General features: G+C 73.3%; 55 protein-coding genes, 2 pseudogenes and 1 riboswitch (2 of these 58 only partly in view). Of the genes and pseudogenes, 42 read left to right on the top strand and 15 right to left on the bottom strand.

The genetic code is table 11. The annotated features are described in order from the left end of the window. From R2740_RS16390 to R2740_RS16365, 6 genes are all read left to right on the top strand, one after another. On the top strand, positions 1-488 hold the 3' portion of the coding sequence (locus R2740_RS16390) for an NAD(P)/FAD-dependent oxidoreductase (RefSeq protein ID WP_371303764.1). 880 nt of this gene lie to the left of the window's left edge; the window shows 488 of its 1,368 coding nt (coding positions 881-1,368); the start codon falls outside the window, past its left edge; its stop codon occupies positions 486-488. A gap of 78 nt (positions 489-566) precedes the next feature. Then, positions 567-1,658: a MinD/ParA family protein gene (locus R2740_RS16385; RefSeq protein WP_371303763.1), complete on the top strand. Its 1,092-nt coding sequence runs from the start codon at positions 567-569 to the stop codon at positions 1,656-1,658. A 76-nt stretch (positions 1,659-1,734) separates the two neighbouring features. Continuing rightward, complete coding sequence (gene pyrR / locus R2740_RS16380; protein ID WP_371303762.1) at positions 1,735-2,334, top strand: bifunctional pyr operon transcriptional regulator/uracil phosphoribosyltransferase PyrR; 600 nt, start codon at positions 1,735-1,737, stop codon at positions 2,332-2,334. Next, positions 2,331-3,293 (top strand): aspartate carbamoyltransferase catalytic subunit, encoded by a 963-nt coding sequence (locus R2740_RS16375; RefSeq protein WP_371303761.1) that lies wholly within the window; start codon positions 2,331-2,333, stop codon positions 3,291-3,293. The genes pyrR and R2740_RS16375 overlap by 4 nt, the downstream gene beginning before the upstream one ends. Continuing rightward, on the top strand, positions 3,290-4,576 hold the full coding sequence (locus R2740_RS16370; RefSeq protein ID WP_371303760.1) for a dihydroorotase: 1,287 nt from the start codon (positions 3,290-3,292) through the stop codon (positions 4,574-4,576). Before R2740_RS16375 ends, R2740_RS16370 begins: the two co-directional genes overlap by 4 nt. A 46-nt stretch (positions 4,577-4,622) precedes the next feature. Continuing rightward, a complete protein-coding gene (locus R2740_RS16365; protein ID WP_371303759.1) occupies positions 4,623-5,417 on the top strand; it encodes a DinB family protein in 795 nt (264 codons plus the stop codon). Between the two features lie 3 nt (positions 5,418-5,420). Here the strand turns inward: R2740_RS16365 and R2740_RS16360 are convergent, their stop codons facing one another. Next, positions 5,421-5,576 carry a hypothetical protein gene (locus R2740_RS16360; RefSeq protein ID WP_371303758.1) on the bottom strand — a complete coding sequence of 52 codons (156 nt, stop codon included), beginning with the start codon at positions 5,574-5,576 and terminating at the stop codon, positions 5,421-5,423. On the opposite strand from R2740_RS16360, the pseudogene R2740_RS16355 reads away from it, so the two are divergent. The 14 genes and pseudogenes from R2740_RS16355 to fmt form a co-directional block, all read left to right on the top strand. Next, positions 5,527-6,108 (top strand): annotated as a pseudogene (locus tag R2740_RS16355) (ATP-binding cassette domain-containing protein); the annotation flags it as partial. The gene R2740_RS16360 and the pseudogene R2740_RS16355 overlap by 50 nt on opposite strands. A 206-nt stretch (positions 6,109-6,314) precedes the next feature. Then, positions 6,315-6,881 carry an ATP-binding cassette domain-containing protein gene (locus tag R2740_RS16350; RefSeq protein ID WP_371303757.1) on the top strand — a complete coding sequence of 189 codons (567 nt, stop codon included), beginning with the start codon at positions 6,315-6,317 and terminating at the stop codon, positions 6,879-6,881. A 743-nt stretch (positions 6,882-7,624) separates the two neighbouring features. Further along, positions 7,625-8,749 (top strand): glutamine-hydrolyzing carbamoyl-phosphate synthase small subunit, encoded by a 1,125-nt coding sequence (carA, locus tag R2740_RS16345; protein WP_371303773.1) that lies wholly within the window; start codon positions 7,625-7,627, stop codon positions 8,747-8,749. After that, positions 8,749-12,129 (top strand): carbamoyl-phosphate synthase large subunit, encoded by a 3,381-nt coding sequence (gene carB / locus R2740_RS16340; RefSeq protein WP_371303756.1) that lies wholly within the window; start codon positions 8,749-8,751, stop codon positions 12,127-12,129. The genes carA and carB overlap by 1 nt, the downstream gene beginning before the upstream one ends. Positions 12,130-12,133: 4 nt before the next feature. Then, a complete protein-coding gene (locus R2740_RS16335) occupies positions 12,134-13,156 on the top strand; it encodes a quinone-dependent dihydroorotate dehydrogenase (protein ID WP_371303755.1) in 1,023 nt (340 codons plus the stop codon). Continuing rightward, on the top strand, positions 13,156-13,977 hold the full coding sequence (gene pyrF, locus R2740_RS16330) for an orotidine-5'-phosphate decarboxylase (RefSeq protein WP_371303754.1): 822 nt from the start codon (positions 13,156-13,158) through the stop codon (positions 13,975-13,977). The genes R2740_RS16335 and pyrF overlap by 1 nt, the downstream gene beginning before the upstream one ends. 211 nt (positions 13,978-14,188) lie before the next feature. Next, positions 14,189-14,509, top strand: coding sequence for an integration host factor, actinobacterial type (gene mihF / locus R2740_RS16325; RefSeq protein ID WP_371303753.1), 321 nt, complete (start codon positions 14,189-14,191; stop codon positions 14,507-14,509). Next, on the top strand, positions 14,502-15,110 hold the full coding sequence (gene gmk, locus R2740_RS16320) for a guanylate kinase (RefSeq protein ID WP_371303752.1): 609 nt from the start codon (positions 14,502-14,504) through the stop codon (positions 15,108-15,110). Before mihF ends, gmk begins: the two co-directional genes overlap by 8 nt. Positions 15,111-15,119: 9 nt before the next feature. Further along, positions 15,120-15,473: a DNA-directed RNA polymerase subunit omega gene (rpoZ, locus tag R2740_RS16315; protein ID WP_371303751.1), complete on the top strand. Its 354-nt coding sequence runs from the start codon at positions 15,120-15,122 to the stop codon at positions 15,471-15,473. A gap of 13 nt (positions 15,474-15,486) precedes the next feature. Further along, positions 15,487-16,698 carry a bifunctional phosphopantothenoylcysteine decarboxylase/phosphopantothenate--cysteine ligase CoaBC gene (coaBC, locus tag R2740_RS16310; protein WP_371303750.1) on the top strand — a complete coding sequence of 404 codons (1,212 nt, stop codon included), beginning with the start codon at positions 15,487-15,489 and terminating at the stop codon, positions 16,696-16,698. A 60-nt stretch (positions 16,699-16,758) separates the two neighbouring features. Continuing rightward, the gene (gene metK, locus R2740_RS16305) at positions 16,759-17,955 is read left to right on the top strand and encodes a methionine adenosyltransferase (RefSeq protein ID WP_371303749.1); all 1,197 of its coding nucleotides are present in this window, start codon (positions 16,759-16,761) and stop codon (positions 17,953-17,955) included. Between the two features lie 67 nt (positions 17,956-18,022). Further along, positions 18,023-20,119: a primosomal protein N' gene (locus tag R2740_RS16300; protein ID WP_371303748.1), complete on the top strand. Its 2,097-nt coding sequence runs from the start codon at positions 18,023-18,025 to the stop codon at positions 20,117-20,119. Positions 20,120-20,169: 50 nt separating this feature from the next. Next, complete coding sequence (gene def / locus R2740_RS16295; RefSeq protein WP_371303747.1) at positions 20,170-20,715, top strand: peptide deformylase; 546 nt, start codon at positions 20,170-20,172, stop codon at positions 20,713-20,715. Positions 20,716-20,725: 10 nt separating this feature from the next. Next, positions 20,726-21,655 carry a methionyl-tRNA formyltransferase gene (gene fmt / locus R2740_RS16290; protein WP_371303746.1) on the top strand — a complete coding sequence of 310 codons (930 nt, stop codon included), beginning with the start codon at positions 20,726-20,728 and terminating at the stop codon, positions 21,653-21,655. A 16-nt stretch (positions 21,656-21,671) separates the two neighbouring features. Here the strand turns inward: fmt and R2740_RS16285 are convergent, their stop codons facing one another. Beyond that, entirely contained in the window at positions 21,672-22,097 is a 426-nt protein-coding gene (locus R2740_RS16285; protein ID WP_371303745.1) for a VOC family protein, read from the bottom strand. Between the two features lie 79 nt (positions 22,098-22,176). On the opposite strand from R2740_RS16285, the gene R2740_RS16280 reads away from it, so the two are divergent. Beyond that, a complete protein-coding gene (locus R2740_RS16280) occupies positions 22,177-22,605 on the top strand; it encodes an MmcQ/YjbR family DNA-binding protein (protein ID WP_371303744.1) in 429 nt (142 codons plus the stop codon). After that, positions 22,598-24,004, top strand: coding sequence for an RsmB/NOP family class I SAM-dependent RNA methyltransferase (locus R2740_RS16275; RefSeq protein WP_371303743.1), 1,407 nt, complete (start codon positions 22,598-22,600; stop codon positions 24,002-24,004). Before R2740_RS16280 ends, R2740_RS16275 begins: the two co-directional genes overlap by 8 nt. Positions 24,005-24,015: 11 nt before the next feature. On the opposite strand, the gene R2740_RS16270 is transcribed toward R2740_RS16275, so the two are convergent. Beyond that, complete coding sequence (locus R2740_RS16270; RefSeq protein ID WP_371303742.1) at positions 24,016-24,765, bottom strand: AAA family ATPase; 750 nt, start codon at positions 24,763-24,765, stop codon at positions 24,016-24,018. A 47-nt stretch (positions 24,766-24,812) separates the two neighbouring features. Between R2740_RS16270 and ligD the strand changes: the two genes are divergently transcribed. The 9 genes from ligD to R2740_RS16225 all read left to right on the top strand — a co-directional run bounded on the left by ligD (position 24,813) and on the right by R2740_RS16225 (position 32,153). Further along, entirely contained in the window at positions 24,813-25,838 is a 1,026-nt protein-coding gene (gene ligD / locus R2740_RS16265; protein ID WP_371303741.1) for a non-homologous end-joining DNA ligase, read from the top strand. Between the two features lie 10 nt (positions 25,839-25,848). Next, positions 25,849-26,514 carry a ribulose-phosphate 3-epimerase gene (gene rpe / locus R2740_RS16260; RefSeq protein WP_371303740.1) on the top strand — a complete coding sequence of 222 codons (666 nt, stop codon included), beginning with the start codon at positions 25,849-25,851 and terminating at the stop codon, positions 26,512-26,514. Positions 26,515-26,869: 355 nt separating this feature from the next. Further along, a riboswitch (FMN riboswitch) is annotated at positions 26,870-26,995 on the top strand. A 76-nt stretch (positions 26,996-27,071) separates the two neighbouring features. Further along, positions 27,072-28,145: a bifunctional diaminohydroxyphosphoribosylaminopyrimidine deaminase/5-amino-6-(5-phosphoribosylamino)uracil reductase RibD gene (gene ribD / locus R2740_RS16255; RefSeq protein WP_371303739.1), complete on the top strand. Its 1,074-nt coding sequence runs from the start codon at positions 27,072-27,074 to the stop codon at positions 28,143-28,145. Further along, positions 28,145-28,816, top strand: a complete 672-nt coding sequence (locus R2740_RS16250) for a riboflavin synthase (RefSeq protein WP_371303738.1) — start codon at positions 28,145-28,147, stop codon at positions 28,814-28,816. The genes ribD and R2740_RS16250 overlap by 1 nt, the downstream gene beginning before the upstream one ends. Next, positions 28,813-30,060, top strand: coding sequence for a bifunctional 3,4-dihydroxy-2-butanone-4-phosphate synthase/GTP cyclohydrolase II (locus R2740_RS16245; protein ID WP_371303737.1), 1,248 nt, complete (start codon positions 28,813-28,815; stop codon positions 30,058-30,060). Before R2740_RS16250 ends, R2740_RS16245 begins: the two co-directional genes overlap by 4 nt. Continuing rightward, on the top strand, positions 30,057-30,542 hold the full coding sequence (ribH, locus tag R2740_RS16240) for a 6,7-dimethyl-8-ribityllumazine synthase (protein WP_371303736.1): 486 nt from the start codon (positions 30,057-30,059) through the stop codon (positions 30,540-30,542). The genes R2740_RS16245 and ribH overlap by 4 nt, the downstream gene beginning before the upstream one ends. An 11-nt stretch (positions 30,543-30,553) precedes the next feature. After that, the gene (locus R2740_RS16235; RefSeq protein ID WP_371303735.1) at positions 30,554-30,817 is read left to right on the top strand and encodes a phosphoribosyl-ATP diphosphatase; all 264 of its coding nucleotides are present in this window, start codon (positions 30,554-30,556) and stop codon (positions 30,815-30,817) included. Between the two features lie 9 nt (positions 30,818-30,826). Further along, positions 30,827-31,696, top strand: a complete 870-nt coding sequence (gene hisG, locus R2740_RS16230; RefSeq protein ID WP_371303734.1) for an ATP phosphoribosyltransferase — start codon at positions 30,827-30,829, stop codon at positions 31,694-31,696. After that, the gene (locus R2740_RS16225) at positions 31,680-32,153 is read left to right on the top strand and encodes a PH domain-containing protein (protein ID WP_371303733.1); all 474 of its coding nucleotides are present in this window, start codon (positions 31,680-31,682) and stop codon (positions 32,151-32,153) included. Before hisG ends, R2740_RS16225 begins: the two co-directional genes overlap by 17 nt. 23 nt (positions 32,154-32,176) lie before the next feature. Here the strand turns inward: R2740_RS16225 and R2740_RS16220 are convergent, their stop codons facing one another. Next, positions 32,177-33,100: an aldose 1-epimerase family protein gene (locus R2740_RS16220; protein WP_371303732.1), complete on the bottom strand. Its 924-nt coding sequence runs from the start codon at positions 33,098-33,100 to the stop codon at positions 32,177-32,179. Between the two features lie 93 nt (positions 33,101-33,193). Here R2740_RS16220 and R2740_RS16215 point away from each other — a divergent pair, with 93 nt between their 5' ends. Continuing rightward, complete coding sequence (locus R2740_RS16215) at positions 33,194-34,456, top strand: glycosyltransferase (RefSeq protein ID WP_371303731.1); 1,263 nt, start codon at positions 33,194-33,196, stop codon at positions 34,454-34,456. A gap of 57 nt (positions 34,457-34,513) precedes the next feature. Here the strand turns inward: R2740_RS16215 and R2740_RS16210 are convergent, their stop codons facing one another. Genes R2740_RS16210 through R2740_RS16200 form a run of 3 tightly spaced genes read right to left on the bottom strand, consistent with a single transcriptional unit; the run spans position 34,514 to position 37,527 of the window. Next, positions 34,514-35,167 carry a CocE/NonD family hydrolase C-terminal non-catalytic domain-containing protein gene (locus tag R2740_RS16210; protein ID WP_371303730.1) on the bottom strand — a complete coding sequence of 218 codons (654 nt, stop codon included), beginning with the start codon at positions 35,165-35,167 and terminating at the stop codon, positions 34,514-34,516. A 9-nt stretch (positions 35,168-35,176) separates the two neighbouring features. After that, positions 35,177-36,454, bottom strand: a complete 1,278-nt coding sequence (locus tag R2740_RS16205) for a CocE/NonD family hydrolase (RefSeq protein ID WP_371303729.1) — start codon at positions 36,452-36,454, stop codon at positions 35,177-35,179. Continuing rightward, complete coding sequence (locus R2740_RS16200; RefSeq protein ID WP_371303728.1) at positions 36,451-37,527, bottom strand: P1 family peptidase; 1,077 nt, start codon at positions 37,525-37,527, stop codon at positions 36,451-36,453. The genes R2740_RS16205 and R2740_RS16200 overlap by 4 nt, the downstream gene beginning before the upstream one ends. An 82-nt stretch (positions 37,528-37,609) precedes the next feature. Here R2740_RS16200 and R2740_RS16195 point away from each other — a divergent pair, with 82 nt between their 5' ends. Genes R2740_RS16195 through dxs form a run of 4 tightly spaced genes read left to right on the top strand, consistent with a single transcriptional unit; the run spans position 37,610 to position 42,075 of the window. Then, positions 37,610-38,668 (top strand): histone deacetylase family protein, encoded by a 1,059-nt coding sequence (locus tag R2740_RS16195; RefSeq protein WP_371303727.1) that lies wholly within the window; start codon positions 37,610-37,612, stop codon positions 38,666-38,668. Between the two features lie 48 nt (positions 38,669-38,716). Continuing rightward, positions 38,717-39,148, top strand: coding sequence for a hypothetical protein (locus R2740_RS16190; protein WP_371303726.1), 432 nt, complete (start codon positions 38,717-38,719; stop codon positions 39,146-39,148). Positions 39,149-39,201: 53 nt separating this feature from the next. Further along, complete coding sequence (locus tag R2740_RS16185) at positions 39,202-40,131, top strand: SMP-30/gluconolactonase/LRE family protein (RefSeq protein ID WP_371303725.1); 930 nt, start codon at positions 39,202-39,204, stop codon at positions 40,129-40,131. 42 nt (positions 40,132-40,173) lie between these two features. Next, complete coding sequence (dxs, locus tag R2740_RS16180) at positions 40,174-42,075, top strand: 1-deoxy-D-xylulose-5-phosphate synthase (RefSeq protein WP_371303772.1); 1,902 nt, start codon at positions 40,174-40,176, stop codon at positions 42,073-42,075. A gap of 1 nt (position 42,076) precedes the next feature. On the opposite strand, the gene R2740_RS16175 is transcribed toward dxs, so the two are convergent. Beyond that, complete coding sequence (locus R2740_RS16175; RefSeq protein WP_371303724.1) at positions 42,077-42,979, bottom strand: LysR family transcriptional regulator; 903 nt, start codon at positions 42,977-42,979, stop codon at positions 42,077-42,079. 74 nt (positions 42,980-43,053) lie between these two features. On the opposite strand from R2740_RS16175, the gene R2740_RS16170 reads away from it, so the two are divergent. Continuing rightward, positions 43,054-43,326 carry a hypothetical protein gene (locus tag R2740_RS16170; RefSeq protein WP_371303723.1) on the top strand — a complete coding sequence of 91 codons (273 nt, stop codon included), beginning with the start codon at positions 43,054-43,056 and terminating at the stop codon, positions 43,324-43,326. An 88-nt stretch (positions 43,327-43,414) separates the two neighbouring features. Here the strand turns inward: R2740_RS16170 and R2740_RS16165 are convergent, their stop codons facing one another. Then, on the bottom strand, positions 43,415-45,505 hold the full coding sequence (locus R2740_RS16165; protein ID WP_371303722.1) for a 3-hydroxyacyl-CoA dehydrogenase NAD-binding domain-containing protein: 2,091 nt from the start codon (positions 45,503-45,505) through the stop codon (positions 43,415-43,417). Next, positions 45,505-46,716: an acetyl-CoA C-acyltransferase gene (locus tag R2740_RS16160; RefSeq protein WP_371303721.1), complete on the bottom strand. Its 1,212-nt coding sequence runs from the start codon at positions 46,714-46,716 to the stop codon at positions 45,505-45,507. Before R2740_RS16160 ends, R2740_RS16165 begins: the two co-directional genes overlap by 1 nt. A 258-nt stretch (positions 46,717-46,974) precedes the next feature. Between R2740_RS16160 and R2740_RS16155 the strand changes: the two genes are divergently transcribed. From R2740_RS16155 to R2740_RS16145, 3 genes are all read left to right on the top strand, one after another. After that, positions 46,975-48,831, top strand: coding sequence for a PAC2 family protein (locus tag R2740_RS16155; RefSeq protein ID WP_371303720.1), 1,857 nt, complete (start codon positions 46,975-46,977; stop codon positions 48,829-48,831). A 142-nt stretch (positions 48,832-48,973) separates the two neighbouring features. Continuing rightward, positions 48,974-50,323: a peptidoglycan DD-metalloendopeptidase family protein gene (locus R2740_RS16150; protein ID WP_371303719.1), complete on the top strand. Its 1,350-nt coding sequence runs from the start codon at positions 48,974-48,976 to the stop codon at positions 50,321-50,323. Next, a complete protein-coding gene (locus tag R2740_RS16145; protein WP_371303718.1) occupies positions 50,320-51,060 on the top strand; it encodes a DUF2510 domain-containing protein in 741 nt (246 codons plus the stop codon). Before R2740_RS16150 ends, R2740_RS16145 begins: the two co-directional genes overlap by 4 nt. Positions 51,061-51,093: 33 nt before the next feature. Here the strand turns inward: R2740_RS16145 and R2740_RS16140 are convergent, their stop codons facing one another. The 4 genes and pseudogenes from R2740_RS16140 to R2740_RS16125 all read right to left on the bottom strand — a co-directional run bounded on the left by R2740_RS16140 (position 51,094) and on the right by R2740_RS16125 (position 53,969). Continuing rightward, positions 51,094-52,035: a hypothetical protein gene (locus tag R2740_RS16140; protein WP_371303717.1), complete on the bottom strand. Its 942-nt coding sequence runs from the start codon at positions 52,033-52,035 to the stop codon at positions 51,094-51,096. A gap of 239 nt (positions 52,036-52,274) precedes the next feature. After that, positions 52,275-52,628: pseudogene (locus R2740_RS16135) on the bottom strand (ATP-dependent DNA ligase); the annotation flags it as partial. A gap of 44 nt (positions 52,629-52,672) precedes the next feature. After that, the gene (gene kynA / locus R2740_RS16130) at positions 52,673-53,569 is read right to left on the bottom strand and encodes a tryptophan 2,3-dioxygenase (protein WP_371303716.1); all 897 of its coding nucleotides are present in this window, start codon (positions 53,567-53,569) and stop codon (positions 52,673-52,675) included. Positions 53,570-53,630: 61 nt separating this feature from the next. After that, positions 53,631-53,969, bottom strand: a complete 339-nt coding sequence (locus R2740_RS16125; protein WP_371303715.1) for a cupin domain-containing protein — start codon at positions 53,967-53,969, stop codon at positions 53,631-53,633. A 149-nt stretch (positions 53,970-54,118) separates the two neighbouring features. Here R2740_RS16125 and R2740_RS16120 point away from each other — a divergent pair, with 149 nt between their 5' ends. Then, positions 54,119-55,030 (top strand): DNA-3-methyladenine glycosylase, encoded by a 912-nt coding sequence (locus R2740_RS16120; protein ID WP_371303714.1) that lies wholly within the window; start codon positions 54,119-54,121, stop codon positions 55,028-55,030. 12 nt (positions 55,031-55,042) lie between these two features. Here R2740_RS16120 and R2740_RS16115 read toward each other — a convergent pair whose 3' ends face one another. Then, positions 55,043-55,834 (bottom strand): META domain-containing protein, encoded by a 792-nt coding sequence (locus R2740_RS16115; protein ID WP_371303713.1) that lies wholly within the window; start codon positions 55,832-55,834, stop codon positions 55,043-55,045. A 105-nt stretch (positions 55,835-55,939) separates the two neighbouring features. Between R2740_RS16115 and uvrB the strand changes: the two genes are divergently transcribed. Next, on the top strand, positions 55,940-56,026 hold the 5' end (the start) of the coding sequence (gene uvrB / locus R2740_RS16110; RefSeq protein WP_371303712.1) for an excinuclease ABC subunit UvrB. Its footprint extends 2,028 nt past the window's final position; 87 of the gene's 2,115 nt are visible here — the first part of the coding sequence; it begins with the start codon at positions 55,940-55,942; the stop codon falls past the right edge of the window.

Raw genomic sequence — 56,026 nt, 5'->3', positions numbered from 1 at the left:
AGCGGATGCGCGCCGCGGAGCGGCTGTGGGCGGTGGGCGACATCACCGGGCACGGCGCCTTCACCCACGTCTCGATGTACCAGGCCGCCGTCGCCGTCCGCGACCTGCTCGGCGAGGACGGCCCGTGGGCCGACTACCGCGCCGTCAGCCGGGTCACGTTCACCGACCCGGAGGTGGGCTCGGTCGGGATGACCGAGCAGCAGGCCCGCGAGGCCGGGCTCTCGGTCCGCACCGCCACCAGCGACCTGCCGCGGTCGAGTCGAGGCTGGCTCCACGGGGCCGGCAACGACGGCCTGATCAAGCTGGTCGCCGACGCCGACCGCGGCATCCTCGTGGGTGCCACCTCGGCGGGGCCGAGCGGCGGCGAGGTGCTCTCGATGCTCGCCACGGCCGTCCACGCGGAGGTTCCCCTCGACACCCTGCGCACCATGCACTTCGCCTACCCGACCTTCCACCGGGCCGTCGAGGTGGCGCTCAAGGCGCTCTGACCGGCCGGGTGGCTACCCTGGTGGGACCTGCAGGTGGTCCTCGTCCGGGAGAGCCCACCGTCTCGGGAGGTGCTGGACATGACCCAGCGCGAGCAGTCCCTCGGCGAGGTCACCGCCGAGGAGGGCGCGACCGTCCCCCGTCAGCTCTACCCGGAGGCGCTGGCCCCCGAGCTCGACGGGACCCCGCCGGTCGTCGGGGAGGGCACGCCGCTCGGACACACCGGTGAGCACCGCGCGCCCTCCGCACAGGAGTTCCTGGAACGACGCGCGGCCCCTTCCGACGACGGGCCAGCGACCTGGGGCTGGCGCGGCCGGCTCCGGCGTTGGAGCGGCGGCGTGGTCACGCCCGCGGCGGGGCCTGCCGAGCGCGCCGACCGGCGAGCCCGGGCGGACATCCAGCGCGACTTCGCCGGGCCGCGCACGGTGGCGTTCGTGAACCCCAAGGGCGGCGCCGCCAAGACCACCGCCGTGCTGGCCGCCGGCTACACCTTCGGCACCATCCGGGGCGGCGGCGTGGTCGCCTGGGACAACAACGAGACCCGGGGGACCCTCGGCATCCGCGGGCAGCGCGCCCGCCATCGCAACACCACCCGCGAGCTGCTCGGTGACCTGGACCGCTTCAGCGACGTCGCCGGCTCCCGGATCGGCGACCTCGGTGCCTTCGTGCGCGCCCAGGGCGACGCGCACTTCGACGTGCTGGCCTCCGACGAACGGCCCGACGTGACGGGCACGATCCGGGCCGACGACTTCCTCGCCGTACACCGGCTGCTGCAGCGCTTCTATCGCGTCGTGCTGGTCGACACCGGCAACAACATGCGGGCCGAGAACTGGCTGGCCGCCGCCGAGACCGCCGACCTGCTCGTGGTGACCTCGACGGTGCGCGAGGACACCGGCTACAGCGGGCTGTGGATGCTCGATGCGCTGCAGGACGCGGGCTACGCCGACCTGGAGCGCAAGACCCTGACGGTGCTCGCCGACCCGGCCCCGTCGGTGGACCGGCACTTGCTCCACGACCTGACCGCGGTCTACGCCGAGCGCACCCGCAGCGTCCATCGGGTGCCGTTCGACCCTGCTCTCGCGACCGGCTCGGTGGTGCCGTACGCCGGCCTCTCGGCGGCCACCCGCGCCGCCTGGCTGACCGCCTGCGCGGCCATGGCCACCGCGCTCTGACCGGGTGCTAGGGTCGCCCTCGATCGACATCCTTTAACGAGCCGTCCCGTGAGGCGGAGAAGGAGGTCCGGCGCCCATGACCGCGCCCGAACCCACGGTTCCCGAGACCGGCCCCCACCTCGATGAGGGGCCCAGCGGCCGCGTCGTCCTCGACGCCCGCGACATCGCCCGGGCGCTGACCCGGATCGCCCACGAGATCCTCGAGCGCAACAAGGGCGCCGACGACGTGGTGCTGCTCGGCATCCCGAGCCGCGGGGTGCCTCTCGCCCACCGGATCGCCGAGCGGATCGCCGCGGTGGAGGGCCACGAGGTGCCGGTCGGGTCGCTCGACGTGACGATGTACCGCGACGACCTGCGGCTCAAGCCGGCGCGCACCCTGCTGCCGACCGAGATCCCGGCCGAGGGAGTCGACGGCAAGGTCGTGGTCCTGGTCGACGACGTGCTGTTCTCGGGCCGCACCATCCGGGCCGCCCTCGACGCGCTGGGCGACCTCGGCCGGCCCGAGGCGGTCCGGCTGGCCGTGCTCGTCGACCGCGGCCACCGTGAGCTGCCGATCCGTGCCGACTTCGTGGGCAAGAACCTGCCGACCTCACTGGTGGAGCGGGTCCGGGTGGCGCTGGCCGACACCGATGGCGCCGACGCCGTGGTGATCGAGGAGACCGGAGGAGAGGGATGAAGCGACACCTGCTGAGCGCCGGCGACCTGACCCGCGACGAGGCCGAGCTGGTCCTCACCACCGCCGAGGAGATGCGCTCCCTGGCCGACCGGCCGATCAAGAAGCTCCCGGCGCTGCGCGGCCGGACCGTGGTCAACCTGTTCTTCGAGGACTCCACCCGCACCCGGATCTCCTTCGAGGCGGCCGCCAAGCGGCTCTCGGCCGACGTGATCAACTTCGCGGCCAAGGGCTCCTCGCTCTCCAAGGGCGAGTCGCTCAAGGACACCGCGCTGACGCTGGAGGCGATGGGCGCCGACGCGGTCGTCGTCCGGCACAGCGCGTCCGGGGCGCCGCACCGGCTCGCCTCGTCGGGCTGGATCCGCTCCTCGGTGGTCAACGCCGGTGACGGCACCCACGAGCACCCGACCCAGGCGCTGCTCGACGCCTTCACGATGTGGCGTCACCTCGGGTCGCTCGACGGCCGTCGGGTCGCGATCGTCGGTGACGTGCTGCACTCCCGGGTGGCCCGCTCCAACGCGCTGCTGCTGCACACCCTCGGCGCGCAGGTCACGCTGGTGTCCCCGCCGACGCTGCTGCCGGTCGGGGTCGAGACCTGGCCGGTCGAGACGTCGTACGACCTGGACGCGGTGATCCCGAAGGCCGACGTGGTGATGATGCTGCGGGTGCAGGCCGAGCGGATGCAGGCGGCGTTCTTCCCGACCGCGCGGGAGTACTCCCGGCGCTACGGACTCGACGGCCGCCGGATGGCCAGCCTCCAGGACCACACGATCGTGATGCACCCCGGGCCGATGGTCCGGGGCATGGAGATCACCGCCGACGTCGCCGACTCCGACCGGTCGGTGATCGTGGAGCAGGTCACCAACGGCGTCGCGGTCCGGATGGCCGTTCTCTACCTGCTGCTCGGCGGCTCCCAACCCGCGACCACCGACTCAGCCGCTTCCGAAGGAGACGACGCGTGACCCAGTACCTCATCCAGAACGCCCGGGTCCTCGGTGGCGAGCCCACCGACCTGCTGCTGCGCGACGGCGTGATCGAGGCCGTCGGCTCGGGGCTGACCGCCGGCTCCGCCGAGGTGTGGGACGCCGAGGGGCTGGTCGCGCTGCCCGGGCTGGTCGACCTGCACACCCACCTGCGCGAGCCCGGCCGCGAGGATGCCGAGACCGTCGAGTCCGGCACCCGGGCGGCCGCGCTGGGCGGCTTCACCGCCGTGCACGCGATGGCCAACACCGACCCCGTCGCCGACACCGCCGGTGTGGTCGAGCAGGTGTGGCGGCTGGGCCGCGAGGCGGGCCACTGCGACGTCTACCCGGTCGGCGCCGTCACGGTCGGGCTGGCGGGGGAGCGGCTGGCCGAGCTCGGCGCGATGGCCGACTCCGCGGCCCGCGTCCGGGTCTTCTCCGACGACGGCAAGTGCGTGAGTGACCCGCTGCTGATGCGGCGGGCGCTGGAGTACGTCAAGGCCTTCGACGGGGTGGTCGCCCAGCACGCACAGGAGCCGCGGCTGACCGAGGGCGCCCAGATGAACGAGGGCGAGCTCTCCGGCAAGCTCGGGCTGGCCGGCTGGCCGGCGGTGGCCGAGGAGGCGATCATCGCCCGCGACGTGCTGCTGGCCGCCCACGTGGGCTCGCGGCTGCACGTCTGCCACGTCTCGACGTCCGGATCGGTGGAGATCGTCCGCCAGGCCAAGGCCAACGGCTGGGACGTCACCGCCGAGGCGTGCCCCCACCACCTGCTGCTCACCGACGACCTGGCGGCGACCTACGACCCGATCTACAAGGTCAACCCGCCGCTGCGCTCGGCCCGCGACGCCGAGGCGCTGCGCGCCGGCCTGGCCGACGGGACCATCGACATCGTCGCCACCGACCATGCCCCGCACCCGCTGGAGGACAAGGACTGCGAGTGGGCCGCGGCGGCGTTCGGGATGCTCGGTCTGGAGACGGCGCTGTCGATCGTGCAGCAGACCATGGTCGAGCCCGGGCTGCTCGACTGGGCCGGCGTCGCCGAGCGGATGTCCTACGCCCCCGCGCGCATCGGCCGGGTCGCCGACCACGGCCAGCCGCTGGAGAAGGGCGCGCCCGCCAACGTGGTGCTCTACGACCCGACGGTGCGCCGGGTGGTCGAGGCGAGCGAGCTGGCCTCGCTGTCGCGCAACACGCCGTACGCCGGCATGGAGCTGCCCGGACGGGTGATGGCGACGTTCCTCCGCGGCCGGCCGACCGTCCTCGACGGCAAGCTGGTGTGACGACCCAGGACGCGAACCGTCCGGAATCACCGCTAGCGTCGGCGGCATGGCTGAGTTCCGTGACCAGGACCTCTCGGGGTCGACCTTCCAGCACGTCCGCCTCAAGGGCTCGACGATCGAGGACGCCGACCTGTCGGAGATGACGGTCCGCAACGCCTGGATGGCCGACGCCGACTTCCGCGGCGTGATGTTCCCCGACGTGCGGATGCGCGGCGTGGGGTTCCGCGACGCCGAGATCGACGGCGAGATCGAGGGCCGGTTCGTCGTCAACGGCGTCGACCTGGCGCCCCTGATCGAGGCCGAGCGCGCCCGGCAGGACCCCGACTACGCGCTGCTCCACCCCACCGACCCCGACGGCTTCCGGGCGGCCTGGGCGATGCTGGAGCGGCGCTGGGCGGCGCTCGTCGAGCGGGCCCGCGCGCTGCCGCCCGAGCGGCTGCACGAGTCGGTGGGCGGCGAGTGGTCGTTCATCCAGACGCTGCGTCACCTGGCGTTCGCCACCGAGTGCTGGCTGCTGCGGGCGATCCAGGGAGACCCGCGGCCCTGGCAGCCACTGTCACTGCCCTGGGACGAGGCGCCGCCGACCGAGGGGGTGCCGCACGACCGGGAGGCTCGGCCCGACCTCGACACCGCGCTGGCGCTGCGGCTGGACCGCGCCGCGAAGGTGCGTGCCTACCTCGAGACGCTGACCGACGACGAGCTGGGGGCGATGACGACGCCGGTCACCGAGCCGGGCTGGCCGGAGCCCGAGTCGTTCCCGGTGCGGGAGTGCCTGCTGACGATCCTGCGCGAGGAGTGGGAGCATCGGCGCTACGCCGAGCGCGACCTTGCCGGGCTCTGAGCGTCAGCGGTTGGCCATGATGCCGGCGAGCAGATCGCCGTAGGCCCGAGTGTCGAGCAGCGGCTGCTCGAAGCGCACCGAGTCGGCCACCTGCTGCTGGTGGTCGCGGATGACCCGGAGGTCGGAGAGAAGGTCGGAGATCCGACGAGAGCGCGACATTTCACACCTACTTCGAACGTGGGGAACGGGACGCCGCCGCGGGAGCGCCACCGTGATCAACACCGAAATCGTAGGTCCCAGCAGGCCTCCGCGCGCATTCGACGACGGCTCTGGCGGCCCTGGCGACGGGTGTCCTTGCTCACAGGCGCCCCGAGGCGGCCAGGGCCCCGAAAATGGGTGGTCGCGAGGGCCTGGACCACCTAGGGTCGCGGCATGCGGATCTCGCGCTGACCACGGCTCGCAGCGGCACCCTCCGGGGGGAGGGACGCACCCGATGAGCCGGCCCTCCGTCAGCCGAGGTCCGCATTGTCTTCCTCTCCTGTCAGCTCCTTCCGATCGCCTGACTGGCTGCTGCGCCGGCGGGCCGCGCCCGCTGCTGCTTCCGCGACGTCGGCGTCTCCTTCGCCGACCGCGAGGTCATCGCGGGGTCGACCTCGCCGTCCCTCCTGGGCGCCGCTTCGCCCTGATCGGCGAGAACGGGGTCGGCAAGTCCACCCTGCTGCGCGCGGTGGCCGGCACGCTGCCATCGCGGGCCAGGGTCACCGGCGAGATCGACCGTCCCGGCGACCTGGTGCTCCTTGGTCAGGAGCCGCCCTTCGACGACCGGCGCACCGTCGCGGAGGTGCTGGCCGCGACCCTGCGCCCGCTGCGCGACGCGGTGGCTGCGGTGGAGGCGTCGGCGACCTCCTGCCCGACCCGGCCGCGGAGTCGTCGTACGCCGCCGCGCTGGAGTACGCCGTGGCCCACGACGCCTGGACGCCGACCGGCGGGCCGAGGTCGCCGCGGCCCGGCTCGGGCTCGCGGGCTGACCCGACGCGTCGGGTCGGCTCGCTCTCCGGCGGACAGCGGACCCGGCTGGCCCTGGCCACCATCATGACCACCCGGCCGGCCTGCCTGCTGCTCGACGAGCTGACCAACCACCTCGACGACGAGGCGATCGAGGTGCTGACGGAGTTCCTGCGGACGCTCCCGGGCGTGGTGCTGCTGGCCAGCCACGACCGGGTGCTGCTCGACGACGTGGCGACCGACCTGGTCGACCTGGACCCCAGCGCCTTCGGCACCGACGGGTCGGGGGACGGCAGTTCGGGGGCGGCTGGACGGCCTACGCCGCTCACCGGGCAGCGGCCCGGCGCCGGTGGGAGGAGACCTTCGCCGCGCAGCGGAGCAGCTCGCCGCGCTCCGGGCCGCGACCCGCATCGACGCCTCGGCCATCGCGCCCAACCGCCCGCCGCGCGACAACGACCGGTTCATCTACGGCTTCAAGGGCGCCAAGGTCCAGCGCACCCTGGCCCGGCGAAAGCGTGACGCGGCGCGCCGCCTGGACCGGGCGGAGCGCGAGCAGGTGGCCAAGCCGCCCGCGCCGCTGGTCTTCCGGCCACCCGACCTCGGGCCAGCGACCGGGCGGCTGGTGCAGGTGCGTGGTCTGGAGGTCGCCGGACGGGCCCGCCCTGGCCGCCTCGACGTCGGCGCGGGGAGCACCTGCGGTGTCGGGTGCCAACGGGTCGGGCAAGTCGACGCTGCTGGGCGTGCTGGCCGGCAGGTCGACCCGACCGCCGGTCGCTGCGACGTCGCCGCTCGGTCGGTGACCGAGCTGCCCCAGGACGTGGTGTTCCCCGACCCGGCGCGTCCGCGGAGCAGGTCTACCGCGACACGCTCGGCGTCGAGCGCCGAGGCGCAGCCGCTGCGGCACCTCGGGCTCGTGCACCCGCGCGACCTGTCGCCCCGTGCGGTCGGCCGGCTCTCCGTCGGGCAGCGCCGCCGGCTGGCCTGGCCCTGGCGCTCGCGCTGCGGCCCGAGCTGCTGCTGCTCGACGAGCCGACCAACCACCTGTCGCTGGCGCTGGCCGACGAGCTGGAGGAGGCGCTGCAGGCGAGCCCCGGCACGCTCGTGGTGGCGAGCCACGATCGCTGGCTGAGACGTCGCTGGGCCGGTCCCGAGATCGGGTTGGTGCGCTGGTAGGGTCGGCCCTGCTCGAACGTCCTTTAACGATCCGTCCCGTGAGGCGGAGAAGGAGGTCCGGCGTGCCGCTGCGCGCACCCACCGCCCCGATGTCCGCCAGTCCCGCGTTGCTCGTCCTCGAGGACGGCCGCACCTTCCGCGGGGAGTCCTACGGCGCCGAGGGCGAGACCTTCGGCGAGGCCGTCTTCGCGACCGGGATGACCGGCTACCAGGAGACGCTGACCGACCCGTCCTACCACCGCCAGGTGGTGGTGATGACGGCCCCTCACGTCGGCAACACCGGCATGAACGACGAGGACCCCGAGTCCTCGCGGATCTGGGTGGCCGGCTACGTCGTCCGCGATCCTGCCCGGATCCCGTCCAGCTGGCGGTCCCGTCGGTCCCTCGACGACGCGCTGCGCGACCAGGGCGTGGTCGGCATCTCCGGCATCGACACCCGGGCGCTGACCCGGCACCTGCGGGAGCGCGGCGCGATGCGGGTGGGCATCTCGTCGACCGAGAGCGACCCGGAGGCGCTGCTGGCCCGGGTCCGCGGTGCCGCCGAGATGAGCGGCGCCAACCTCTCGGCCGAGGTGTCGACGAAGGAGACCTACGTCGTCCCGGCCGACGGCGAGAAGCGCTTCACGGTGGCCGCGCTCGACCTCGGCCTCAAGGCCAACACCCCGCGGATGATGGCCGAGCGGGGCATCGAGACCCACGTGCTGCCGGCCACCGCCACCCTCGACGACGTCGTGGCGGTCCAGCCCGACGGGCTGTTCTTCTCCAACGGCCCCGGCGACCCGGCGGCCACCACCGGGCAGATCGAGCTGCTGCAGGGCGCGCTGGAGCGCGGGATCCCCTACTTCGGCATCTGCTTCGGCAACCAGCTGTTCGGCCGGGCCCTCGGCTTCGGCACCTACAAGCTGAAGTACGGCCACCGCGGCATCAACCAGCCGGTGATGGACCGCACCACCCGCAAGGTCGAGGTCACCGCCCACAACCACGGCTTCGCGGTCGACGCGCCGCTGGACGAGGCGACGCAGACGCCCTTCGGCACCGTGACGGTCTCCCACGTCTGCCTCAACGACGATGTGGTGGAGGGGCTGGAGCTCCGCGACGACGCGGGGGCGCTCAAGGCGTTCTCGGTGCAGTACCACCCGGAGGCCGCGGGCGGCCCGCACGACGCGGCGTACCTCTTCGATCGGTTCTGCGAGCTGATGGGAGGGGAGGCCTGATGCCGAAGCGCACCGACATCCAGAGCGTCCTGGTCATCGGGTCCGGCCCGATCGTGATCGGCCAGGCCTGCGAGTTCGACTACTCCGGCACCCAGGCGTGCCGGGTGCTGCGCGCCGAGGGGCTGCGGGTGGTCCTGGTCAACTCCAACCCGGCCACGATCATGACCGACCCGGAGTTCGCCGACGCGACCTACGTCGAGCCGATCACCCCGGAGTTCGTCGAGAAGGTCATCGACAAGGAGCGCCCCGACGCCCTGCTCGCGACGCTCGGCGGCCAGACCGCGCTGAACACCGCGATGGCGCTGGCCGAGCGCGGCGTCCTGGAGAAGTACGGCGTCGAGCTGATCGGCGCCTCGATCGAGGCCATCGAGCGGGGCGAGAACCGCGAGTCGTTCAAGCGGATCGTCGAGGAGCTCGGCGGCGAGGTGGCCCGCAGCGTCATCTGCAACGCGGCCGACCAGCCGGCCGGGACCCCCAAGCAGGAGCTGGAGCGGATCGCCCTGGAGCGGGCGATGGCCGGCGCGGAGGAGCTCGGCTACCCCGTGGTGATCCGGCCGAGCTTCACCATGGGCGGGTCCGGCTCGGGCATGGCCTTCGACGAGGACGACCTGCGCCGGATCGCCGGCTCCGGCCTGGCGGCCAGCCCCACCACCGAGGTGCTCCTGGAGGAGTCGATCCTCGGCTGGAAGGAGTACGAGCTGGAGGTGATGCGCGACCGGGCCGACAACGTCGTGATCGTCTGCTCCATCGAGAACCTCGACCCGATGGGCGTGCACACCGGCGACTCGATCACGGTCGCGCCGGCGATGACGCTCACCGACCGCGAGTACCAACACCTGCGCGACCTCTCGATCGGCATCATCCGGGCGGTCGGGGTCGACACCGGCGGCTGCAACATCCAGTTCGCCGTGAACCCGGCCGACGGTCGCGTCGTCGTCATCGAGATGAACCCGCGGGTCTCCCGGTCCTCGGCGCTGGCCTCGAAGGCCACCGGCTTCCCGATCGCGAAGATCGCGGCCAAGGTGGCCATCGGCTACACCCTCGACGAGATCCCCAACGACATCACCAGCGGCTCCGGGTTCGGGACCCCGGCCAGCTTCGAGCCCACCCTCGACTACGTCGTGGTCAAGGTGCCGCGGTTCGCGTTCGAGAAGTTCCCCGGCGCCGACCCGACGCTGACCACACACATGAAGTCGGTCGGCGAGGCGATGGCCATCGGCCGCAACTTCACCGAGGCGCTGCAGAAGGCGCTGCGCTCGCTGGAGAACAAGGACGCGCCCTTCGACTGGAGCCACCAGCACGTCGAGCTCGACAAGGCGACCCTGCTCGAGGAGATCAGGACGCCCTTCGACGGGCGGCTCCGCGTGGTGATGGACGCGATCCGCGCCGAGGCCACCCCGCAGGAGATCCACGAGGCCACCGGCATCGACCCGTGGTTCGTCGACCAGCTGTGCCTGATCAACGACGTCGCGCTCGCGGTGCTGCACGCACCCGAGCTGACGCCCGAGCTGCTGCGGCTGGCCAAGCGGCACGGCTTCTCCGACGCCCAGCTGGGCCGGCTGCGCAACCTGTCGGAGGACGTCGTCCGTGGCGTGCGCCACGCGCTCGGCATCCGCCCGGTCTACAAGACCGTCGACACCTGCGCGGCCGAGTTCGCCGCTCGCACGCCCTACCACTACAGCTCCTACGACGAGGAGACCGAGGTGACGCCCCGGGAGCGGGAGGCGGTGGTCATCCTGGGGTCGGGCCCCAACCGGATCGGGCAGGGCATCGAGTTCGACTACTCCTGCGTGCACGCGTCGCTGGCGCTGGCGGCGTCGAAGGGCGGCGCGGGCTACGAGACGATCATGGTCAACTGCAACCCCGAGACCGTCTCGACCGACTACGACACCTCCGACCGCCTCTACTTCGAGCCGCTCACGCTCGAGGACGTGCTCGAGATCGTGCACGCGGAGGCCCAGGCCGGTCCGATCGCCGGGGTCATCTGCCAGCTCGGTGGTCAGACGCCGCTGGGCCTTGCGCAGGGACTGGCCGACGCCGGGGTGCCGATCGTCGGCACCTCGCCGGCCGCCATCCACCTCGCCGAGGAGCGTGGCGCCTTCGGCCGGGTCCTCCACGAGGCCGGGCTGCCCGCACCCAAGCACGGACTCGCGTCGTCCTACGCCGAGGCACGCGAGATCGCCGCCGAGATCGGCTACCCGGTGCTGGTGCGGCCGTCGTACGTCCTGGGTGGGCGAGGCATGGAGATCGTCTACGACGACGCCGCGCTGCAGGGCTACATCGAGCGGGCCACCGCGATCAGCCCCGAGCACCCGGTGCTGGTCGACCGGTTCATCGACGACGCGGTCGAGATCGACGTCGACGCCCTCTACGACGGCGAGGAGCTCTATCTCGGCGGTGTGATGGAGCACATCGAGGAGGCCGGCATCCACTCCGGCGACTCCGCCTGCGCGCTGCCGCCGATCACCCTCGGCGCCGCCGAGATCGCCCGGATCCGCGAGGCCACCGAGGCGATCGCCCGCGGCGTCGGCGTCCGCGGCCTGCTCAACATCCAGTTCGCGCTCGGCTCCGACGTGCTCTATGTGCTGGAGGCCAACCCGCGCGCCTCGCGCACGGTGCCGTTCGTCTCCAAGGCGACCGCGGTGCCGCTGGCCAAGGCCGCCGCCCGGGTGATGCTGGGCGAGTCGATCGCCTCGCTGCGCGCGGCCGGGGTGCTGCCCGCCGACGGCGACGGAGGCGACCTCCCCGGTGACGCGCCGATCGCGGTCAAGGAGGCCGTGATGCCGTTCAACCGGTTCCGCACCCCCGACGGCAAGACCGTCGACACGGTGCTCGGCCCGGAGATGCGCTCCACCGGCGAGGTGATGGGCTTCGACGCGATGTTCGGCACGGCCTTCGCCAAGTCGCAGGCAGCCGCCTACGGCTCGCTGCCGACCACCGGCCGGGTGTTCGTGTCGATGGCCAACCGGGACAAGCGCACGATGATCTTCCCGATCAAGCGGCTGGCCGACCTGGGCTTCGAGGTGCTCGCCACCCAGGGCACCGCCGAGGTGCTGCGCCGCAACGGCATCCCCGCCACCGTGGTGCGCAAGCACTTCGAGGGGCTCGGACCCCACGGTGAGCCGACGACGATCGAGCTGATCGGCCAGGGCCAGGTCGACCTGATCATCAACACGCCGGCCGGGTCCGCGTCGGGCGGGTCGCCCCGCATCGACGGCTACGAGATCCGCACCGCCGCGATCCAGAACAACGTCCCGTGCATCACCACGGTGCAGGGGCTCGGCGCGGCCGTGCAGGGGATCGAGGCGCTGATCGCCGGCGACATCGGGGTGCGCTCCCTGCAGGACTGGGCCCGGCACGTCCGGCCACAGCAGGGGTGAGCGGGTGACGGCGTACGACGCGCTGTTCGCGCGCGTGCTGACCCGGGTGGACGCGGAGCGGGCGCACCACCTGGGCTTCCGGGCGATCCGAACGGGCTCCCGGCTGCTGCCCGCCCCCCGGGCCGAGCGGGTCCGGGCGATGGGCCTGGGCTTCCCGAACCGGCTCGGGCTGGCCGCCGGCTTCGACAAGAACGCCGTCGGCGTCGACGCGCTCGCCCGGCTCGGCTTCGGCCACGTCGAGATCGGCACGGTCACCGGCGAGCCGCAACCCGGCAACCCGACGCCACGGCTGTTCCGGCTGCCCGCCGACCGCGCGGTGGTCAACCGGATGGGCTTCAACAACGACGGCGCCGAGGCGGTGGCCGCTCGGCTGGCTACCCGCGCCCGGGGTTCCCGCGCCGACGTCGTCCTCGGGGTCAACATCGGCAAGACCAAGGTGGTGCCCGAGGACGACCAGGCGGCCGTGCAGGCGGACTACGAGAAGAGCGCGGGCCTGCTGGCGCCGCACGCCGACTATCTCGTCGTCAACGTCTCCTCGCCCAACACCCCCGGCCTGCGGTCGTTGCAGTCGGTGGAGCGGCTCGGTCCGCTGCTCGCGGCCGTGCGGGCGCGTGCCGACCGGGTCACCGGCGACCGCCGGGTGCCGTTGCTGGTCAAGATCGCCCCCGACCTCGCCGACGACGACGTGCTCGCGGTGGCCGACCTGGCGCTGGCCCTCGGTCTCGACGGGATCATCGCCACCAACACCACGATCAGTCGCGCAGGGCTGGTGACGCCCGCGGCCGAGGTGGAGGCGCTCGGCGCCGGTGGCCTGTCCGGCGCGCCGCTGCGCGAGCGTGCCCTCGACGTGCTCCGCCTGCTGCGCGGCCGGGTCGGCCCGGAGCTGACCCTGGTCGGCGTGGGTGGGATCTCCACGGCCGACGACGCCCGTGAGCGGGTCGAGGCCGGCGCGACGCTGGTGCAGGGCTACACCGGCTTCATCTACGGCGGGCCGCTGTGGCCGCGCCGGATCCTGGAAGGACTGTGATGGCGACCTCGTTCGGAGCCCGGCTCCACGCCGCGACGCAGGCACGTGGGCCGCTGTGTGCGGGCATCGACCCGCACGCCTCGCTGCTGCTCGAGTGGGGGCTCGACGACTCGGTCGCCGGCCTCGAGAGGTTCGCGCTCACCGCGGTGGAGGGGCTGGCGCCCGCCGTCTCCGTGGTGAAGCCGCAGAGCGCGTTCTACGAGCGCTTCGGCTCGCGGGGCGTGGCCGTCCTGGAGCGGGTGATCGCCGAGTCGCGCGCGGCCGGCGCGCTGGTGCTGCTCGACGTCAAGCGCGGCGACATCGGCTCGACCAGCCAGGCCTACGCCGACGCCTACCTCGACCCGGCCTCGCCGCTGGCGGCCGATGCGATCACCGTCAGCCCCTACCTCGGGTTCGGGTCGCTGGACCCGTTCGTGGAGACCGCGCGGCGCTTCGACGCCGGCCTCTTCGTGCTCGCCCTGACCTCCAACAAGGAGGGTCCCGAGGTGCAGCACGCGGTGCCGGCCGAGGGCGGGACCGTCGCCGGGCTGATGCTGTCGCACCTCGCCGCGCTCAACGCGGGGGAGTCGCCGTTGGGCTCCTTCGGAGCGGTGGTCGGGGCCACCATCGGCCGGGTCGAGGAGAGCTTCGCGATCAACGGCCCCCTGCTCGCCCCGGGGTACGGCGCCCAGGGGGGCACCGTGGCCGACCTCCGCCGCATCTTCGGGTCGGCCTACCCGCACGTGCTGCCCTCCTCGTCCCGCGAGCTGCTGCGCGCCGGGCCCGAGGTGGCCGCCCTGCGTGCCGCCGCCGAGAGGGTCAACGACGAGCTGCGTGGTTGACGTCAGCGGCGGAAGAACCGGAGCGCGGCGAGCAGCACGACGGCCACCGCGAGCAGCAGCAGGATCTCGGGCCAGCCGATGTTGAGCATGCCGACCAGACTACGGTGCGGAGGCCCCGCGGAGCGGGAGCCCGATTGCCCCCTGCAAAGTGTCCGGACTAGATTGGCCCGAACCAGCCGCTCCGGCCAGCCCCGATCCCAGGAGACACTCCGTGGCCCTGCCCCAGCTCACTCCCGAGCAGCGCCTGGCGGCGCTGGAGAAGGCCGCCGCGTCCCGGCGCGAGCGCGCGGAGGTCAAGAACCGGCTGAAGAACGCCGGCGCGTCGATCTCCGAGGTGATCCGCGAGGGTCAGGTCAACGAGGTGATCGGCAAGATGCGGGTCTTCGACCTGCTCCAGTCGATGCCCGGGCTGGGCAAGGTGCGCGCCAAGCAGATGATGGAGCGGCTCGGCATCGCCGAGAGCCGGAGGGTCCGCGGGCTGGGTGCCAAGCAGGTCGCCGCGCTGGAGCGCGAGTTCGCCGGGCGTGGCTGAGGGCGGCCGCCCGAGCCGCCTGGTCGTGCTGGCGGGTCCGACCGCGGTCGGCAAGGGGACGGTGACGGCGGCGGTCCGCGAGCGCCACCCCGAGGTGTGGATCTCGGTGTCCGCGACCACCCGGGCCCCACGGCCCGGCGAGCGGCACGGCGTGCACTACTGGTTCGTCTCCGACGAGGAGTTCGACGCGATGGTCGCCGCCGACCAGCTGCTCGAGTGGGCGGTCGTGCACGGCCGGGCGAAGTACGGCACCCCCCGAGGTCCCGTGGAGGAGGCGCTGGCAGCCGGTCGCCCCGCACTGCTCGAGATCGACCTGCAGGGCGCGCGGCAGGTCCGGGAGACGATGCCGGAGGCGTTGTTCGTGTTCCTCAAGCCGCCCTCCTGGGAGGAGCTGGTACGCCGGCTGGTCGGCCGCGGCACCGAGAGCGAGGAGGAGCGGGAGCGTCGTCTGGAGACGGCGGTGGCCGAGCTCGAGGCGGAGGTGGAGTTCGACGTGACGATCGTCAACCGCGAAGTTCACGCTGCCGCGGAGGAGTTGGTAACCTTGATGACTGCGGCGCCGGCCGAACGGCCCGGCGCGCCCACCATCGACGACTTGTGAGGCTTCTTCGTGTCTGCCCCCACTCCCGCCGCCGAGGGCGTGACCAACCCCTCGATCGACGACCTGCTCACCAAGACGGACAGCAAGTACCAGCTGGTCCTCTACAGCGCCAAGCGCGCCCGGCAGATCAACGCCTACTACTCCCAGCTGGGCGAGGGCCTGCTGGAGTACGTCGGCCCGCTCGTGGACACCCACGTCCAGGAGAAGCCCCTGTCGATCTCCCTGCGTGAGATCAACGAGGACCTGCTGACCTACGAGGCCGTCGACCCGGCCGAGCTGGCCGCCGAGGAGGAGGCTCGCGCCGCCGCCGCGGCCGACGCGTCGTCGTTCGGCGCCGGCGACGCCTTCCCCGCCAGCGAGTGACCAGACCTCTCCCGTGACCCGCGTCGTCCTGGGAGTCTCCGGCGGCATCGCGGCCTACAAGGCCTGCGAGCTGCTCCGCCGGCTCACCGAGTCCGGCCACGACGTCACGGTGGTTCCGACCCGCGCGGCCCTGGAGTTCGTCGGCGCCGCCACCTGGTCGGCGCTGTCCGGCAAGCCGGTGACCACCGACGTCTGGGACGACGTCCACGAGGTGCCGCACGTGCGGATCGGCCAGGCGGCCGACCTGGTCGTGGTCGCCCCGGCGACGGCCGACCTGCTGGCTCGGGCCGCCCACGGGCTCGCCGACGACCTGCTCACCAACACCCTGCTCACCGCCCGGTGCCCGGTGGTCTTCGCGCCCGCCATGCACACCGAGATGTGGGAGCACCCCGCCACCCGGGCCAACGTCGCCACCCTGCGTGAGCGCGGCGCCGTGGTGCTCGAGCCGGCCGAGGGCCGGCTCACCGGCGCCGACACCGGCAAGGGGCGCCTTCCCGAGCCGGCCGAGATCTTCGAGGTCTGCACCGACCTGCTCGCGCGCGGCACCGCGACCGCCGACCTGGCCGGTCGGCACGTCGTCGTCTCGGCGGGCGGCACCCGGGAGCCCCTCGACCCCGTGCGCTTCCTCGGCAACCGCTCGTCGGGGCTGCAGGGCTATGCCCTGGCCCGGACCGCGGCCGCCCGGGGCGCCCAGGTCACCCTGGTGGCCGCCAACGTGGCGCTGGCCGACCCGGCAGGCGTCAAGGTGGTGCGGGTCGAGACCACCGCCGAGCTGCGTGACCAGGTGCTGGGCGCGGCGGTCGACGCCGATGCCGTCGTGATGGCCGCAGCGCCGGCCGACTTCCGTCCGACCGGCCGCAGCGACACCAAGATCAAGAAGGCTGCCGACGGCTCCGCGCCCGCCATCGAGCTCGCCCAGAACCCCGACATCCTCGCCGAGCTCAGCCACGACCGGCCGCACGCCGGTCAGGTGGTCGTGGGCTTCGCGGCCGAGACCGGCGACGACACCGGGTCGGTGCTCGACCTCGCCCGGGCCAAGCTGGCCCGCAAGGGCTGCGACCTGCTGGTCGTCAACGACGTCTCCGGGGGCGCCGTCTTCGGGAGCCCCGACAACCAAGCCATGATCCTGTCGGCCGACGCCGACGCGGTCGACGTACCCTTCGGCAGCAAGGCCGCGCTGGCGCATGCGATCTGGGACCAGGTCGCCGCGCGCTGGCCGGGCTGAGACCGCCCGCACGACGCCACCCACTCGCACGCAGCAACCCCACGACGTACAGGAGTCAACGTGACCGGACGCCTCTTCACCTCGGAGTCGGTGACCGAGGGCCACCCGGACAAGATCGCCGACCAGATCAGCGACTCGGTCCTCGACGAGATGATCCGGCAGGACCCGCACAGCCGGGTGGCCGTCGAGACGCTGCTGACGACCGGCCTGGTCGTCGTGGCCGGCGAGGTCGCCACCACCGGCTACGTCGACATCAAGCGGATCGTCCGCGAGCGCATCCTGACGATCGGCTACGACTCGTCGTTCAAGGGCTTCGACGGGCACTCCTGCGGGGTGATGGTCGCGATCGGCGGCCAGTCCGGCGACATCGCCCAGGGTGTCGACTCCGGTCACGAGGCGCGCTCCGGCTCCGTCGACGCGATGGACAAGCAGGGCGCCGGCGACCAGGGCCTGATGTTCGGCTATGCCTGCGACGACACCGACGTGCTGATGCCGCTGCCCATCACGATGGCCCAGCGGCTGTCGGAGCGGCTCTCGACGGTGCGCCGCGACGGCACGCTGCCCTACCTCCGCCCCGACGGCAAGACCCAGGTCACCATCGAGTACGACGCCGACAACCGCCCGGTCCGGGTGGACACGGTCGTGCTGTCCACCCAGCACGCCGAGGACGTCGACCTCGTCGACACCCTCGAGCCCGACATCAAGAAGCACGTCATCGACCCCGTGCTGGCCACCTTCGACCTGCCGTCGGAGGGATACCGGCTGCTGGTGAACCCGACCGGCCGGTTCGTGGTCGGCGGGCCGATGGGCGACGCCGGGCTGACCGGACGCAAGATCATCGTGGACACCTACGGCGGCATGGCCCGCCACGGCGGCGGCGCGTTCTCGGGCAAGGACCCCTCCAAGGTGGACCGGTCGGCGGCCTACGCCATGCGCTGGGTCGCCAAGAACGTCGTCGCCGCCGGCCTGGCACGGCGATGCGAGGCGCAGGTGGCCTATGCGATCGGCAAGGCGCAGCCGGTGGGGGTGTTCATCGAGACCTTCGGCACCGGCGTGATCCCCGACGAGGAGATCCAGCGCGCGGTGCTCCAGGTCTTCGACCTGCGCCCCGCGGCGATCATCGAGGAGCTCGACCTGCTCCGCCCGATCTATGCCAAGACCGCGGCCTACGGCCACTTCGGCCGCGAGCTGCCCGAGTTCACGTGGGAGCGCACCGATCGCGTCGACGCGCTGCGGGCGGCCGCCGGGGTCGCCTGAACCCTCGATCTCCTGCCCCTGGGGACGAGGCGCCCGGTCGGTCGGCCGACCCTGGTAGAAACGCGCCATGACCGGGGTGGACGAGGCACGTGAGCCCGAGGCGCAGGAGTCGCTGCTGCCCGGGCTCAAGGCCGAGGTCCGCTCCACCGTCGCCCGGTCCCGGTCCGCGACCCGCCAGCGTGGCCGGGCGGCCCAGCGGGCCACCGAGGCGGCCGAGATCGACCCGGTGGCCCGAGTGCTGGTCGACCTGCCGCTGGCCCATCTCGACCGGCCCTTCGACTACCTCGTGCCCGCCTCGATGGGGGAGGCGGCGGTGCCCGGGTGCCGGGTCAAGGTGCGCTTCGCGGGTCAGGACGTCGACGGCTTCGTCGTCGAGCGGGTGGCTGAGTCCGACCACCCCGGCCGGCTGGCGCCGCTGCGCCGGGTGGTGAGCCCGGAGCCGGTGCTGACGGCGGAGATCGCCGCCCTGTCCGCGGAGCTGGCCGAGCGCTACGCCGGCACCCGGTCCGACGTGCTCCGGCTGGCGGTCCCGCCCCGGCATGCCACCACCGAGAAGCAGCCGTCGGCGCCCGTCGTGGACGCATCGGTCGACGTCGCGGCGGCGCGCGCCGCGTGGTCGTCGTACGACGCCGGCGGGAGCCTGGTCGGTCACCTCGCGGAGGGCGGCGCCCCGCGGGCGGTGTGGACCGCGGCACCGGGCGAGGACTGGCCGACCCTGGTCGCGCAGGCCGCGGCCGCGACCTTCTCCTCCGGACGCGGGGCCGTGGTCTGCACGCCCGACCACAAGGACGCCGAGCGTGTCTCCGCCGCGCTCACCGCGCTGCTGGGGGAGGGCCAGCACGTGCTGCTGTCCGCCGACAGTGGGCCGGCCGCGCGCTACCGCGCCTTCCTGGCCGTGGTGCGCGGCGCGTGCCGGATCGTGGTCGGCACCCGCTCCGCCGCCTTCGCGCCGGTGCGCGACCTCGGTCTGGTGGTGGTCTGGGACGACGGGGACGACCTGCACGCCGAGCCGCGCGCCCCCTATCCGCACACCCGCGAGGTGCTGCTGCTGCGCGCCCGAGCGGAGCAGGCCGGAGCGCTGCTCGGCGGGTTCGCGGCGAGCGTCGAGGGGGCCTACCTGGTCCGCACCGGCTGGGCACAGCCGGTCGCTGCCGCGCGGGCCGTCGTCCGGCAGCGGGTGACGGTGGCCGTGGCGGGCGCCACCGAGCAGGAGCTGGCGCGCGACCCCTACGCGCGCGGCGCGCGGGTGCCGAGCGCGGCCTATCACGCGATCCGCGACGGACTGGAGACGGGGCCGGTGCTGGTGCAGACGCCGCGAGCGGGCTACGCGCCGTCGCTCGCCTGCGAACGATGCCGGACCCCCGCTCGGTGCGGACACTGCTCGGGACCGCTCCGGCTGACCGGGCCGGCGACCCCGCCCGCGTGCGCCTGGTGCGGCACCGCGGCCGTGGGCTGGGCGTGTCCGGAGTGCGGTCACGCCGGCCTCCGAGCGCCGGTGCTGGGTGCCGACCGCTCCGCCGAGGAGCTCGGCCGGACCTTCCCCCAGACCACGATCGTGCAGTCCAGCGGCGAGCGGGTCCGGGCCACCGTGCCCGGCGGCCGCGACCTCGTGGTCGCCACGCCCGGCGCCGAGCCGGTCGCGGCCGGTGGCTATCCCGCCGTCGTCCTGCTCGACACCTGGCTCAGCCTGGCCCGCGCCGACCTGCGCACCGACGAGGAGGCGCTGCGCCGCTGGATGAACGCTGCCGGGCTGGTCCGACCCGGCGGGCGGGTGGTGGCGGTGGGGGAGCCGTCCCACCCGGCGCTGCAGGCACTGGTCCGCTGGGACCCCCTCGGCTTCGCCGAGCGCGAGATCGCCGAGCGGCAGACTGCCCGGCTGCCGCCGGCGGCGCGGGTCGCGACCGTCAGTGGGCCGGCGTCGGCGGTGGAAGAGGCGCTCGCGTTGCTGACGCTGCCGGACGCCGCCGAGATCCTCGGCCCGGTGCCGCACGCCGGCGCTCGCCGTGGGGGGGCCGTCGACCAGCCCGTCGACTGGCGGGCGGTGGTCCGCGCCCCCCGGGCCGGAGGTGCGGCCCTGTCGCACGCACTGCGGGAGATGCAACAGCTGCGGTCGGCCCGCAAGCTCGACCCGGTGCGCGTGCAGGTCGATCCCGCGACGCTGTGACCCGTCCCTAGACTGGGGCCGCCCGCCCCGCCGTCCCACCAGGAGCCTGTGTGCCCGTCCAGCCCATCCGCTTGTTCGGTGACCCGGTGCTGCGCACCCGGGCGATCGAGGTCGTCGACTTCGACGCCGAGCTGCGCCGTCTGGTCTCCGACCTCACCGACACCATGCTGGAGGCGACGGGGGCGGGCCTGGCCGCGCCGCAGATCGGGGTCGGTCAGCGCGTCTTCACCTGGAACGTCGACGGCGAGGTCGGCCACCTCGTCAACCCGGAGCTCGACCTCTCCGAGGACGTCCAGGACGGCCCCGAGGGCTGCCTGTCGATCCCCGGGATGGTCTTCGACTGCCGGCGTGCGCTGTCGGTGGTGGCGCGGGGCTTCGACATGCACGGTGAGCCGGTGCTCATCGAGGGCTCGGAGAAGCTGGCCCGTGCGATCCAGCACGAGACCGACCATCTCGACGGCATCCTCTTCGTCGATCGCCTCGACGCGGAGGGCCGCAAGGCGGCGATGCGGGCGATCCGGGAGGCCGAGTGGTTCGGCGTGAGCGCCCCGACCGTCAAGGTGTCGCCGCATCGCACCCACGGACTCGGGTTCTAGGCGCCCCGCGGTGCGAGTGGTCTTCGCGGGGACGCCCGAGGTGGCGCTGCCCTCCCTGGAGGCGGTGGCGGGCTCCCGGCACGAGCTGGTCGGGGTCGTCACCAGACCCGACGCCCCGGCCGGTCGTGGGCGGCGACTGACGCCGTCGCCCGTCGCGCAGCGGGCCGTGGAGCTGGGCGTCCCGGTGCTCAGGCCCGACCACCCGCGCGATCCCGCCTTCCAGGACGAGCTGCGGGACCTGGCACCCGACTGCTGCCCGGTCGTCGCCTACGGTGCGCTGGTGCCGCAGCCGGTGCTCGACATCCCTCCGCTCGGCTGGGTCAACCTGCACTTCTCGTGTCTGCCCGCCTGGCGCGGCGCGGCGCCGGTCCAGCACGCGATCTGGGCCGGCGACGAGGTGACCGGAGCGACCACCTTCCGGCTGGTGCGTGAGCTCGACGCGGGGCCGACGTACGGCGTGATGACCGAGCGCATCCGTCCCGACGACACCGCCGGCGACCTGCTGGCCCGGTTGGCCGAGGGCGCGGCAGGTCTGCTGGTCGCCACTCTCGACGGACTCGAGGAGGGGGCGATCGAGGCTCGTGACCAGCCCGAGGACGGGCTGTCCTTCGCGCCCAAGGTCACCGTCGACGACGCCCGGGTCGACTGGCGGCTACCGGCGGTGGCGGTCGACCGCCAGGTGCGCGCATGCACCCCCGCGCCCGGCGCCTGGACCACCCTCGACGGTGAGCGGCTCAAGCTCGGCCCGGTGGTGCCGGTCGCGGAGGCGCCCCGCCTCGCCCCCGGTGTGCTGGTCGCGGGCAAGCGCGACGTCCTGGTCGGCACCGGGACGGTGCCGGTCCGCCTCGGCGCCGTCAAGGCGTTCGGCAAGAAGGAGATGGCGGCGGCCGACTGGGCGCGCGGTGTGCGGCTCGGGTCCGACCCGGTCCTCGGGGCGTGACCGAGGAAGCGGTCGCTCAGCCCGCGTGGGTGGTCAGCCAGGCGCCGACGATGCCGTCGATCGCCTCCTGCTCCGCGTCGGTGAGGGCGCGGAGCACGCACAGCTCGTTGCCCTCCGGGTCCGCGAGCACCACCCAGCTGACGTCGCCCTGACCCACGTCGACCGGGCGCGCCCCCAGCGTGAGCAGCCGCTCGACCTCGGCCGCCTGGTCCTCGGGCCGCAGGTCGAGGTGCAGCCGGTTCTTGCCCGCCTTGTGCTCGGGCACCCGCGCGAACAGCAGGTCCGGCAGCAGGCCGTCGCCGACCGAGCCCTCGGGCGGCTCGAGCACCACCTCGTCGTCGGTGTCGAACGTGCGCCGCCAGCCGAGGACCGCCTCCCAGAAGGTGGCGAGACCGTCGGGGTCGTTCGCGTCGATGTTGATGCACTGGAGTCGCAGGCCCATGCCGGTCACTGTGCCGCCTCGGGGACGGTCTCGCCACGCGATATCGGTGGCCGCCATCGCCAGCGGCTACCGTGCTGCCATGTCCCGGCCCGCCACTCCCGACGACGTCGACGCGATCTGCGCGAGCCTCCCCGAGGCCGAGCTCGGCACGTCGTGGGGTGACGTCCCGACCTGGAAGGTGCCGGCAGGGGAGAAGGGCAAGGGCTTCCTGCTCTATCGCAAGCCGCACCGGAGCGCCGTCGACCCCGACACCGGCGAGCTCTACGACGACCTGCTGGTGATCATGGTCCCCGACGCCGGGGCGAAGGCGGCGCTGGTGGAGGACCCGGCCACCCCGTTCTTCACCATCGACCACTTCCGGGGCTTCAACGCGGTGCTGGTCCAGCAGTCCCGGCTCGGCGAGCTCGACCTCGACGAGCTGCGCGAGGTGATCACCGAGGCCTGGGCCGTGAAGGCGCCGAAGCGGCTGGTGCGCTCCTACTTCGCCACCGACCCTGCCGATGGCTGACCCCCGCGGTCGGCGGTCGCGTCCCGGCGGTCGGCCACCCCGCCGGCGCGCCCCCGACGACCCACCCCGGCGGGCGGCGTACGACGTGCTGCGCGCGGTGCGCGTCGACGATGCCTACACCAACCTGGTGCTGCCGGGCGCGTTGCGGGCGCACGGCCTCTCGGGCCGCGACGCCGCCTTCGCCACCGAGCTCGCCTCGGGAACCCTGCGTCGACGGGGCACCTACGACGCGGTGCTGACGGCCTGCCTCGACCGCCCGCTGGCGAAGGTCGAGGCCAAGGCGCTCGACGTGCTGCGGCTCGGCGCCCACCAGCTGCTGTCCATGCGGGTCCCGGTCCATGCCGCGATCAGCACGTCGGTGGACCTGGCTCGCGACCGCGCGGGCCAGGGCGCGGCGGGGTTCGTCAACGCGGTGCTCCGCCGGGTGGCGGAACGCGATCTCGGCGCCTGGGTGCGGCAGGTCGCTCCGGACCCGGCGACCGACCCCGTCGGGTTCGCCGCCGTGGCGCACAGTCACCCGCGGTGGGTGGTCGAGCGGCTGCGCGAGGCGCTCGGTGACCGGGCCGAGGAGGTCGACGACCTGCTCGCTGCCGACACTGACGCACCGGCCGTGGTGCTGGTGGCCCGTCTGGGGCGGTCGACGCGTGCGGAGCTTCCTGGTGAGCCGACCCGGTGGTCGCCCTTCGGCGCGGTGTCCGGGGGCGGGGACCCGGCGGGGCTGCCGGCCGTGGCCGAGGGCCGGGCCGGGGTGCAGGACGAGGGGTCCCAGCTGGTGGCACTGGCGCTGGCTCGGGCCGAGCTGGCGGACTCGTCCGGCGCAGATGAGCGCTGGCTCGATCTGTGCGCCGGGCCGGGCGGCAAGGCGGCGCTGCTGGCCGGGCTGGCCGGCCAGGCGGGCGCCGTGCTGACCGCTGTCGAGCGCCAGCCGCACCGGGCGGGGCTGGTGCGCCGCGCGCTGACCGGATCGCCGGGCGTGGGCGGCGTGGTGGTGGCGGACGGCCGGCGGCCGCCGTTCGAGGCCGGCTCGTTCGACCGGGTGCTGGTCGACGCGCCCTGCACCGGTCTGGGCGCCCTACGCCGTCGCCCCGAGTCCCGCTGGAGACGTCGGCCGGAGGACCTCGACGTGCTGGTCCCGCTCCAACGTGACCTCCTCGACGCGGCGCTCGACCTGGTGCGACCGGGTGGCGTGGTCGTCTATGCCACCTGCTCCCCGGTGCTCGCCGAGACCCGCGACATCGTCGGTCGGGTCCTGCTGCGCCGCGACGACGTGCTGCTCGAGGATGCTCGCCCCCTGCTCGGGGTGCCCGACGCCGACGGCCCGTTGGCGGGCACCGTGCAGCTGTGGCCGCACCGGCATCGCACGGACGCGATGTTCGTGGCGCTGCTGCGCCGGGCCTGAAGGACGGGCCCTCAGGGCCCCTCGGGGTCGCCGTCGACCTCCGGCGCGAGGTGGCGGAGGTAGGCCTCGGGGGAGTCCAGGAACCGTCGCCAGTGCCAGACCAGCTCGAGGTCCGGCCACGACGCCTCGCGCCATCCCCAGTCGCCGACCTCCAGGATCCGGGCTCCGGGCAGCGAGGCGAGCACGGGGGAGTGGGTCGCGCAGAGCACCTGACCGCCCTGGGCCACGACCCGCTGCAGCACCGCGATCAGCGCCAGGGTGGAGGAGAACGACAGCGCGGCCTCCGGCTCGTCGAGGCAGTAGAAGCCCCCCGAGTCGAACCTGGTCTCCAGCACCGCCAGGAAGGACTCGCCGTGGCTCAGCTCGTGGAAGTCGGGGTCGCGGGGGCCCGCGTGCTCCTCGAGGTAGGTGTACCACCCGTGCATCGTCTCGGCGCGGAGGAAGAACCCCCACCGGCTGTTGCCGACGCCGCGGGTCAGCTGCAGGCAGCCGGCCAACGGCGACTCGGTGGGCCGGGTGCTGTGCTGCCCGAACGGGCTGCCGCCCTCCGGCGACAGGCCGAAGGCGACCGCCACTGCCTCGACCAGCGTCGACTTGCCCGAGCCGTTCTCGCCGACCAGGAAGGTCACCCCCGGGGTGAGGTCGAGCCCGTGCTCCATCAGCTGGACCACGGCCGGGATCGTCATCGGCCACTCGCCGCGCGGGAGCCGCGCCTCGGGGTGCCTGGCCACGCGGCGTACGGGTGGCTGGTCGAAGTCCACGGCGTGAGGGTACGCCGCGGCGCCGACGCTCCGGCTAGCGTGGGTCCATGCCCAGCGCGCCCCCGTCGGTCGAGGTCGACGTCGACGACAAGGTGGTGCGGGTGACCAACCCCGACCGGGTCTACTTCCCGCAGAGCGGTGCGACCAAGCTCGACCTGGTGGAGTACTACCTCACGGTCGGCGACGGCATCGTCAACGCGCTCTACGAGCGACCGTGCATGCTGCATCGGTTCCCCAAGGGGCTGGCCGGCGACAAGGTGCACCAGAAGCGGCTGCCGGCGGGGGCACCACCCTGGGTCGAGACGGTCCGGCTGTTCTTCCCGCGGTGGGGGCGGACCGCCGACGAGCTGTGCGTGACCGAGCTGGCCTCGGTCATCTGGGCGGTCCAGATGTCGACGGTGGAGTTCCACCCCTGGAACAGCCGACGCGCCGACACCGAGAAGCCGGACGAGTGGCGGATCGACCTCGACCCGGGGCCCCGGTGCGACTACGCCGCGGTGCAGCGAGTGGCGGTAGTGGTGCGGGAGGTCCTCGACGACCTGGGCGCCGTCGGCTTCCCGAAGACCTCCGGAAGCAAGGGACTGCATGTCTACGTGCGGGTCGCCCCCGACCACGGCTTCGCCGACGTGCGTCGGGCGGCGTACGCGTTCGCCCGCGAGGTCGAGCGCCGCGCTCCCGACGACGTGACCACCGAGTGGTGGAAGAAGAACCGCGACCCGCACCACGTGTTCGTCGACTACAACCAGAACACGCGTGACCACACCATCGCCGCGGCCTACTCCGTGCGGGGGCTGCCCGATGCCAGGGTCTCGACGCCGATCAGGTGGGAGGAGGTGGAGGACGCCGACCCGCGGGACTTCACCATCTTCACGGTCCCCGAGCGCTACGCGCGCCTCGGTGACCTGCACGCCAGCATCGACGACCATGTCTTCGACCTGGCCCCGCTGCTGGAGTGGGCGGACCGGGACGAGGCTGCCGGCGAGGCGCCTCAGAGCGGCGAGCGAGGCGAGTCCGGGGAGGTCACCCCCGACCTCCCCCGCACGGGCGAGGGGCCGCGCCTTGAGCGGCCCTAGACTCGCGGGCGTGGGCATCCAGATCACGCCGAGCATCCTCAACGCCGACTTCGCGCGCCTCGGGGACGAGGTGGCACGCATCCCCAGCGCCGACTGGGTGCACGTCGACATCATGGACAACCACTTCGTGCCCAACCTGACCTTCGGACCGACCATGGTCGAGGCGCTTGCCAGGGTGACCGAGCAGCCGCTCGACGCGCACCTGATGATCGAGAACCCCGACCGCGAGGCGCCGGCCTATGTCGAGGCCGGGTGCCGGTCGGTGACGTTCCACGTGGAGGCCAGCGGCGCGCCCGTCCGTCTCGCCCGGGAGATCCGCTCGCTGGGTGCTCGCGCGAGCATGGCGCTCAAGCCGGCCACGCCCATCGAGCCGTACGCCGACATGCTCGGGGAGCTCGACATGGTGCTGCTGATGACCGTGGAGCCGGGCTTCGGGGGCCAGAAGTTCCTCGACCTCGTGCTGCCCAAGATCCGGCGGACCCGGGAGCTGATCGAGCGGCACGGCGGCGACATCTGGCTGCAGGTCGACGGCGGCGTGTCCGCGGACACCATCGAGCGCTGTTCCGAGGCGGGAGCCGACGTGTTCGTCGCCGGGTCGGCGGTCTACACCGCGGACGACCCCGACGCCATGGTCGCGAGGCTCCGCGACCTCGCCGAGGGTGCCGCGTCCGTCTGACCCCGCCCCCGTCCCCGCGAGATGCGGGAAAGGGCGGCACGAGATGCGGGAAATGGCCCTGCCAGATGCGGGAAGTGGCCCTGCCAGATGCGAGAAGTGGCCCTGCCAGATGCAGGAAATGGCCCTGCCAGGTGCAGGAAATGGCGGCACGACGTTGATCGACGCGCGGCCCCGGTCCTGCGGCCCCCGATTTAACGGTCGCATCACCATTTCGTTGCAAGGCCGCATGGCCATTTCCGGCATGTCGGCCAGCCGTTTCCGGCATGTCGCGTGACCATCTCGCGCACGTCGCGCGACCGCTGGGGAGGTCGAGCTGCCGTGTGGCAGACTGGGAGCCAACGAGTTCTGACAACTCGCGTGCTCTGGGGGCGGTGGAAGTCCGCACCGGCGGTGAAAGTCCGCGACCCGGCCGCAGCCAGCGGTCGGTTGACCAGGTGGAACTCCTGGACCGACGGTCAAAGTCCGGATGGGAAGAGCAACGCGGCCGAACCGACGCCTGAGCAGGCAGTGGGCCGGCCGCCGCCCCGGGGACCGCGACCGGACACCAGGGGCCTTCGATGGACGTCACCGCCGCCGAGCGCGAGGCGATGCGCCGCGCCCTCGACCTGGCGGCCAGCCCGGAGGTGCCCCTCGGGCCCAACCCGCGGGTGGGCTGCGTGCTGCTGGCCCCGGACGGTACGACCCTCGCGGAGGGCCACCACCGGGGCGCCGGCACGCCGCATGCGGAGGCCGATGCCCTCGCCCGCGCCGGAGCAGCCGCCCGGGGAGCGACCGCGGTGGTCACCCTGGAGCCGTGCAACCACGAGGGACGCACGCCGGCCTGTGCGCGGGCCCTCGTCGAGGCCGGAGTCCGCCGGGTGGTCTTCGCCCAGTCCGACGCCAACCCGGTGGCCACCGGCGGTGCGGACACCCTGCGCGCGGCCGGCGTCGAGGTGCTCGGCGGTGTGCTCGCCGACGAGGCGCAGGCGATCAACCGGGTGTGGACCTTCGCGATGGAGCACCAGCGACCCTTCGTCACCTGGAAGTTCGCCACCACCCTCGACGGGCGGAGCGCCGCCGCCGACGGCACCAGCCGTTGGGTGTCCTCGAGGGCGGCCCGTCTCGACACGCATCGACTGCGCGGCCTCTGCGACGTGATGCTCGTCGGCAGCAACACCGTCGCCGTCGACGACCCCGAGCTCACCGTCCGGGATGGCGACGACGTGCCGCTGCCCCGTCAGCCGCTCCGGGCGGTGATGGGACTGCGCGAGCTCGACCCGGGCCGACGGGTGTTCAACGATCGTGCGGAGACGCTGGTACTGCGCACCCGCGACCCGCGGGTCGCCCTGGAGATGCTGTTCGTCCACGACCGGCAGCACGTGTTCCTCGAAGGCGGGCCGACGGTGGCGGCGGCGTTCTGGGAGGCCGGCCTGGTCGACGAGGTGGTCGTCTATGTCGCCCCGATGCTGCTCGGCGCAGGCCGGAGCGCCGTCGGTGACCTGGGCATCCAGACCATCGCCGACGCCCACCACCTCCAGGTCGCCGACGTCACGGTGCTGCCCGGGGAGCACGGCGACGACACCAACGTGCGGCTCACGCTGCTCCCGCGGGCCACCATGCCGCGGCCGAGGGACCCGAGCGAAGGAGCCTGATGTTCACCGGACTCGTCGAGGAGCTGGGCACCGTCGTTGCCCTCGAACGGCAGGTGGATGCCTGCCGGCTGACCATCGCCGCCGCCACGGTGCTGGACGACGTCCACCTCGGTGACTCGATCGCGGTCAACGGCTGCTGCCTGACCGTCGCCGAGACCAGCGCCGGCGGCACCGAGGGCGCCGCGCCTCGGTGGACCGCCGACGTGATGGCCGAGACCCTCGACAAGACAGCCCTGGGCGCCCTGGTGCCGGGCGATCGGGTCAACCTCGAGCGCGCCGTGCGCGCCGACCAGCGCCTCGGTGGTCACCTGGTCCAGGGGCACGTCGACGGCGTCGGCACGGTGCTCTCCCGCACGCCCAGCGAGCACTGGGAGGTCGTCGAGGTGAGCCTGCCACCGGAGCTGGCCCGCTACCTCGTCGACAAGGGCTCCATCACGGTCGACGGCACCAGCCTGACGGTGGTGCGGGCCGGCGACGACTCCTTCACCGTCTCCCTGATCCCGGAGACCCTGGCCCGCACCACCCTCGGCTTCCGGCAGCCCGGTGACCGGGTCAACCTCGAGGTCGACGTGCTCGCCAAGTACGTCGACCGGCTGCTGGCCCACCGCGCTCTCCCCACCGGCACTCTCCCCACCGACACCCTCCCCACCCCCACGAAGGACACGCCATGACGATCAGGCTCGACGCGATCGAGGACGCCATCGCCGACATCGCCGCCGGCAAGGCGGTGATCGTCGTCGACGACGAGGACCGGGAGAACGAGGGCGACATCATCTTCGCGGCCGCCAAGGCGACGCCGGAGCTGATGGCGTTCACGATCCGCTACTCCAGCGGCGTGATCTGCGTCCCGATGCCGGCCACCATGCTCGACCGGCTGGAGATCCCGCTGATGACGCCGCACAACAAGGACCGGCTCCGGACGGCGTACACCATCTCGGTCGACGCCCGCGACGGCGTCACCACCGGGATCTCCGCGGCCGACCGGGCGCACACCGTGAAGGTGCTCGCCGACTCCGCCACCGAGCCGTGGGAGATCACCCGGCCCGGGCACGTGTTCCCGCTCCGCTACCGGGAGGGCGGGGTGCTGGTGCGCCGGGGACACACCGAGGCGGCCGTCGACCTGGCGCGGATGGCCGGGCTGACCCCGGCCGGCGTGCTCGTCGAGGCGGTCAACGACGACGGCACCATGAAGCGGGGCCAGCAGCTGCGCGACTTCGCCGACGAGCACGGGCTGACGATGATCTCGATCGACGACCTGGTGCGCTACCGCCGTCGCACCGAGCTGCATGCGGTGCGGGTCGCCGAGACCCGGCTGCCGACCGACCACGGTGACTTCCGGGCCTTCGGCTACCGCGTGAGCATCGACGGCAGCGAGCATCTGGCGCTGGTCCACGGCGACCTGCAGGCGGCGGCCGAGCGCGGGGAGCCGGTGCTCACCCGGGTCCACTCCGAGTGCCTCACCGGCGACGTGTTCGGCAGCCATCGCTGCGACTGCGGACCGCAGCTGCAGGAGGCGATGGCCAAGATCGTGGCCGAGGGCTGTGGCGTGGTGGTCTATCTCCGCGGTCACGAGGGGCGCGGGATCGGCCTGGTGCCCAAGCTGCAGGCCTACGCGCTGCAGGACGCCGGTCGGGACACCGTCGACGCCAACCTCGACCTCGGCCTGCCGGCCGACGCGCGGCACTACGGCACGGCGACCCAGATCCTGCGCGACCTCGGCATCCAGAGCGTCCGGCTGCTCACCAACAACCCCGACAAGACCTCCAGCCTGGAGGACTACGGCGTGCCGGTGAAGGAGCGGGTGCCGCTGACGCCGCACCCCAACGACCACAACCTCGCCTACCTGCGCACCAAGCGGGACCGGATGGGCCACGATCTGCCCGATCTGCCGGACGTGACGGGAGCGGGGCGATGAGCGGCGCCGGAGCCCCCGACCAGCGGCCCGTCGACTGTCACGACCTGCGGGTGGCGATCGTCGCCGCGAGCTGGCACGAGCAGGTGATGAACGGCCTGGTGGACGGCGCCCAGCGGGCGATGCGCGACTACCAGGTCGAGGCTCCCGTGGTGGTCCGCGTCCCGGGCGCGTTCGAGCTGCCGGTGGTGGCCGCGGCCCTCGCGGGCCAGGGGTACGACGCCGTGGTGGCGCTGGGGGTGGTCATCCGGGGTGGCACCCCGCACTTCGACTACGTCTGCCGGGCCGCCACCGACGGTCTGACCCGGGTGGCGCTCGACCACGCGACCGCCGTCGGCTTCGGCCTGCTCACCTGCGACGACGACGAGCAGGCGCTCGACCGGGCGGGGCTCGTGCACTCGCGCGAGGACAAGGGCTATGAGGCCGCCTCGGCGGCGCTGGTCACCGCGCAGACACTGCGCAAGGTCCGGTCCCGGACCGCCTAGTCTTGTCCCCCGTGAAGACGTTCGAGGAGCTGTGGACCGAGCTCAGTGAGAAGGCGCGCACCCGTCCCGAGGGGTCCGGCACGGTGCGCGAGCTCGACGCCGGCGTCCATGCGATCGGCAAGAAGCTCGTCGAGGAGGCCGCCGAGTCCTGGATGGCCGCCGAGCACGAGACCCCCGACCGGGCCGCCGAGGAGCTCAGCCAGCTGCTCTACCACGCACAGGTGATGATGCTCGCCGCCGGCCTCACCCTCGACGACGTCTACGCCCACCTCTGAGGACCACTGATGAGCCTTCCCGCCACGCCCGGCCTGCTCCGGGTCGCCGTACCCAACAAGGGGTCGCTGTCCCAGGCGGCGACCGACATGCTGGTCGAGTCCGGCTACCGCCAGCGCCAGGACAGCAAGACGCTGACCCTCACCGACACCGACAACGGGGTGGAGTTCTTCTACCTCCGGCCTCGTGACATCGCGCTGTACGTCGGCGAGGGGACCCTCGACGTCGGCATCACCGGCCGCGACCTGCTGCTCGACTCCGGCGCCAAGGCCGAGGAGGTCCTCGAGCTGGGCTTCGGCCGGTCGCGGTTCAGGTTCGCCGGCCCGACCGGGCAGTACGCCGACCTCGGCCAGGTCGTCGGCAAGCGCGTCGCGACCTCCTACGACGGGATCGTGCGGGCCTTCCTGCAGGAGCGGGGGATCGAGGCCACCGTGACCCGCCTCGACGGCGCCGTCGAGACCTCGATCCAGCTCGGTGTGGCCGACGTAATCGCCGACGTCGTCGAGACCGGCACCACGCTGCGTGCCGCGGGCCTGGACACCTTCGGCGAGGTCGTCCTGGACTCCGAGGCGGTGCTCGTCACCCGCGCCGGGGTGGCGTCCCCGCCGGGCTTCGAGGTCTTCAAGCGGCGTCTCGAGGGCGTGCTGGTGGCGCGCACCTACGTGCTGATGGACTACGACATGCCCGCCGACCGGGTGGCCGACGCGGTCGCGCTCACGCCCGGCTTCGAGAGCCCCACGGTCTCGCCGTTGCATCGGGAGGGCTGGGTGGCGGTGCGGGCGATGGTGCCCCGGGCGCGCGCCCAGAAGGTGATGGACGACCTCTACGACATCGGTGCTCGCGCGATCCTGGTGACCGACATCCATGCCTGCCGGATCTGAGACGTCCCCGTCCGGACGCGACTCCGCCGGCGGGCCGCTGCCACACACCTGGCGCCCCCTGGGCGTCCGGCTGGCGGGCTGGATCTTCGGGGTGTCGCTGCTCGTGGTCGTGGTGGTCGCCTGGCTGGCGGTGCCGGCCAGCGTCCGTGATGCCACGTCATTCCTGCAGCGGGTCACCCTGCTGGGCTTCCTGGTGCTCGGACTGGCGATCATGCACGCGCTGATGCGCTGCCGGGTGACCGCCCACGACGACGGCCTCACCGTCATCAACGGCTACCGCCGCCACGAGTTCGCCTGGGCCCAGGTGCTCGGCGTCTCGCTGCCGGCCGGCGCGCCGTGGGCGACGCTGGACCTGGCCGACGGCACCACGGTCTCCGCGATGGGCATCCAGGGCTCCGACGGGCAGCGGGCCCGCGACGCGGTCCGCGAGCTGCGGTCCCTGATCGACGCCGGTTGAGCGTCGCCGGAGCGCAACGGACCTCACTCCAGCGCGCGCAGCCCCCATGCCACCGAGAGGGTGTCGCCGTCGTCGCCGGCCGGAGCGAGCACGTGCAGGTCGTCACCACTGTTGAAGGCGTCGGCGGGAGCGGTCATCGGCTCCACCGCGATCGCCCGCCGGGCCGTCGCGGTGCCGTCGTCCTGGCTGAACACCTGCAGCCAGGAGACGTGGTGGTCGCCCCACAGGGCCACCCCGTGACCCGTGGCGGGGTCACGCAGCGACACCGTCACACCGCCCGCCGGGTCCTTGGTCAGGTCGGTGAAGCCATGGTCGAACACGGTGTCGCGGATCGGCCGAGGCATCCGGAAGTCGTAGTCCGTGCCGTCGACCGGCTCCCGACCCATCGGGAGCTGGCGGTCGTCCACCAGGAGCCGGGTGGCCGCCGGGAGGGTCAGCTCGAGTCCGTCGATGCCGGCGTCCCCGACCAGCAGGTAGGGGTGCGCCCCGACGGCGTAGGGCGCTCGCTGCGGTGACAGGTTGGTGGCCGACAGGGTGACGGTGAGGCCGTCGGCCGACACGTCGTAGACGGCGTGCAGGTCGAGCGTCCACGGGTAGCCGTACTGGGCCATCAGCCGGTGCGTGAGCACCACGGAGTGGTCGGTGTGCTCCTCGAGGTTCCACGGCGACCAGCGGACCAGGCCGTGGGAGGCGTTGCGGCGCGCCGGCTCGGTCAGCGGGAGCTGCTGGTCCACCCCGTCGAAGGTGTAGGCGCCGTCGCGGATCCGGTTGGGCCAGGGGATCAGCAGCTGGCCGCGACACCCGCGCGGGATCTCGGCCTCGGCGAACCCGTCGACGAGGGGGCGGCCGGCGTACTCCAGGCTGCGCAGCACGGCCCCGCCCTCGGTGACGACGGCTCGGTAGCCGCCGCCCTCGAGGAGGTACTGCTCACCCGTCGCCGCGACCATGGGCACACCCTGCCAGACGCCCGGTGGCTTGAGGAGGCCGCTGCCCGGCCGTCTCGAAATGCTGCTCCGAGGCCGCTCTGATGTGATGGACCCGTGCGCATCACGATCCTCGCCTCGGGCTCTCGAGGCGACGTGCAGCCACTCGTGGCACTGGGTGCCGGCTGGCAGCGCGCCGGTCACCAGGTCACCGTGGCCGCGACGCGCGACTTCGCCCCGCTGGTCACGGCTCACGGACTCGCTTGCCACCCGTTCTCGGTGGCCACCGACGACCTGCTCGCCTCGGACCTCGGGCGGACCTGGCTGGGCCACTCCTCCCACCGGCCGCGACTGGAGCTGCGGTTGCTCACCGAGATGGTGTCGACCTACGGCGTGGCGCTGGCGCCGGAGATCGCGGCGCTCGCCGGCACGGCCGACCTGTTCGTGAGCGGCGTCCTGTCGGTCGACGGTGCCGCCTCGCTCGTCGAGGCGGGGGGTGGGCGGCATCTGGTGGCGCTGCTGGCGCCGTTCCACCCGACGAGGGCCGGCTGGGCGGGGGTCCAGGCCCCGGTGCCACTGGCCGAGTCGTGGCGCAACCGGGCCTCGGGGCAGGTGATGAACTGGTTCCTCGCGGGCGCGTTCCGGGCCACCGGCGACGCCGTCCGTCGTGAGCTCGGGCTCGCACCTGGCCCGCGGCGGTCCTGGGCGCGCCGTCTCGTCGAGACGCCGGCACTGGTGGGTGTGAGTCCCACCGTGCTGCCGCGCCCGAGCGACTGGCCCGAGCACGTCGCCGTGACCGGCTCCTGGTTCCTGCCGGACGAGGCCGGGAGGGGGCTCTCCGAGCACCCGCGCCTGGCGGAGTTCCTCGCCGCCGGCGAGCCTCCGGTGTACGTCGGCTTCGGCTCGATGTCGAGCCACGACTCCCGCAGCACCACCAGCACCGTGCTGGCAGCGCTCGCCCGGTCCGGCCGTCGCGCCGTCGTGCACCGCGGCGCGGCCGGGCTGGCCGACGACGTCGAGGTGCCGAGCGAGGTGCTGGTCGTCGACGACGTGCCGCACGGGCTGCTGTTCCCGCAGTGCGGAGGGGTGATCCACCACGGGGGTGCGGGCACGACCGCGGCGGCGCTGCGTGCCGGCGTACCGTCCGCCGCCGTGGCGCACATGGGTGACCAGCCCTACTGGGGGCGTCGGATCCACGAGCTGGGTGCCGGACCGGCGCCGATCCGCCGGCACGAGCTCACGGTCGCCTCCCTGACGGGGCTGCTCGACGGCCTGAGCGCGCCGGGGATCGCGGAGCGGGCGGCCGAGGTCGGCGCGCGGGTCCGGGCCGAGGACGGCGTGGCGACTGCCGTGACCGCCGCCGACCGGCTGCTCGGCTGAGTCGAGCAGCCGCGGGCTGCCCACCGACCACCGCCAGGAGGCCCGGCGTCGACGTGGTCAGCGCGGGATCCGCTCCGTCCAGCTCCGGCGGCTGACCTGCTCGCCGTCACGGGTGGCGACGGTCTCGATCGTCACGTCGTAGCCCTCGGCGCCCACCTCGACGTCCATCGTCGACCGGACCTGGACGGCGACTCCGGGCCAGGTGAGGTCGAAGGTGGTGTCGGCGTGGGCGTGCTGGGCGAACGTCTCGCGGTGCACGGACACCTCCCCGAGGTAGGTCTCGCGGGCGTGCCCGTCGTGCGGGGTGGCGTAGTCGCTGACCTGGCGGGTGACGGCGGAGGTGGTCCGCCGCAGCACGTCGTCGCGGAGCTCCCAGCCGACGCCCTCCGCGGACTCCGAGGACCGCTCGGCCCCGGGCGTGAACGCGGGGGTCGGCCAGTCGCCCTCGAGCACCGGCAGGTCGAGCACGCCGTCGTGGACGGTCAGCGTGACGGGTGCGGGCGGCGCCACCGTGTTGGGCCAGTCGGTGCCGGCCACGGAGACCCGCAGGGTCTGGCCGGGGGACCAGGTGTAGGCGCAGGCGTCGAGCTCGACCACCACGTCGTAGACCTCGCCCGGCACCAGCGGGGACGGCGCGCCGTGCACCCCGTCGCGGTAGGCCAGGTCGAGGGTCCCGCGGGAGACCAGCGCGGAGGTGCCGTCGGCGAACACGTCGCAGAGCTAGACCGAGAGCGACGCGAGCGGCCGGTCGGCCGAGACCCGCAGCCGGGCGACCGGGTGCCCGACGACCGGGTCGGCGGGCGGGGGCTGGTCCCAGGTCAGGGAGCGGGCGTCGTCGAGGCGCTGGTCGCCCGACTGTCCCCACGGCAGGTGGCCGGCGCAGTCGATCCAGGCCGCGGTCCCGACGTCGGGGACCACGACCAGGCCCCGTGGTCCGTCGAGCGGGAGGGTCCGGGTGGACGTCGGCAGCACCGACGGCAACCGCAGCCAGCGCCCCTCGTGCAGGTCGAGGTCGGGCGCCGGCCGGGTGGAGGCGCGCACGAACACGTCGCTGTGGTCGGCGTACGCCGGCTCGGCGGGGTCGGCGCGCTCCGGTCGCAGCCACCGGTCGAACCAGGCGGCCAGCTCGGTGTCGAGATGGATGCGGGGACCGGGCATCGCGGTGGTGGCGTCGGCGTGCGCCCAGGGGCCGGCCAGCAGCCGATGAGGGCGGCCGGCCTCGGCGAGGCGCGCGACGGTGCGGAAGGAGTTGTTGCGATAGCCGTCGGCCCAGCCGGCGACGATCATCACCGGGCAGCCGATCCGGTCGTAGCCCGCGTGGGTGCCGTCGAGCCGCACCGAGCCGTGGTTCCAGTAGTCGCCGTGCCGGTGCTCGCGCAGCCAGGTGAGCACCCACGGCTCGTGGGTCTCCAGCCGCCGTGCCCACTCGTCGTCCCAGCCGTCGCCCCACACCGCGGGCACCGGAGGCAGCACGTTCATCGCCGTCATGTAGTGGCAGTAGTCCACGAGGTCGACCAGGCGCAGCGCCCCGCCGCGCCAGTGGACGTCGTCGGTCCACCGGTCGTCGGTGGCGTAGATCGCGCAGATCGCGGCCAGGGCGGGCGGCCGCTCCACGGCCAGCTGCAGGGAGTTGAACCCGGAGTAGGAGGTGCCCCACATGCCGACCCTGCCGTTGCACCACTCCTGGTCGGCGAGCCAGGCGATCACCGTGGCGAGGTCGGTGCGCTCGACGAGGGGGTACTCGTCGGTGGCGTCGCCGGCCGAGGACCCGGTGCCGCGCAGGTCGACCCGGCAGACCGCGAAGTCGTGGTCGTCGCGCAGGGTGAGGTAGGAGTCGGTGTAGGACGAGGTCAGGTCGTCCTTGCGGTAGGGCAGCGCCTCGAGCAGGCACGGCTGCGGACCCAGCGCCGGGTCGGGGAGGTAGAGGGTCAGGGCCAGCTCGACGCCGTCGGCCATCGGCAGCCGGACCTCGCGCTCGGTGCCGCCCGTGCTGCTCATGACCGCACCTGCTCGAGCAGTGCCAGCACCTCGGCGGTGTGGATCGACTCGCTGGTGTGACCGCCGCGACCGACGACCGTCGGGGCGGCGAACATCGAGTTGAGCACCGCCTCCTCGCTCGCCTCCACCACGGCGGTGAACAGGGGGTCGAGCGCGCGGCCGGAGGCCAGCGCCGCCCCGTCGGGCCGGCCGTCGCGGTCCAGCCGCACGCCGGTCCCGAAGGCCATGAAGATCTCGCCGCTGCCGTGGTGGGCGACCGAGCCGGTCCGGGCCAGCCCCAGGCCGACCCGGCGCGCCAGCCGGGCACAGGACGCACCGTCGACGGGCGCGTCGGTCACCACGATCCCGATGCACGACCCGGCCGGGGCGTTCGGGCCCGAGGTCGCCGGCGGCAGCAGCCGCCCCACGGGTACGCCGGCCACCACGGCCTCGGCGCGCACCCCGAAGTTCGTCATCAGCAGCACCCCCACGGTCCAGCCCTCCGCGGTGACCCGCGAGGCCGTGCCGATGCCGCCCTTGAAGTCGAAGCAGGACATGCCGGTGCCGGAGCCGACGGCCCCCTCGTCGGGCGGCGTCGCGGAGCCGCGGGAGCGCATCGCCGCCTCGAAGGCCGCCACCGCGTCGTCGTACTCCACCTGCATCCGGCGGGCGTCGTTGAGGAACGAGTCGTCGCACTCGGCGACCACCGGGATGATGAAGTCGTCGGCGATCTCGGGGGTGCGCTCGAGCTCGATCCGGCAGGCGGCGTCGTAGACGCGTCCCAGCTGGAGCGTCGAGGTGAGATAGACCGGCGTCTCGGCCGAGCCCCACTCCGCGGCGGTGAGGAACCCCGTGCACTCGCCGGCACCGTTGAGCACCGCGCCGCCGGCGGGCAGCGGGCGGTGGAACGCGTCCTCGGCCAGCACCAGGCAGGTGACGCCCGTGCGTGCGGTCCCGCGACCGTCGGGCGGGTCGGGCTCGTCGCGCCGGACGGTGGCGTGCCCGAGACCCACGCCGGCGACGTCGAGGACGGAGTTGGTGGGCCCGGTCGGGAGCGACCCGATCGTCAGGCCGAGGTCTCGCGCACGCGGCATGGCGACATCCTGCACCATCGGTCCCCGCGGTCGGGGAGGCCGGTCGCGGCCCACCCGTCACCGCCCTGCCATGCTGTCGGCCATGGCCTTCTCCACCCCCGTGGTCTGGTCGCCGGTGACCCGGCGCCACGACCCGCAGCACGAGGTCTGGGTCGGCGTGCCCACCCTCGGCACCGAGGTCCCCGGACGGGTCGACGCGATCCTCGGTGCGATGGGGGAGCGCGAGCCGCTCGCCGCCCACCCCTACGACGACGAGATCCTCGAGCGGGTCCACGACCGCGACTACCTCGCCTACCTCCGCCGCGCTCACGAGACCTGGATGCAGGGCCCCTACGCCGAGGTCGTCGGCCAGGACCGGGTGGTGCCCTACTTCTTCCCGACCCACGCACTGGCCCAGGGGATGCCGCTGCACCGGCCGGCCGCCCCCCATGCGCTGGCCGGCGGCTACTGCTACGACACGATGACGCTGGTCGGCGAGGGCACCTGGGAGGCGGCGCGCGCCGCGGTGGACGTGGCGCTCACCGCGGTCGAGATCGTGGCCGACACCGGCAGGTCGGCCTACGCGCTGTGCCGGCCGCCAGGCCACCATGCCACCCGCAGCGGCTTCGGCGGCTCGTGCTACCTGAACAACGCGGCGGTGGCGGCCGAGGGGCTGCGTGCCGCCGGGCACGAGCGGGTGGGCATCCTCGACCTCGATGCCCATCACGGCAACGGCACACAGGCGATCTTCTGGGGTCGCGACGACGTGCTCTACGCGTCGGTCCATGTCGACCCGGGCGCGGGCTGGTTCCCCCACGTGCTCGGGTACGCCGACGAGCGCGGCGCCGGGGCGGGGGAGGGCTGGAACCGCAACATCCCGCTCGCGCCCGGCACCGGCGACGACGCGTGGACCGCAGCCGTCATCGAGCTGACCACCTGGCTGCACGGCTCGGGATGCACCGGCCTGGTGGTGAGCCTGGGGGTCGACGCGGCCGCCGACGACCCGGAGAGCCCGCTGCAGGTCACCCACGACGGCTTCCACGCCGCCGGTGGGATCATCGCGGCCAGCCTGCGACCGACGGTGGTCGTCCAGGAGGGTGGCTACCACCTCGACACGCTCGGCAGCCTCGTCGACGCCTTCCTCTCCGGTCACGAGGCCTGAGCAAGGGATCGCTAGAACATCTGTTCGAATCCGGGGTAGCATGCGCGAGTGACGCCCTTCATCCCGCCCCCTCCGGAGTCGCCGCGCCGGCTCAAGGCGACGCCGCGGGTGGAGCGGGCCTTCGCGCCACCCGGCTGGCCGCGCGAGGTGCGCCCGCCGGACGCTCCCGGGTGGGAGCGGACCGCGACGGGCTGGTTGCTCGACCAGTGCCCGGCCGACTACCGCCTCTATCCCGGGCTGCGCCGCCACCCGGTCGTGCTGGCGCGCTTCGCGGTGCTCCACGTGGAGGCCGGCCAGGCCGCGGTCCGGCGCGGCCTCAGCGAGGCGCGCGGCGAGCTGCGCGAGGTGGCCACGCCCGACGAGGTCGAGGCGGCCGTCGAGACGTTCCAGCGCGAGGAGGCCCGACTGGTCGGCGTACGCCGTGCGGTGGGGCTGGTCGAGGAGGCGCTGCGCGGCGGTCGCTATGCGCCCCGGCTGTGATCTCGCCGCGCGCGAGGGGTGACGGGTGCCGACGGCTGCGCCACGATGGAGGCATGACCGCCTCGATCAGCGTGATCCCCGTCCCCGCGAACGGCGCCGAGGATGTCGTCGTCGCCTCGAGCGGCCCCGACGAGGGCTGCGCCTTCACGGGCACCGAGGACGGCGGCATCTGGCGGGTCGCGCACGACGGCTCCTCGGTGCATCGGGTGGCCAGCACCGGCGGCCGGCCCCTGGGCCTCGAGCTGCTCCCCGACGGCCGGTTGCTGGTCTGCGACGCCCGGCGCGGCGTGCTTCGCGTCGACCCGGCCACCGGGCGGAGCGAGGCCGTCGTCGAGCAGGCCTTCGGCCGGCCGATGCGGTTCACCAACAACGCCGCGGTGCACTCCTCGGGCGACGTGTTCTTCTCCGACTCCTCGCTGCACTACGGCATCGACCACTGGAAGGACGACTTCGTCCAGGACACCCGCAGCGGCCGCCTGTTCCGCCTCAAGGAGGGCGGGGGGCTCTCCGTGGTGCTCGAGGGGCTGGCCTTCGCCAACGGTGTCGCGCTGGCGGCCGACGAGTCCTACGTCGTGGTCGCGGAGACGGCTGCCCGCACGCTGTGCCGGCTGTGGCTGACCGGCGACCACAGCGGCCAGATCGACTTCCTGGCCGAGGACCTGCCCGGCTACCCCGACAACATCGCCCGCGGCAGCGACGGGCTCGTCTGGGTGACGATCGCCTCGCCCACCGACCCGGTCGTCGAGATGCTGCACTCCGCGCCGTTGATCATCCGCAAGCAGGTCACCAAGATCCCCGAGCGGCTGCAGCCGGCCCCGAAGCGGACCGTCCGGGTGCAGGCCTACGACGACGCCGGCACCCTGGTGCACGACCTCGAGGTCGACACGCCCGACTACCACATGGTCACCGGCGTCCGGGAGCACGACGGCCGGGTCTGGGTCGGCTCGCTGCACGAGGCGGCGGTCGCGGTGATCGACACCTGACTGGCTAGGCTGAGCAGGTTGTCCCGATCCGGACGGAGGACCATGGGCCATCTGGAGTCGATCTCGACCCCGCGCGACCTGCGCGACCTCGACGACGACGAGCTCGCCGCGCTGGCCAGTGAGATCCGCGACGTGCTGGTCGCGACCTGCGCGCGCACCGGTGGCCACCTGGGCCCCAACCTCGGTGTGGTGGAGCTGACCCTGGCCGTGCATCGGGTCTTCGACAGCCCGCACGACCGGGTGGTGTTCGACACCGGCCACCAGGCCTACGTCCACAAGCTGCTCACCGGGCGCGCCGCCGCGTTCGAGGGGCTCCGCCAGGAGGGCGGGCTCTCCGGCTACCCGAGCCAGCAGGAGTCCGACCACGACCTGGTCGAGAACTCCCATGCCTCCACCGCGCTGTCCTACGCCGACGGGCTGGCCAAGGCCTATGCCCTGCGCGGCGAGGGCCGCCACGTCGTGGCGGTCATCGGCGACGGCGCCCTGACCGGAGGGATGGCCTGGGAGGCGCTCAACAACATCGCGATCGCCCAGGACAGCCGGCTGGTCATCGTGGTCAACGACAACGGCCGCTCCTACACCCCCACCATCGGTGGCCTCGCGACCGCGCTGACCTCGCTGCGCACCAACCCGCGCTACGAGCAGGTGCTCGAGGTGGTCAAGAAGCGGCTCAACGCGGTCAAGGGCGTCGGCCCGGCGGCCTACGACGTGCTCCACGCGGTCAAGAAGGGCATGAAGGACGCCCTGGCTCCCCAGGGGCTGTTCGAGGACCTCGGCCTGAAGTACGTCGGCCCGGTCGACGGCCACGACCGCGCCGCCCTCGAGCAGGTGCTGGCCCAGGCCAAGCGGTTCGACGGACCGGTGATCGTGCACGCGCTGACCCGCAAGGGGTTCGGCTACGCCGCCGCCGAGCGGCACGTCGCCGACCAGTTCCACGCCCCCGGCCCCTTCGACCGCGAGTCGGGCGAGGAGAAGCCCAAGGGCCGGATCTGGACCGACGTGTTCGCCGACGAGATCGTGGCGATCGGCGAGCGGCGCCCCGACGTCGTCGCGGTCACCGCCGCGATGATGCACCCGGTCGGCCTGGACGGCTTCCAGCGGCGCTTCCCAGAGCGCACCTTCGACGTCGGCATCGCCGAGCAGCACGCCGCGACGTCGGCGGCCGGGCTGGCGATGGGCGGGCTGCACCCGGTGGTTGCGGTCTATGCGACCTTCCTCAACCGGGCCTTCGACCAGGTCCTGATGGACGTCGCGCTGCACCGCTGCGGTGTCACCTTCGTCCTCGACCGGGCCGGCGTCACCGGTGACGACGGCGCCTCCCACAACGGCATGTGGGACATGTCGGTGCTCCAGGTGGTGCCCGGCCTCCGGCTGGCCGCTCCCCGCGACCCGGCCCGGCTGCGCGAGCTGCTGGGAGAGGCGGTCGAGGTGTCCGATGCGCCCACCGTGGTGCGGTTCCCCAAGGGTGCCCCCCCGGCCGACCTCGAGGCGGTCGGCCGAGCCGGTGGCGCCGACGTGCTGGTCCGCAGCGGCACCCGCGACGTGCTCGTCGTCGGCATCGGCTCGATGGCCACTACCGCCGTCGGGGTGGCCGAGCGGCTGGTCGCCCAGGGGATCGGGGTGACCGTCGTCGACCCGCGCTGGGTCAAGCCCGTCGACCCCGCCCTCGTCGAGCTGGCCCGCGACCACCGGCTGGTGGTCAGCATCGAGGACAACGGCGTGGTCGGCGGCTGCGGCGCGGTGCTGCTGCAGACGCTCGCCGAGGCCGGCGTACGCACCCCGGTGCGGGTCTACGGCATCCCGCAGGAGTTCCTCGGCCATGCCAAGCGCGACGCCATCCTGGAGCGGATCGGGCTGACCCCGCAGACCATCGCCCGCGAGGTGGTGGAGCTGATGGCCGCTCCCGACGCCGAGCCTGCGGTCGAGGCGGCCGACCCCCGCTGAGTCAGTGCGAGGTCAGGTGCTGGGCCAGCAGGAACGCCCGGAACCGCTCGGCGGCCGGCAGCAGCCGACGCTGCGGTGACCAGATCAGGCCGATGTCCCGGAAGGCGCCCTCGTCGGTGAGCCGGACCAGCCACGGCTCGCCCGGCATCGGGGAGTCGGGGTTGGCGTCCATGGCCGGCACGATGGCCACCCCCAGGCCGGCGGCCACGAACCCGCGGACCGTGGTCAGGTCGTCGCTCTCGAACACCATCTGGGGGCTGAACCCGGCGGCGTTGCAGAGCCGGTCGGCGATCTCGCGGAGCTGCCACTGGGGCCGCATCGCCACGAACCGCTCGCCCGCGGCCTCGGCCAGGGACACCTCCTCGAGCTGCGCCAGTCGATGCCCCGGTGGGACGGCGAGGTAGAGCGTCTCGGTGAACAGCGGGTGCCAGGTGCCCTGGGCGGTGTCGGGGCGCCGCGAGGTGAGCTCCATGTCCACCAGGCCGCGGGTGACCAGCGACCCGCCCCACGCGTCCTCGGCGCGACGCATGTGGAACTGGGTGCGCGGGTGCTCGAGCAGGAACCTGCGGACCAGGTGGGGCACCAGCCAGGTGCCCAGGGAGAGCTGGAAGGACACCGTGACCGTGCCGGCGTCCGGGTCGAGCACCTCGGTGACGGCAGCCAGGCCGTCGTCGAGCGCGTTGACCACCGAGTCCGCGTGCGGCTTGAACGCGGCGCCCGCCTGGGTCAGCCGCAGCACCCGCCCCGAACGCTGCAGCAGGGGAGTGCCCACCTCGTCCTCGAGGCGGGCCAGCGCCCGGGACACGGCTGGCTGGCTGACCATCGCCAAGTCGGCCACCTCGGTCACGGTCACGCCGTCGGCGACCTGCTGGAACCAGCGCAGCACCTCGGTCTCCATATTCATGACAATAGTGCATGAATAGAGTGGCGTGCCTCCGGTTATTGGACGTATAGACCGGGGCGGGGGACGATGGAGCCATGAACACCAACTCCGCCATTCACCCGAGCACGTCACGCGCCGGCCACCTGTGGACCTCCGTCCGCGACCAGGTGCGCACCCGTCGCGCCGCCCGGGCGGAGCACCAGAGGCTCCGCGCCGAGCTGGCCGCCTACGACACGCCCAGCGCCATCGAGGACCTGATGGCCGCCGTGAGCGCGAGCGGCGAGGCCCACCCCGAGATCGAGGCGATCCTGGCCGAGAACCGGATGGCCTACCACCGTCGCCAGGGGGGCCTGCGCCATGTCGCGTGACCTCACCTACGAGCCGGCCCTGCCGGGCCTGACCGAGGGTCCCGTCGTGGTGTGGCGCAGGCTGCGCCTCGCCGAGGCCCGCCGCGCGCTAGTGGAAGCGGCGCCCGGTGACCTTCTCGGACAGCCCGGTGCGGTCCAGCAGCATGGTGAGACCGCCGTTCCAGAATGAGAACCCGGCACCGGTGATCATCGCCAGGTCGAGGTCCTCCGGAGCCGCGACGACTCCCTCGTCGAGCATCCTGCGGGTCTCGTCGGCCAGCGCCGAGAGCACTCGCTCGCGCACCTCCGCAGGCGTCAGCACCACCGGCTCGGCAGGCTGCTCCTGGAGCGCCTCGACCTCCGGGTCGATGCTGAAGTCGGGCAGGTAGTAGGTCGTCTTGCCGGCCTCGACCGCCCGCTTCAGCGCCGGTGAGACATAGAACCGGTCGGGGAACGCCGCGGCCAGCGTCTCGTTGTTGTGCAGCGCGATCGCGGGTCCGACCAGCGACAGCAGGAAGAACGGCGGCATCGGCGCCACGCCCGCGAACGAGCCGTCGACCACGGGCACCGGCGTGCCCTCGTCGACGATCCGGCCGACCTCGCCCATGAACCGGCCCAGCAGCCGGTTGACGATGAACGACGGGCTGTCCTTGACCAGGATCGTGGTCTTCTTCAGCGCCTTGCCGGTGGCGAACGCGGTGGCCAGCGTCGCGTCGTCGGTCCGCTCCCCGTGCACGATCTCCAGCAGCGGCATCACGGCCACCGGGTTGAAGAAGTGGAAGCCGACGACCCGCTCCGGGTGCTCGAGGTCGGCCGCCATCTCGGTGATCGACAGCGACGAGGTGTTGGTGGCGAGCACGCACTCGGGCGAGACGACCTTCTCGACGTCGGCGAAGACGGTCTTCTTGACCGACATCTCCTCGAAGACCGCCTCGATGACGAAGTCGGCGTCGGCGAACACCTCCGCCTTCTCCACGGCGCCGCTGACCAGCCCCTTGAGCCGGTTGGCCTTGTCAGGGCTCACCCGGCCCTTGAGCAGCAGCTTGTCGACCTCGTCGTGGACGTAGCCCACGCCCTTGTCGACGCGCTCCTGGTCGAGGTCGGTCAGCACGACCGGGACCTCGAGCCGGCGGCAGAACAGCAGCGCCAGCTGGCTGGCCATCAGGCCGGCACCGACGATGCCGACCTTGGTGACCGGACGGGCCAGCGACCGGTCGGGCGCGCCGGCCGGACGCTTGGCGCGCTTCTGGACCAGGTCGAAGGAGTAGAGCGAGGCGAGCAGCTCCGGCGTCGCGGCCATGTCGGCCAGGCCCCGGTCCTCCGCCGCGAAGCCCTCGTCGCGGGTCGCCGTCCGTGCGCCCTCGATCAGCTCCACGGCGCGGTAGGCCGCGGGGGAGGCGCCACCGGTCTTGGAGTCGGCGATGCCCCGACCACGCGCGACCGCCGCGTCCCACGCGTCGCCCCGGTCGACCTCGGGCCGCTGGACGGTCTCGGCGCCGGTGAGCACCCGGGCCGCCCACAGCAGCGACTGCTCGAGGTAGTCGGCGCCTGAGAAGCAGGCGTCGGCGAGCCCCAGCTCGAAGGCCTGCCGCCCCTTCAGGGTGCGGCCCTGGTTGAGCGGGTTCTCCAGGATCAGGGTCACCGCCCGGTCCGCGCCGACCAGCTGGGGGACCAGGTAGGCGCCGCCCCAGCCGGGGATCAGGCCGAGCATCACCTCGGGCAGCCCGACCGCGGCGGCGGAGTCCATCACGGTGCGGTAGTCGCAGTGGAGGGCGATCTCCAGCCCGCCGCCCAGGGCGAGCCCGTTGACGAAGCCGAACGACGGCTTGCCGCCCTCGCCCAGCTTGCGGAACACCGCGTGGCCGAGCTCGGCGATCGTCCGGACGCCCTCGACGCCACCGGCGGCGAAAGCGGTGAGGTCGGCCCCGGCGGCCAGGATGAACGGCTTGCCGGTCACCCCCAGGCTGGTGATCTCGTCGTCGCCGAGCGCGGCGTCGATGGCCGCGTTGAGGGCGACCAGCCCGCGCGGCCCGAAGGTGTTGGGGCGAGTGTGGTCCTGGCCGTTGTCGAGCGTGATCAGGCCCATCACGCCCGCCCCGCCGGGCAGGCTGACCTTGCGCAGGTGGGCCTCGGTGACCACCTCGGCGTCGCTCCCCATCGCGGCGGCCCGCTCCAGCAGCGTCTCGATCGGCGTGCTCATCAGGCTGCTCCCTCGCTCGTGTCGCCGCTCCAGTGCGGGTTCTCCCAGATCACGGTGCCGCCCATGCCGATGCCGATGCACATCGTGGTCAGGCCGTAGCGCACCTCGGGCCGCTCCTCGAACTGCCGGGCCAGCTGGTTCATCAGCCGCACCCCGGAGGAGGCGAGCGGGTGGCCCATGGCGATCGCGCCGCCGTAGGGGTTGACCCGCTCGTCGTCGTCGGCGATGCCGTAGTGCTCGAGGAACGCCAGCACCTGGACGGCGAAGGCCTCGTTGACCTCGAACGCCTCGATGTCGTCGATGGTCAGGCCGGCCTTGGCCAGCGCCTTCTCCGTGGCGGGGATCGGGCCGGCGCCCATCACCTCGGGCTCGACGCCGGCGAAGGCATAGGCCACCAGCCGCATCTTGACCGGGAGCCCCAGCTCCCGGGCGGTCTGCTCGTCGGCCAGCAGGCAGGCGGTGGCGCCGTCGTTGATGCCGGCGGCGTTGCCCGCGGTGACCTTGCCGTGGGACCGGAACGGCGTCTTGAGTGCGGCCAGGGAGTCCATCGTGGTCTCGGGCCGCATCGGCTCGTCGGCCACGGCCAGGCCCCAGCCCTCCTCGGCGGAACGGGTCGCGACCGGCACCAGGTCGGGCTGGATCTTGTCGCCGGCGTAGGCCGCGGCGGTCTTGGCCTGTGAGCGCACGGCGTAGGAGTCGGCGCGCTCCTTGGTGATCGTGGGATAGCGGTCGTGGAGGTTCTCCGCGGTCTTGCCCATCACCAGGGCGTCGGGGTCGACCAGCCGCTCGGAGAGGATCCGTGGGTTGGGGTCGACGCCCTCACCCATCGGGTGTCGGCCCATGTGCTCCACGCCGCCGGCGATCGCGACGTCGTAGGCGCCGAAGGCGATGCCGGCCGCGGTCGTCGTCACCGCGGTCATCGCGCCCGCGCACATCCGGTCGATGGCATAGCCGGGGACGCTCTGCGGCAGCCCGGCCAGCAGTGCGGCGGTGCGGCCGATGGTCAGGCCCTGGTCGCCGATCTGGGTGGTGGCCGCGATGGCGACCTCGTCGACCCGCTCGGGGGGCAGGCCGGGGTTGCGGCGCAGCAGGTCGCGGATGCACTTGATGACGAGGTCGTCGGCGCGGGTCTCGGCGTACTGGCCCTTCGCCTTGCCGAACGGCGTGCGGACGCCGTCGACGAAGACGACCTCTCGGAGCTCTCGGGTCACCGTCTCTCCTTCACGGGGTGGGTGCCGCCCGCAGGCGGACGGACCAGCCGTGGTGTGGCGGCGACGTCGAGCGGGGGTCCCCACAGGTTACCCTTCGGTAACAACGCCGGGCACCCCCGTCGCGTGTGGGCCGGGTCACCCCACCACCATGGGCCGGGCGAGGTGCGGAATATCGTGGTGCGGGACGGGGCTGTGAAGCAGAGCGGGCGCGTCCGGCGGGCCGCCCGACCCGCCACCGACGCACCGAAGGAGAACCCCGTGAGCCAGCGGCTGGTCCACATCGTCGACGAGGTCGCCGAGCTCGCCGACGTGACCGAGCTGACCATGGTGCTGACCCTCGACGGGTTCCTGGACGCCGGCTCGGCCGGCGCGTTGGCCGTCGGCCACCTGGAGGCGCTCTCGAGCGGCCCGAGCGGGGGCAAGGTGGTCGCGACCTTCGACGTCGACCAGTTCCACGACTACCGCGCGAGGCGCCCAGCGATGTCCTTCGTGCGTGACCACTACGACGACTACGACGCCCCGCGGCTGGTCGTGCGGCTGCAGCACGACAGTGCCGGGACGCCCTTCCTGCTGATGAAGGGCCCCGAGCCCGACAACCGGTGGGAGGCGTTCTGCGGCGCCGTCCGCGAGGTCGTCGAGCGGCTCGGCGTGACCCGCGTGGTGGGCCTCGGCTCGGTTCCGATGGCGGTGCCACACACCCGGCCGATCGCGGTCACCCCGCACGCCAACGACCCCGAGCTGCTGACCTCCGAGAGCCCCTGGCGCGGGGAGCTCCGCATCCCGAGCAGTGCCCAGGCGCTGCTCGAGCTGCGGCTGGGGGAGTGGGGCCATCCCGCCCTCGGCTACGTCGCCCACGTGCCTCACTACCTCGCCCAGCTCGACTACCCGCAGGCCGCGCTCGCGCTGCTCGGCCAGCTGGAGCTCGGCGGCCGGCTCACCATCGACCTCGGCGGGCTGCGCACCGCCGCCGAGGCCCGCGAGGCCGAGATCGCCCAGTACCTCGCCGACAACGAGGAGGTGGCCCAGGTGGTGGCCGGGCTGGAGCAGCAGTACGACGCGTTCCGGGCCGCCGAGGACGCGGGGACCAGTCTGCTCGCCGACGACCAGCCGCTGCCGACCGGAGAGGAGCTGGGGCGGGAGTTCGAGCAGTTCCTGGCCGGCCTCGACGGCCCCGAGGGCCCTCGGGTGGGGGGCGCGGCGACGGCTGGCCCGACACCGACCCGCGGCGGGAGGGCTGAGATGCCGGCCTCCGCGGCCGAGCTGGCCGAGCTGCTCGACCTCGAGACGCTCGACGTCGACCTGTTCCGGGGCGAGCAGCCGCAGACCGACCGACAGCGGGTGTTCGGTGGCCAGGTGGCCGCCCAGGCGCTGATCGCGGCGATCCGCACCATCGACCCCGACTACGCCGTGCACTCGCTGCACTCCTACTTCCTGCGCCCCGGCGACACCTCGGTGCCGATCATCTACGACGTCGAGCGGCTGCGGGACGGGCGCTCGTTCGGCACCCGGCGTGTGGTGGCCCGGCAGCACGGCCGGCCGATCTACTTCCAGACCGCCAACTTCCAGCGCGAGGAGGATGGCTTCGACCACCAGGACCGGATGCCCGAGGTCGGCGGTCCCGACCAGGCGACCAGCTTCCTGGACCTGATGCGTGCCCGCGGCGGGGTCGGCACCGAGGCCCTGGTCAGGGAGTGGGCCGCCCTGGACATCCGCTATCTCGGCACCTCCCGCCAGGGCCTGCCCGACGACGCCGACCACCCCGCGCGCTCGCAGCTGTGGATCCGGGTCAACGGCGAGCTCGGCGACGACCCGCGCGAGCACGTCGCCGCGTTCACCTACGCCAGCGACATGACGCTGCTCGGCGCGACGCTGGTGCCGCACGGCGTCTCGATCAGCGAGCGGGGGATGCAGGCCGCGTCGCTCGACCACACCATCTGGTTCCACCGGCCCTTCCGCGCCGACGCCTGGCTGCTGTTCGACCAGTGGTCGCCGTCGGCCTCGGGGGGCCGCGGGCTGGCGATCGGCCGGGTCTTCGCCGAGGACGGCCGGCTGGTGGCGACGGTGGCCCAGGAGGGGCTGATCCGGCACCGGCCCGAGCCGGAGACCGCCGACTAGCACTACATCGGTGTGATTCCAAGGCGGCACGCCGATCCTCATGACAGAATCTGGAACTCGGGTTACGGTTGAGCGCCCGTGTGGCACCAGTCGACTCGGGTGACTGATGTGACTGGTGCTTCTCCTGTCTGGAAGGTGCCCCGTGTCCCGTCTCCCGGTGCGGCTGCTGACCCTGCCCGCGGTTCTGGCCACCACGCTCACGGTGGCGCTGGCCGGCGCCCCGGCCGGCGCGGATGACGCGTCGAGCGGGGCGGCCGCCGACCAGCGGTCCGCCGTCGCCGCCGACCCGGTGCCCGACGGCGAGGACGACAGCCTCCCGCACGGCCGTCCGCGGAGCCCGGCCCTCGAGGCCGCCGCCCGGGCCGCGGTGCCCAACACCCGCTTCGAGATGCCGTTCCCCTGCGGCCAGGAGTGGACCGGCACCACCCGCGCCTCCCACAGCCCGAGCCCGCTGTCGGTCGACTGGAACCGTCCCGACGACTACGGCGCCCGCGTCGTGGCCGCAGCCTCGGGCGTGGTCACCACGGCCTACAGCAGCGTCACCGGCGGCTACGGCAAGTGGGTGGTGATCGACCACGGCGGCGGTGAGACCTCGCTGTATGCCCACCTGTCCGCGGTGGCCGTCAAGGTGGGCGAGCGGGTCGACCAGGGGCAGCTGATCGGCCAGGTCGGCAGCACCGGCAACTCGACGGGTCCGCACCTGCACTTCGAGGAGCGCCTGAACGGCAGCGACATGTCGCCGTACTTCCACGGCGTGAAGTACACCTTCGGCACCACGCTCGCCTCCCAGAACTGCGTCGATGTCCCGATGGCCGGCGACATGCTCGGCAGCACCGTCACCGAGCTGGTGGTCTTCCGCCGGGCGCCCACGGCCAAGTTCCTGATCCGCCGGGCCCACAAGCCGGCCAAGGTGATCGAGTACGGCACGGCCACCGACGACCCGGTGCTGGGCGACTGGGACGGCAACGGCCGGGAGAACATCGGCGTCCGCAACGCCGCGACCCGGACCTTCTCGCTCCTGGCCGGCGGCAAGGAGCAGACCATCGTCTTCGGCAGCACCAAGGACAAGCCGGTCGCCGGCGACTGGGACGGTGACGGCACCTGGGAGGTCGGCGTACGCCGGGCGGCCAAGGCCGCGTTCCGGCTGCGGGACGCCGACGGCAACGTGACGGTCATCCCCCTGGGCAAGCCCGGCGACCTGCCGATCACCGGCGACTGGGACGGTGACGGCCGGACCGACCTGGGTGTCTACGACCAGGCGACCTCGACGTTCACGCTGCGCCTCGTCGACTCCGACTCGCTGGTGTGGACCGCGCAGGTGCCGTTCGGCAAGCCCGGCGACCTACCGGTCGTGGGCGACTGGGACGGCAACGGCAAGAGCGACCTCGGCGTCTGGGACCCCCTGACCGCGGTCTTCAGCCAGCGTCAGGCGCCGTCCTCGACCGCCGCGGCCCGCCAGGTGACCGACATCCGCTTCGGACGGCACCGATGAGCGCGCCCTACCCGAGCGTGGTGACCCCCCAGCGCAGCGGCTGGTCGGGGCTGCGCATCTCCGGCGTGGTGCTGAGTGTGCTCTCGGTCATCGTCGGCACGGTCTGCGGCATCCAGCTGGTGGTCAAGATCGCGACGCCCGCCGCCCATCTGCTGCAGGCCCAGGAGACCGCGACGCCGCTCGACACGTTCTTCTCGCTGGACGCCGGCGCCCAGAGCGTCTACGAGCGGGTCGGCCGCACCGCGAGCAGCAGCTCGCCGCCCACGATCGGTCCCGGCGACATCACGGTCATCGGCCCCGCCGGCCAGGTGCCGGTGCGTGGGATCAGCTATGACGAGTCGATCGACCTCGGCACCGGCCACTTCGTCGCCGTCGCCCGCTTCGACGCCCCGACCTCCGGTCAGTACCGCGTGCAGATCGAGAACGGCGGCACCACCGTGGTCGTCGGCCCGTCGCTGCTGTCCGGCGTCAGCCGGGCCGGTGGCTGGCTGGTGGGGACGTTGGTATGTGCGCTGGGGCTGCTGGTCGGGCTCGGGCTGCTGATCGCCTCGTTCGTACGCCGACGGCCGCGCCCGGCGGTCGCTGGGGCCGGTCCGGCTCCCGGCATGGCCCAGCAGCCGGCGTACCCACAGCAGCCGGCCACCGTGGCCGGGTGGTACCCCGACCCCCAGGCGCCGCAGCAGCTGCGCTACTGGGACGGTGCGGGCTGGACCGCCCACGTGCAGCCCCGCAGCTGACCTCGCCCCCGGGCCCGCGCCGGTCGGCCGGCGTCAGTGGCCGAACATCTCGCGGATCTGCTGCACGGAGTCGATGTCGGTGACGGACTTGTCGTCGCGGTAGCGCACCACGCGGGCGAACCGGAGGGCCAGCCCGCCGGGGTAGCGCGAGGAGCGCTGCACGCCGTCGAGGGCGATCTCCACGACCTGCTCGGGCCGCACCCGGACGACGTAGGAGTCGCGGATCCCGGCCGGGTCGAGCGCCAGCCCGGTGAACCGCTCGGTCTGCCACGCGAGCGTCTCGTCGGTCATGCCCTTGAACGTCTTGCCGAGCATCACCAGCTCGCCGGTGGCGGCGTCGCGGGCGCCGAGGTGGATGTTGGACAGCCAGCCCTCCCGCCGGCCCGAGCCCCACTCGACGGCGAGCACCACCAGGTCGAGGGTGTGCACCGGCTTGACCTTGACCCAGGCGGCGCCGCGCCGGCCGGCGTCGTAGGGCGCGGACAGGCTCTTGACCACCACGCCCTCGTGACCCGCCTCGAGCGTGGCGGCGGCGAACGCCTCCGCCTCCGCCGGGTCGGCGGTGACCACCCGGGGCACCCGGAGCTCCTCGGGGACCAGGGCGTCGAGCACCGCGAGCCGCTCGGTGAGCGGCGCGTCGAGGAGGTCGCGCCCGTCGAGGTGCAGCACGTCGAAGAAGTACGGCGTCACGGCCACGCGCGGCCGGGCCGACGTGGTCTGGGCGGTGCGCGACGCGGTCTCCTGGAAGGGACGCGGCCGGCCGTCCTCGTCGAGGGCCAGCCCCTCACCGTCGAGGACCAGGTCGCGGCCGGGCAGCGACCGCACGGCGGCCACCACCTCCGGGAGCCGCTCGGTGATGTCGTCGAGGCTCCGGGTGGCCACCACCACGTCGTCGCCGCGCCGGTGCACCTGCAGCCGGATGCCGTCGAGCTTGCGGTCGACCGCGACGCCGTCGGAGGCGCCCGCCTTGGCCATCGCCGCGGCCACGTCAGGGCGCTCGACGCCAGCATCGGGAGCACCGGCCGACCCACCTCGAGCCCCACCGCCTCCAGGGCGGGCACGCCGCCCTCGAACGCGGCCGCGACCACCGGGACGGTGCCGCCGGCGAGCATCGCGGCCCGGCGGACCACCGGCAGGGGCACCTCGGCGGCCGCCGCGACGGCCTCCTGGACCAGGGAGTCGAGGGCGCCCTGCCGAACCGAGCCGGTGACGACGCCGCGCAGCCAGCGCTGCTCGTCGGCGGTCGCCCGCCCGAACAGCGTGGCCACCTCGGCCGCCCGGGCCGCCTGCGACCCGGGGCCGGACAGCGCCGCCAGCCGGTCGAAGGCCGCGTGGACGTCGGTGGGCGTCAGCGTCGGCTCGCTCGCGGGCTCGGCGGCCGCGCTGATGCCACGCCAGCCGACCCCGGTGCGCCGCTGCAGCAGCGAGCCGCCGAGGAAGGCCGTGACGACCTCGCGCTCGTCAGGCTGCGCTGCGCTCAGCGCCTCGGCCAGCGCGGCCACCTTGGCCTTGCGGGAGCGGGTGGCCGCGACGACGGCGGAGGTCGCGACCACCTCGGCGAGCAGCATGCGGTCATGGTGCCACCCGGCGCCGACGGCGGCGGGGTGACCGGTCAGCCGCCGACCCGGGTCCGGACCTCGAACAGCTCCGGGAAGAACGTGAGGTCCAGGGCCCGGCGCAGGAAGTCGACCCCGCTGGAGCCGCCGGTGCCGCTCTTGTGGCCGATCGTGCGCTGCACCACCTGGAGGTGCCGGAAGCGCCACTGCTGGAAGTTGTCCTCGACGTCGACGAGCTCCTCGCAGGTCTCGTAGACGCCCCAGTGCCGGGCCGGGTCGGCATAGACCGCGGCGATCACGTCGACCAGCGCCGGATCGAGCCGGTAGGGCTGCGACCAGTCGCGGTCGAGCAGCTCGGCCGGGACGGCGTACCCGCTGCGCGCGAGGTAGGCGAGGAACTCGTCGTAGAGGCTGGGCTCGTGCAGCAGGACCTGCAGGGCCGCCTGTGCCTCGGGGTCGTGTCCGAAGACCTTGACCATGTCGGCGTTCTTGTTGCCGAGCAGGAACTCCACCTCGCGGTACTGCGCGGACTGGAAGCCCGACGAGGTGGCGAGGTAGGGGCGGATCAGGGCGTACTCGCTGGGGGTCAGCGTGGCCAGCACCGCCCACTGGTCGGTGAGGGTGTGCTGGATGTGCTTGACCCGGGCCAGCCGCTTGAGGGCCTCCGCGAGCCGGTCCTCGGCGATCAGCGCACGCGCCGAGCGCAGCTCGTGAACCATCAGCTTCAACCAGAGCTCTGAGGTCTGGTGCTGGACGATGAAGAGCAGCTCGTCGTGCTGCGGCGGGTCGCTGAGCGGCTGCTGGGCGGCCAGCAGCAGGTCGAGGCGGAGATAGTCGCCGTAGGACATGTCGCGGCTGAAGTCGCGCTGGATGCCCGCCTCGAGCTCGCGAGCGACGGGCTTGCCGGCTGGGGAGTCGGCTGGAGACGACGAACGGGCGGCGTGGTCGGTCACACCAGCCAAACTAGTGGACTCAACGCCGCCCGGTTCGGGCGAAGCAGGGGTACGCCGCGGGTCAGCCGGCGACGTAGAACTTCCGCAGCGTCTCGGAGATGTGCCAGATCGTCCGGTCGCCCTTGTTGAGGCGGACGACGGTGCCGGCGGAGAGCGGCAGCACCTCGCCGTCCTCGAACTCGATCGAGCCGCGACCGGAGATCACCACGAAGACCTCGTCGCACTCGATGTCGCGGGCCATGCCGGGGGACATCTCGTGGATGCCGACCTCGGCACCGGCGACCTGGGCGATGCTGCGCGAGCCCGCGGTCGGGAAGCCACCGAGGATCTCATCGGCGGGAATGCGCTGCCGCGGCATCTCCGTCACGAAGACGTCCACGTCTACATATCGCAAGGTCATGTGCCGATGGTGGCACCTGGAGGGGTGCCACGGGTCACTCGGAGGCCAAATACCGGCTGCTGGTCTGGACAACTATTTTCTTGCCCGCACGGATGGTTTGAGCAGGCACTTCGAGGGGTAGTCGGCCTCGTGGGCTAGCGTGCCGGACCATGGTGGACCGGGTCTGGCGGCCGGGGCGGCCCTGCCCGGTCGGCGCGCTGCTGGCCCCGCTGCGTCGCGGGGCCGGTGACCCGACCTACCGGCGCGACGGCGATGACCACTGGCTCGGGCTGCGGGCGCCGACGGGAGCGGCCACCCTGCGGGTGCGGTCCGAGCCGGCGCTCGGGGAGGTCCACGCGCAGGCGTGGGGTCCCGGGGCGGACTGGGCGCTCGAGCGGTTGCCCGCGCTGCTCGGCGACGCCGACGACCCGGCCGGCTTCACCCCCCACCACGACCTGGTGGCGCGGGCCTGGGAGCGGCACCCCGACCTGCGGATCGGTCGCACCGATCGGGTCATGGAGGCGCTGGTGCCCGCGGTCATCGAGCAGAAGGTGACCGGCCAGGAGGCGTTCGCCGGCTTCCGGTCGCTGGTGCATCGCCACGGCGAGCGCGCCCCGGGACCCGGAGGAGAGCGGCGGCTGTGGCTGCAGCCCGGCCCCGAGGCGCTGCGACGGGTCCCGTCGTGGGAGTGGCTGCGGATGCACATCGACCCGGCCCGGTCCCGGCCGCTGGTGCGCGCCGCCGGCGTTGCCGGCTCCCTGGAGCGGCTGGTCACCCTCGACGGTGACGAGGCCGACCGCCGGCTGCGCTCGCTGCCCGGCATCGGGGTGTGGACCAGCGCCGAGGTCCGGCAGCGTGCGCTGGGCGACGCCGATGCCGTGAGCTTCGGCGACTACCACCTGGCCAAGGAGGTGGGGTGGGCGCTGTTCGGACACGACATCGACGACGAGCGGCTCGCCGAGGTGCTCGAGCCCTACCGGCCGCACCGCGGGCGAGCGGCCATGCTGATCCTGCTGGCGGGGCGGCGTCGGCCGCGCCGCGGGCCGCGGATGGCGCCGCGGACTCACCTGCCGGCCGGCTAGCGGCCGTCGTACTCACGCAGCGGTGTAGACCAGTCCGAGGTTGCCGCGCTCGAGCGTGAGCTGGCCGCCGTCCTGCGTCACGCGCACCGCGCCGTCGAGGACCTTCAGCACCTCACTGTCCTGGGCCTGGAGGTCGGGGGGACAGCCGATCTTCGGGGTGGCGAGCGGCCCGATCACCAGGTCGTCGCCGTGCTGCTTCCAGGCGCCGCGGAAGGCGCGGCAGCCGGTGGAGCCGGTGACCGTGCCGTCCTCGGCGAGCCGCAGGGTGGGCTCGCCGGTGACCGACGACGCCGTGTCACCGGACAGCAGCGTGGTGAGCTGCCAGGAGGTGCCCACGAGGTCGGCCTGCGGCACCTCGGGGACGGGGGCGAACTCCAGGTCGACGCCGTCGCCGCTCAGGGTCAGCATGTCGCCGTCGCGCTGGGCGCCGGTGACCCGCTGCAGGGCGGCGAGATAGCTGCTCTCGAGCTCCATCGCTCCGCCCACGCACGCCATCTCGGTGCCGGCGGTGGGTCCGACCGTGACGGAGTCGCCGTCCGCGGTGACGGTCGTGGAGTACTGGTTGCAGGCGGAGCGGCCACCCCACCGGTCGCCCTGGACGCTGAGCGTCACCGCGCCGGCGCTCAGGTCGAGGTCGTCGCCGTCGACGGAGGCGCCGGTGAGCATCCAGTCGCCGTCCAGCGACGAGGTGTCATCCGTCGCGGTGCCGGGGGAGGCGTCGCCACAGGCGGCCAGGAGCAGCAGTGCCGCGGTGACGACAGCGAGCCGGCCGAGCAGGGTCACGAGAGGGCGGAAGGGGCGCATGCGGAGCTCCGGGTGGCTGGGTCGGTGGCTGGCCGATGGGACGTGGGGCGGGCTCGGGTGGTTCCGTCGGGTCGACTGTCGGCGGGGGCCCGTAGGCTCGACGCCATGCGACCAGTCACCGACCTCGAGCGCCGGGTGGCGCCGTTCCGGGTCGTCGCCGAGTTCGAGCCGTCCGGCGACCAGCCGGCCGCG

The sequence above is a fragment of the Nocardioides sp. genome, assembly GCF_041393715.1.
GTDB lineage: Bacteria > Actinomycetota > Actinomycetes > Propionibacteriales > Nocardioidaceae > Nocardioides.
This window is presented reverse-complemented; position numbering and strand designations above follow the sequence as displayed.

Excerpts from the sequence above, each read along its gene's own strand:
- ribH (WP_371303736.1), top strand. The coding sequence starts at position 30,057 with ATGAGCGGCGCCGGAGCCCCCGACCAGCGGCCCGTCGACTGTCACGAC.
- carA (WP_371303773.1), top strand. The coding sequence starts at position 7,625 with ATGTCCGCCAGTCCCGCGTTGCTCGTCCTCGAGGACGGCCGCACCTTC.
- R2740_RS16145 (WP_371303718.1), top strand. The coding sequence starts at position 50,320 with ATGAGCGCGCCCTACCCGAGCGTGGTGACCCCCCAGCGCAGCGGCTGG.
- R2740_RS16120 (WP_371303714.1), top strand. The coding sequence starts at position 54,119 with ATGGTGGACCGGGTCTGGCGGCCGGGGCGGCCCTGCCCGGTCGGCGCG.
- R2740_RS16195 (WP_371303727.1), top strand. The coding sequence starts at position 37,610 with ATGGCCTTCTCCACCCCCGTGGTCTGGTCGCCGGTGACCCGGCGCCAC.
- carB (WP_371303756.1), top strand. The coding sequence starts at position 8,749 with ATGCCGAAGCGCACCGACATCCAGAGCGTCCTGGTCATCGGGTCCGGC.
- R2740_RS16165 (WP_371303722.1), bottom strand. The coding sequence starts at position 45,505 with ATGAGCACGCCGATCGAGACGCTGCTGGAGCGGGCCGCCGCGATGGGG.
- R2740_RS16125 (WP_371303715.1), bottom strand. The coding sequence starts at position 53,969 with ATGACCTTGCGATATGTAGACGTGGACGTCTTCGTGACGGAGATGCCG.
- dxs (WP_371303772.1), top strand. The coding sequence starts at position 40,174 with ATGGGCCATCTGGAGTCGATCTCGACCCCGCGCGACCTGCGCGACCTC.
- R2740_RS16220 (WP_371303732.1), bottom strand. The coding sequence starts at position 33,100 with ATGGTCGCGGCGACGGGTGAGCAGTACCTCCTCGAGGGCGGCGGCTAC.
- R2740_RS16285 (WP_371303745.1), bottom strand. The coding sequence starts at position 22,097 with ATGGGCCTGCGACTCCAGTGCATCAACATCGACGCGAACGACCCCGAC.
- R2740_RS16280 (WP_371303744.1), top strand. The coding sequence starts at position 22,177 with ATGTCCCGGCCCGCCACTCCCGACGACGTCGACGCGATCTGCGCGAGC.
- R2740_RS16225 (WP_371303733.1), top strand. The coding sequence starts at position 31,680 with ATGCCTGCCGGATCTGAGACGTCCCCGTCCGGACGCGACTCCGCCGGC.
- R2740_RS16250 (WP_371303738.1), top strand. The coding sequence starts at position 28,145 with ATGTTCACCGGACTCGTCGAGGAGCTGGGCACCGTCGTTGCCCTCGAA.
- R2740_RS16185 (WP_371303725.1), top strand. The coding sequence starts at position 39,202 with ATGACCGCCTCGATCAGCGTGATCCCCGTCCCCGCGAACGGCGCCGAG.
- hisG (WP_371303734.1), top strand. The coding sequence starts at position 30,827 with ATGAGCCTTCCCGCCACGCCCGGCCTGCTCCGGGTCGCCGTACCCAAC.
- R2740_RS16375 (WP_371303761.1), top strand. The coding sequence starts at position 2,331 with ATGAAGCGACACCTGCTGAGCGCCGGCGACCTGACCCGCGACGAGGCC.
- R2740_RS16205 (WP_371303729.1), bottom strand. The coding sequence starts at position 36,454 with ATGAGCAGCACGGGCGGCACCGAGCGCGAGGTCCGGCTGCCGATGGCC.
- R2740_RS16115 (WP_371303713.1), bottom strand. The coding sequence starts at position 55,834 with ATGCGCCCCTTCCGCCCTCTCGTGACCCTGCTCGGCCGGCTCGCTGTC.
- R2740_RS16170 (WP_371303723.1), top strand. The coding sequence starts at position 43,054 with ATGAACACCAACTCCGCCATTCACCCGAGCACGTCACGCGCCGGCCAC.
- R2740_RS16365 (WP_371303759.1), top strand. The coding sequence starts at position 4,623 with ATGGCTGAGTTCCGTGACCAGGACCTCTCGGGGTCGACCTTCCAGCAC.
- R2740_RS16175 (WP_371303724.1), bottom strand. The coding sequence starts at position 42,979 with ATGAATATGGAGACCGAGGTGCTGCGCTGGTTCCAGCAGGTCGCCGAC.
- R2740_RS16275 (WP_371303743.1), top strand. The coding sequence starts at position 22,598 with ATGGCTGACCCCCGCGGTCGGCGGTCGCGTCCCGGCGGTCGGCCACCC.
- pyrF (WP_371303754.1), top strand. The coding sequence starts at position 13,156 with ATGGCGACCTCGTTCGGAGCCCGGCTCCACGCCGCGACGCAGGCACGT.
- R2740_RS16140 (WP_371303717.1), bottom strand. The coding sequence starts at position 52,035 with ATGGCCAAGGCGGGCGCCTCCGACGGCGTCGCGGTCGACCGCAAGCTC.
- R2740_RS16200 (WP_371303728.1), bottom strand. The coding sequence starts at position 37,527 with ATGCCGCGTGCGCGAGACCTCGGCCTGACGATCGGGTCGCTCCCGACC.
- pyrR (WP_371303762.1), top strand. The coding sequence starts at position 1,735 with ATGACCGCGCCCGAACCCACGGTTCCCGAGACCGGCCCCCACCTCGAT.
- ligD (WP_371303741.1), top strand. The coding sequence starts at position 24,813 with ATGCCCAGCGCGCCCCCGTCGGTCGAGGTCGACGTCGACGACAAGGTG.
- ribD (WP_371303739.1), top strand. The coding sequence starts at position 27,072 with ATGGACGTCACCGCCGCCGAGCGCGAGGCGATGCGCCGCGCCCTCGAC.
- R2740_RS16245 (WP_371303737.1), top strand. The coding sequence starts at position 28,813 with ATGACGATCAGGCTCGACGCGATCGAGGACGCCATCGCCGACATCGCC.
- R2740_RS16360 (WP_371303758.1), bottom strand. The coding sequence starts at position 5,576 with ATGTCGCGCTCTCGTCGGATCTCCGACCTTCTCTCCGACCTCCGGGTC.
- R2740_RS16385 (WP_371303763.1), top strand. The coding sequence starts at position 567 with ATGACCCAGCGCGAGCAGTCCCTCGGCGAGGTCACCGCCGAGGAGGGC.
- R2740_RS16300 (WP_371303748.1), top strand. The coding sequence starts at position 18,023 with ATGACCGGGGTGGACGAGGCACGTGAGCCCGAGGCGCAGGAGTCGCTG.